49 protein-coding genes, 7 tRNA genes and 2 pseudogenes (1 of these 58 running past the window's edge) are annotated in these 57,104 nt (G+C 72.0%); 14 read left to right on the forward strand and 44 right to left on the reverse strand.

Annotated features, from left to right (window positions below; translation table 11 throughout):
- Positions 1-93 precede the first annotated feature (93 nt).
- From rpsD to ABZ862_RS22855, 5 genes and pseudogenes are all read right to left on the reverse strand, one after another.
- A pseudogene (rpsD, locus tag ABZ862_RS22835) lies at positions 94-669 on the reverse strand (30S ribosomal protein S4); the annotation flags it as partial.
- A gap of 359 nt (positions 670-1,028) precedes the next feature.
- The gene (locus tag ABZ862_RS22840; RefSeq protein WP_360960863.1) at positions 1,029-2,384 is read right to left on the reverse strand and encodes a replication-associated recombination protein A; all 1,356 of its coding nucleotides are present in this window, start codon (positions 2,382-2,384) and stop codon (positions 1,029-1,031) included.
- 56 nt (positions 2,385-2,440) lie between these two features.
- Positions 2,441-3,097 (reverse strand): vitamin K epoxide reductase family protein, encoded by a 657-nt coding sequence (locus tag ABZ862_RS22845; protein ID WP_360960865.1) that lies wholly within the window; start codon positions 3,095-3,097, stop codon positions 2,441-2,443.
- 631 nt (positions 3,098-3,728) lie between these two features.
- Positions 3,729-4,991, reverse strand: a complete 1,263-nt coding sequence (gene hisS, locus ABZ862_RS22850; protein ID WP_360960867.1) for a histidine--tRNA ligase — start codon at positions 4,989-4,991, stop codon at positions 3,729-3,731.
- 11 nt (positions 4,992-5,002) lie between these two features.
- Positions 5,003-5,713 (reverse strand): MBL fold metallo-hydrolase, encoded by a 711-nt coding sequence (locus ABZ862_RS22855; RefSeq protein WP_360960868.1) that lies wholly within the window; start codon positions 5,711-5,713, stop codon positions 5,003-5,005.
- A 178-nt stretch (positions 5,714-5,891) separates the two neighbouring features.
- Between ABZ862_RS22855 and ABZ862_RS22860 the strand changes: the two genes are divergently transcribed.
- A complete protein-coding gene (locus tag ABZ862_RS22860) occupies positions 5,892-6,710 on the forward strand; it encodes a peptidylprolyl isomerase (protein ID WP_360960870.1) in 819 nt (272 codons plus the stop codon).
- Positions 6,711-6,854: 144 nt separating this feature from the next.
- Positions 6,855-8,084, forward strand: coding sequence for a DUF349 domain-containing protein (locus ABZ862_RS22865; RefSeq protein ID WP_360960872.1), 1,230 nt, complete (start codon positions 6,855-6,857; stop codon positions 8,082-8,084).
- A 370-nt stretch (positions 8,085-8,454) separates the two neighbouring features.
- On the opposite strand, the gene ABZ862_RS22870 is transcribed toward ABZ862_RS22865, so the two are convergent.
- The 15 genes and pseudogenes from ABZ862_RS22870 to pgsA all read right to left on the reverse strand — a co-directional run bounded on the left by ABZ862_RS22870 (position 8,455) and on the right by pgsA (position 24,554).
- The gene (locus ABZ862_RS22870) at positions 8,455-11,037 is read right to left on the reverse strand and encodes a bifunctional (p)ppGpp synthetase/guanosine-3',5'-bis(diphosphate) 3'-pyrophosphohydrolase (RefSeq protein ID WP_360960874.1); all 2,583 of its coding nucleotides are present in this window, start codon (positions 11,035-11,037) and stop codon (positions 8,455-8,457) included.
- Positions 11,038-11,462: 425 nt separating this feature from the next.
- The gene (locus ABZ862_RS22875; protein ID WP_360960876.1) at positions 11,463-12,002 is read right to left on the reverse strand and encodes an adenine phosphoribosyltransferase; all 540 of its coding nucleotides are present in this window, start codon (positions 12,000-12,002) and stop codon (positions 11,463-11,465) included.
- Positions 11,999-13,132, reverse strand: a complete 1,134-nt coding sequence (gene secF, locus ABZ862_RS22880; protein WP_360960878.1) for a protein translocase subunit SecF — start codon at positions 13,130-13,132, stop codon at positions 11,999-12,001. Before secF ends, ABZ862_RS22875 begins: the two co-directional genes overlap by 4 nt.
- A gap of 1 nt (position 13,133) precedes the next feature.
- A complete protein-coding gene (gene secD, locus ABZ862_RS22885) occupies positions 13,134-14,924 on the reverse strand; it encodes a protein translocase subunit SecD (RefSeq protein WP_360960880.1) in 1,791 nt (596 codons plus the stop codon).
- Positions 14,925-15,058: 134 nt separating this feature from the next.
- Positions 15,059-15,580 (reverse strand): preprotein translocase subunit YajC, encoded by a 522-nt coding sequence (yajC, locus tag ABZ862_RS22890; RefSeq protein WP_360960882.1) that lies wholly within the window; start codon positions 15,578-15,580, stop codon positions 15,059-15,061.
- A gap of 164 nt (positions 15,581-15,744) precedes the next feature.
- Complete coding sequence (gene ruvB / locus ABZ862_RS22895) at positions 15,745-16,851, reverse strand: Holliday junction branch migration DNA helicase RuvB (protein ID WP_360960883.1); 1,107 nt, start codon at positions 16,849-16,851, stop codon at positions 15,745-15,747.
- A 52-nt stretch (positions 16,852-16,903) separates the two neighbouring features.
- Positions 16,904-17,509 carry a Holliday junction branch migration protein RuvA gene (ruvA, locus tag ABZ862_RS22900; RefSeq protein WP_360960885.1) on the reverse strand — a complete coding sequence of 202 codons (606 nt, stop codon included), beginning with the start codon at positions 17,507-17,509 and terminating at the stop codon, positions 16,904-16,906.
- Positions 17,506-18,093 (reverse strand): crossover junction endodeoxyribonuclease RuvC, encoded by a 588-nt coding sequence (ruvC, locus tag ABZ862_RS22905; protein WP_360961166.1) that lies wholly within the window; start codon positions 18,091-18,093, stop codon positions 17,506-17,508. Before ruvC ends, ruvA begins: the two co-directional genes overlap by 4 nt.
- Before the next feature lie 185 nt (positions 18,094-18,278).
- Complete coding sequence (locus ABZ862_RS22910; protein WP_360960887.1) at positions 18,279-19,031, reverse strand: YebC/PmpR family DNA-binding transcriptional regulator; 753 nt, start codon at positions 19,029-19,031, stop codon at positions 18,279-18,281.
- Between the two features lie 48 nt (positions 19,032-19,079).
- On the reverse strand, positions 19,080-19,691 hold the full coding sequence (pdxT, locus tag ABZ862_RS22915) for a pyridoxal 5'-phosphate synthase glutaminase subunit PdxT (RefSeq protein WP_360960888.1): 612 nt from the start codon (positions 19,689-19,691) through the stop codon (positions 19,080-19,082).
- A gap of 6 nt (positions 19,692-19,697) precedes the next feature.
- Entirely contained in the window at positions 19,698-20,609 is a 912-nt protein-coding gene (gene pdxS, locus ABZ862_RS22920) for a pyridoxal 5'-phosphate synthase lyase subunit PdxS (RefSeq protein ID WP_360960890.1), read from the reverse strand.
- Positions 20,610-20,785: 176 nt separating this feature from the next.
- Positions 20,786-21,328: a hypothetical protein gene (locus ABZ862_RS22925; RefSeq protein ID WP_360960892.1), complete on the reverse strand. Its 543-nt coding sequence runs from the start codon at positions 21,326-21,328 to the stop codon at positions 20,786-20,788.
- Between the two features lie 210 nt (positions 21,329-21,538).
- Positions 21,539-22,702: a glycosyltransferase family 4 protein gene (locus ABZ862_RS22930; protein ID WP_360960894.1), complete on the reverse strand. Its 1,164-nt coding sequence runs from the start codon at positions 22,700-22,702 to the stop codon at positions 21,539-21,541.
- Between the two features lie 281 nt (positions 22,703-22,983).
- A pseudogene (locus tag ABZ862_RS22935) lies at positions 22,984-23,880 on the reverse strand (phosphatidylinositol mannoside acyltransferase); the annotation flags it as partial.
- Positions 23,877-24,554, reverse strand: a complete 678-nt coding sequence (gene pgsA / locus ABZ862_RS22940; protein ID WP_360960896.1) for a phosphatidylinositol phosphate synthase — start codon at positions 24,552-24,554, stop codon at positions 23,877-23,879. The pseudogene ABZ862_RS22935 and the gene pgsA, both read right to left, overlap by 4 nt.
- A gap of 351 nt (positions 24,555-24,905) precedes the next feature.
- Here pgsA and ABZ862_RS22945 point away from each other — a divergent pair, with 351 nt between their 5' ends.
- Positions 24,906-27,104, forward strand: a complete 2,199-nt coding sequence (locus ABZ862_RS22945) for an elongation factor G-like protein EF-G2 (protein ID WP_360960898.1) — start codon at positions 24,906-24,908, stop codon at positions 27,102-27,104.
- A gap of 283 nt (positions 27,105-27,387) precedes the next feature.
- Positions 27,388-29,049 carry a hypothetical protein gene (locus tag ABZ862_RS22950; protein WP_360960900.1) on the forward strand — a complete coding sequence of 554 codons (1,662 nt, stop codon included), beginning with the start codon at positions 27,388-27,390 and terminating at the stop codon, positions 29,047-29,049.
- 135 nt (positions 29,050-29,184) lie between these two features.
- On the opposite strand, the gene ABZ862_RS22955 is transcribed toward ABZ862_RS22950, so the two are convergent.
- The 4 genes from ABZ862_RS22955 to ABZ862_RS22970 form a co-directional block, all read right to left on the reverse strand.
- Entirely contained in the window at positions 29,185-29,745 is a 561-nt protein-coding gene (locus ABZ862_RS22955) for an HIT domain-containing protein (protein ID WP_360960901.1), read from the reverse strand.
- 78 nt (positions 29,746-29,823) lie between these two features.
- Entirely contained in the window at positions 29,824-31,800 is a 1,977-nt protein-coding gene (thrS, locus tag ABZ862_RS22960) for a threonine--tRNA ligase (protein WP_360960903.1), read from the reverse strand.
- A 91-nt stretch (positions 31,801-31,891) separates the two neighbouring features.
- On the reverse strand, positions 31,892-33,109 hold the full coding sequence (locus tag ABZ862_RS22965) for a hypothetical protein (RefSeq protein ID WP_360960905.1): 1,218 nt from the start codon (positions 33,107-33,109) through the stop codon (positions 31,892-31,894).
- A complete protein-coding gene (locus ABZ862_RS22970) occupies positions 33,106-33,672 on the reverse strand; it encodes a DUF4365 domain-containing protein (protein WP_360960906.1) in 567 nt (188 codons plus the stop codon). Before ABZ862_RS22970 ends, ABZ862_RS22965 begins: the two co-directional genes overlap by 4 nt.
- A 182-nt stretch (positions 33,673-33,854) precedes the next feature.
- Between ABZ862_RS22970 and ABZ862_RS22975 the strand changes: the two genes are divergently transcribed.
- Entirely contained in the window at positions 33,855-34,580 is a 726-nt protein-coding gene (locus ABZ862_RS22975; RefSeq protein ID WP_360960908.1) for a 3'-5' exonuclease, read from the forward strand.
- A 145-nt stretch (positions 34,581-34,725) separates the two neighbouring features.
- Here the strand turns inward: ABZ862_RS22975 and ABZ862_RS22980 are convergent.
- The 8 genes from ABZ862_RS22980 to ABZ862_RS23015 all read right to left on the reverse strand — a co-directional run bounded on the left by ABZ862_RS22980 (position 34,726) and on the right by ABZ862_RS23015 (position 42,798).
- Positions 34,726-34,797, reverse strand: a tRNA-Val gene (locus ABZ862_RS22980).
- A gap of 51 nt (positions 34,798-34,848) precedes the next feature.
- A complete protein-coding gene (locus ABZ862_RS22985; RefSeq protein WP_360960910.1) occupies positions 34,849-37,587 on the reverse strand; it encodes a Tat pathway signal sequence domain protein in 2,739 nt (912 codons plus the stop codon).
- A gap of 91 nt (positions 37,588-37,678) precedes the next feature.
- Complete coding sequence (locus ABZ862_RS22990; protein WP_360960912.1) at positions 37,679-38,302, reverse strand: hypothetical protein; 624 nt, start codon at positions 38,300-38,302, stop codon at positions 37,679-37,681.
- A gap of 10 nt (positions 38,303-38,312) precedes the next feature.
- Positions 38,313-39,242 (reverse strand): carbohydrate ABC transporter permease, encoded by a 930-nt coding sequence (locus ABZ862_RS22995; protein ID WP_360960914.1) that lies wholly within the window; start codon positions 39,240-39,242, stop codon positions 38,313-38,315.
- Complete coding sequence (locus ABZ862_RS23000) at positions 39,212-40,168, reverse strand: sugar ABC transporter permease (RefSeq protein WP_360960916.1); 957 nt, start codon at positions 40,166-40,168, stop codon at positions 39,212-39,214. Before ABZ862_RS23000 ends, ABZ862_RS22995 begins: the two co-directional genes overlap by 31 nt.
- A gap of 121 nt (positions 40,169-40,289) precedes the next feature.
- Positions 40,290-41,576 (reverse strand): extracellular solute-binding protein, encoded by a 1,287-nt coding sequence (locus tag ABZ862_RS23005; protein ID WP_360960918.1) that lies wholly within the window; start codon positions 41,574-41,576, stop codon positions 40,290-40,292.
- 624 nt (positions 41,577-42,200) lie between these two features.
- Positions 42,201-42,272 (reverse strand) — tRNA-Val (locus ABZ862_RS23010).
- Between the two features lie 64 nt (positions 42,273-42,336).
- Positions 42,337-42,798, reverse strand: a complete 462-nt coding sequence (locus ABZ862_RS23015; protein WP_360960919.1) for a TIGR02611 family protein — start codon at positions 42,796-42,798, stop codon at positions 42,337-42,339.
- A gap of 192 nt (positions 42,799-42,990) precedes the next feature.
- On the opposite strand from ABZ862_RS23015, the gene ABZ862_RS23020 reads away from it, so the two are divergent.
- Complete coding sequence (locus tag ABZ862_RS23020) at positions 42,991-43,404, forward strand: SsgA family sporulation/cell division regulator (RefSeq protein ID WP_360960921.1); 414 nt, start codon at positions 42,991-42,993, stop codon at positions 43,402-43,404.
- 289 nt (positions 43,405-43,693) lie between these two features.
- A complete protein-coding gene (locus ABZ862_RS23025; RefSeq protein ID WP_360960923.1) occupies positions 43,694-44,254 on the forward strand; it encodes a CGNR zinc finger domain-containing protein in 561 nt (186 codons plus the stop codon).
- Positions 44,255-44,368: 114 nt separating this feature from the next.
- Here the strand turns inward: ABZ862_RS23025 and ABZ862_RS23030 are convergent, their stop codons facing one another.
- Entirely contained in the window at positions 44,369-44,512 is a 144-nt protein-coding gene (locus ABZ862_RS23030) for a hypothetical protein (protein WP_360961209.1), read from the reverse strand.
- A gap of 231 nt (positions 44,513-44,743) precedes the next feature.
- On the reverse strand, positions 44,744-45,187 hold the full coding sequence (locus ABZ862_RS23035; protein WP_360960925.1) for a hypothetical protein: 444 nt from the start codon (positions 45,185-45,187) through the stop codon (positions 44,744-44,746).
- Between the two features lie 204 nt (positions 45,188-45,391).
- Here ABZ862_RS23035 and ABZ862_RS23040 point away from each other — a divergent pair, with 204 nt between their 5' ends.
- Complete coding sequence (locus tag ABZ862_RS23040; protein ID WP_360960927.1) at positions 45,392-45,925, forward strand: DsbA family protein; 534 nt, start codon at positions 45,392-45,394, stop codon at positions 45,923-45,925.
- A gap of 68 nt (positions 45,926-45,993) precedes the next feature.
- On the opposite strand, the gene ABZ862_RS23045 is transcribed toward ABZ862_RS23040, so the two are convergent.
- The 3 genes from ABZ862_RS23045 to ABZ862_RS23055 form a co-directional block, all read right to left on the reverse strand.
- The gene (locus ABZ862_RS23045; protein WP_360960929.1) at positions 45,994-46,815 is read right to left on the reverse strand and encodes a GNAT family N-acetyltransferase; all 822 of its coding nucleotides are present in this window, start codon (positions 46,813-46,815) and stop codon (positions 45,994-45,996) included.
- Between the two features lie 340 nt (positions 46,816-47,155).
- Positions 47,156-47,977 (reverse strand): aminodeoxychorismate lyase, encoded by an 822-nt coding sequence (locus ABZ862_RS23050; protein WP_360960931.1) that lies wholly within the window; start codon positions 47,975-47,977, stop codon positions 47,156-47,158.
- Positions 47,974-49,017, reverse strand: a complete 1,044-nt coding sequence (locus ABZ862_RS23055) for a chorismate-binding protein (protein WP_360960933.1) — start codon at positions 49,015-49,017, stop codon at positions 47,974-47,976. Before ABZ862_RS23055 ends, ABZ862_RS23050 begins: the two co-directional genes overlap by 4 nt.
- Before the next feature lie 178 nt (positions 49,018-49,195).
- Between ABZ862_RS23055 and ABZ862_RS23060 the strand changes: the two genes are divergently transcribed.
- The 5 genes from ABZ862_RS23060 to ABZ862_RS23080 all read left to right on the forward strand — a co-directional run bounded on the left by ABZ862_RS23060 (position 49,196) and on the right by ABZ862_RS23080 (position 49,703).
- Positions 49,196-49,268, forward strand: a tRNA-Gly gene (locus ABZ862_RS23060).
- Between the two features lie 37 nt (positions 49,269-49,305).
- Positions 49,306-49,379: transfer RNA gene (locus tag ABZ862_RS23065), tRNA-Cys, on the forward strand.
- A gap of 1 nt (position 49,380) precedes the next feature.
- A tRNA-Val gene (locus ABZ862_RS23070) sits at positions 49,381-49,452 on the forward strand.
- 48 nt (positions 49,453-49,500) lie between these two features.
- A tRNA-Val gene (locus ABZ862_RS23075) sits at positions 49,501-49,572 on the forward strand.
- Between the two features lie 59 nt (positions 49,573-49,631).
- A tRNA-Val gene (locus ABZ862_RS23080) sits at positions 49,632-49,703 on the forward strand.
- A gap of 68 nt (positions 49,704-49,771) precedes the next feature.
- Here ABZ862_RS23080 and ABZ862_RS23085 read toward each other — a convergent pair.
- The 4 genes from ABZ862_RS23085 to ABZ862_RS23100 all read right to left on the reverse strand — a co-directional run bounded on the left by ABZ862_RS23085 (position 49,772) and on the right by ABZ862_RS23100 (position 52,136).
- Entirely contained in the window at positions 49,772-50,050 is a 279-nt protein-coding gene (locus ABZ862_RS23085) for a zf-TFIIB domain-containing protein (protein ID WP_360960935.1), read from the reverse strand.
- A 93-nt stretch (positions 50,051-50,143) separates the two neighbouring features.
- Positions 50,144-51,082: an aminoglycoside phosphotransferase family protein gene (locus tag ABZ862_RS23090; protein ID WP_360960937.1), complete on the reverse strand. Its 939-nt coding sequence runs from the start codon at positions 51,080-51,082 to the stop codon at positions 50,144-50,146.
- A 356-nt stretch (positions 51,083-51,438) separates the two neighbouring features.
- Entirely contained in the window at positions 51,439-51,636 is a 198-nt protein-coding gene (locus ABZ862_RS23095; protein WP_360960938.1) for a hypothetical protein, read from the reverse strand.
- A 143-nt stretch (positions 51,637-51,779) separates the two neighbouring features.
- Positions 51,780-52,136 carry a hypothetical protein gene (locus ABZ862_RS23100; RefSeq protein WP_360960940.1) on the reverse strand — a complete coding sequence of 119 codons (357 nt, stop codon included), beginning with the start codon at positions 52,134-52,136 and terminating at the stop codon, positions 51,780-51,782.
- Positions 52,137-52,332: 196 nt separating this feature from the next.
- On the opposite strand from ABZ862_RS23100, the gene ABZ862_RS23105 reads away from it, so the two are divergent.
- Positions 52,333-53,787, forward strand: coding sequence for a protein kinase (locus tag ABZ862_RS23105; protein WP_360961169.1), 1,455 nt, complete (start codon positions 52,333-52,335; stop codon positions 53,785-53,787).
- Positions 53,788-53,909: 122 nt separating this feature from the next.
- Here the strand turns inward: ABZ862_RS23105 and ABZ862_RS23110 are convergent, their stop codons facing one another.
- From ABZ862_RS23110 to cobT, 3 genes are all read right to left on the reverse strand, one after another.
- Positions 53,910-54,731 carry an RNA methyltransferase gene (locus ABZ862_RS23110; protein ID WP_360960941.1) on the reverse strand — a complete coding sequence of 274 codons (822 nt, stop codon included), beginning with the start codon at positions 54,729-54,731 and terminating at the stop codon, positions 53,910-53,912.
- 64 nt (positions 54,732-54,795) lie between these two features.
- A complete protein-coding gene (gene cobA, locus ABZ862_RS23115; protein WP_360960943.1) occupies positions 54,796-56,028 on the reverse strand; it encodes a uroporphyrinogen-III C-methyltransferase in 1,233 nt (410 codons plus the stop codon).
- Positions 56,029-56,437: 409 nt separating this feature from the next.
- Positions 56,438-57,104: the final stretch of a nicotinate-nucleotide--dimethylbenzimidazole phosphoribosyltransferase gene (gene cobT / locus ABZ862_RS23120; protein WP_360960945.1), read on the reverse strand. 3,332 nt of this gene lie beyond the right edge of the window; 667 of the gene's 3,999 nt are visible here — the last part of the coding sequence; its start codon lies beyond the right edge, outside the window; its stop codon occupies positions 56,438-56,440.

The raw sequence follows: 57,104 nt of genomic DNA on the forward strand, positions 1-57,104 counted from the left end.
TGTCGGGTACGGGCTCCTGGGGAGGCTGTCCGACCGGCCGGATGCCCGGCGGTGCGGCGGCCTCGGCGCCCCCGGGCCGGTGACGGTCTCGGAGATCACCGGGATCTCCTTGCGGTTCGGGTCGCGGTCCAGACGGAAGGCCAGCGCGCGCAGGTTCACCTGCAGGTAGCGCGGGGTCTCGCCGTCGGGGGCGAAGCCGCCCTCGCGGGAGATCTGGAACAGCGTCTTGTCCCGGCTGCGCTCGCGCACCTGGACGACGTCGTCGGCACGGACCTGGTACGACGGCTTGTCGACCTTCTTGCCGTTGACCTCGATGTGGCCGTGGACGACCATCTGGCGGGCCTGGTAGATCGTGCGGGCGATGCCCGAACGCAGGACCAGCGCGTCGAGACGGCGCTCGAGGTCGATGATCAGGGCCTCACCGGTCTTGCCCTGCACCTTGGAGGCACGCTCGTAGGCACGGACCAGCTGGCGCTCGGAGATGTCGTACTGCGCGCGCAGACGCTGCTTCTCCAGCAGACGGACCTTGTAGTCCGAGTTCTGCTTGCGGCCGCGGCCGTGCTCACCTGGCGGGTAGGGGCGGGCCTCGAAGTACTTGACGGCCTTCGGGGTCAGCGCGATACCGAGGGCACGCGACTTCTTGACCTTGGGGCGGGACTGGTTCGCCATGAACCAAACACCTCATATTTTCTGTACGGATACGGCTTCACCAGGGTTAGGGGAGGTCGCAGTCCGCAGCCGGGGAAACCCGCCGGGCGCGGTACCGGTGGATCGTGGTACCGGTGGGCCTGGTGGGCAGCCGCTCCCCTGGTCTGGGCACATACGTGCAGCACGCGAGAGGCCCACCGGCCGGTCCCGGGAATCCGGGTGGTGGTGGGCTGCCCGCGACACCGTTCGACGGTGCGCGACGCTCCTGGAGGTCCCGGCGGACCGGGGTCTCCGGCTGGATGTCCCGTTCTGGTGGTGCCGGGTGCCCCTTACGGGGTCCGGACACGGGACGCAGCACTCCGCCGAAGTCTACAGGGTGTTCAGGAGGGCTTGCGGCCGAGGTGTCTGCGGGTCCACTCCACCGCGTCCGCGTAGCGCGCCTCGGCTCCGTGGCGGGTCGGGGTGTAGTACTCGCGGTCCTTGAGGGCGTCGGGTGCGTACTGCTGGGGGGCGATGCCCTCGGGGCGGTCGTGCGGGTAGACGTAGCCCTGGGCGTGGCCCAGCTTGGCGGCTCCCTTGTAGTGGCCGTCGCGCAGATGCGGGGGCACGGGGCCGGCGAGTCCCTTGCGCACGTCCTCCAGGGCGGCGCCTATCGCGGTGGTGGCGGCGTTGGACTTGGGGGCCAGGGCCAGGGCGATGGTGACGTGGCTGAGGGTGAGGGCGGCCTCCGGGAAGCCGATCATGGCGACGGCCTGGGCGGCGGCGACGGCGGTCGGCAGGGCGTTCGGGTCGGCGAGGCCGATGTCCTCGCTGGCGGAGATCATCAGGCGGCGGGCGATGAAGCGGGGGTCCTCGCCAGCCTCGATCATGCGGGCCAGGTAGTGCAGCGCGGCGTCCACGTCGGAGCCGCGGATGGACTTGATGAGGGCGCTGGCGACGTCGTAGTGCTGGTCGCCGTCGCGGTCGTACGTCACGGCCGCGCGGTCGACGGTCTCCTCCAGGGTGGTGAGCGAGACGGCCGTCTCGCCCTGGTCGAGGGCGGCACCGGCCGCCGCCTCCAGGGCGGTCAGGGCGCGGCGGGCGTCACCGCCGGCGATGCGCAGCAGATGGTCCTCGGTGTCCTCGGGGAGGGTGACGGCGCCCCCCAGGCCGCGTTCGTCGGCGGCGGCGCGGCGCAGGAGGCCGCGTACGTCGTCGTCGGTGAGGGGTTCGAGGGTGAGCAGCAGGGAGCGGGAGAGCAGCGGGGAGATCACCGAGAAGTACGGGTTCTCGGTGGTGGCCGCGATCAGGGTGACCCAGCGGTTCTCCACGGCGGGCAGCAGGGAGTCCTGCTGGGCCTTGCTGAAGCGGTGGATCTCGTCGAGGAAGAGGACGGTCTCCTTGCCGAAGCCGCCGCTGGCGCGGCGGGCGCCGTCGATGACCGCGCGGACCTCCTTGACGCCCGCGGTGATCGCCGACAGTTCGACGAAGCGTTTGTCGGTCGCCTTGGAGACGACGTAGGCGAGGGTGGTCTTGCCGGTGCCGGGCGGGCCCCAGAGGATCACCGAGGAGGGTCCGGCGGGGCCGCCGGAGGCCTCGCCGACCAGGCGGCGCAGCGGGGAGCCCGACTTGAGAAGGTGCTGCTGTCCCATGACCTCGTCGAGCGTGCGCGGACGCATCCGCACCGCGAGGGGGCTCGCTGACGGTTCTTTTTCCTGGCGTTCTTCCGCCGCCGCGGTGAAGAGGTCGGGTTCCACGCTGAAACCCTAAGTCACCCCGCCGGCAATCCCCTCCGGCCCGGTGACCGGCCGGTTCAGCTGGTCCAGAAGTCCCACCAGCGCGTGAGGATCAGCATGCCGATCACACCGATGTGCAGGACGGGCAGCACCCAGGTGAACTCGCCGAAGAAGCTCTTCAGCCAGCCGGGGGCGGGGAGGAGGGCGTTACGGACGTTGAAGGACGTGACGTACCAGAACATGATGATCGTGGCGGCCCAGGCCAGCGAGCACCACAGGCAGAGCGCGTTGATCCGGTACAGGGACTGGAACTGGAGCCAGGTGCAGAACGCCACGCCGAACAGGGTGCCGGCGTTGAAGGTGAGCCAGTACCAGCGCGGGAAGCGGGCGCGGGCGAGCAGGCTCACGCCGACGCAGATCACGATGCCGTAGGCGACCAGGCCGAGCATCGGGTTGGGGAAGCCGAAGACGGACGCCTGCTTGCTCTGCATGACGTTGCCGCAGGAGACGACCGGGTTGAGGCTGCATCCGGGGGTGAAGGTCTTCCCGGCGACCTTGGCCTCGAGGATCTTGAACTTGTCGATCGTGATGACCCAGGCGGCCAGCAGCCCGGCCGCTCCGGTGATCACCAGGAGCAGGGCGAGGGCGCGGCTGCCGCCCACCGTGCGCGGCGTCTGCCCGGCGCGCTCCGGGGCGGGGTCGGTGGAGGCGTCTTTCACTGTCGTCTCGCTCATCACGCCGATTCCGTCGGTTGAGAGTTGGATTACTTCGGGCACGGTCATTGTGCCGCACACGCGGGTAAGCGCACCGTTCGCTGCGGGTGGGAACCCGTGGCCCGGCGGGCCGGAGCGGCCTGTTCCGGACAGGGGCCGGGCGGAGGGCGGCGGGCCTGGGGGGTGCGGGTCGCCGGCGGGCCTTCGACTGGGGCGGGCCGGGTGATCCGCAGGTCAGCGGTGGTGCGGGCGGGTGACGGGGGGAGGGGGCGAGGGCGGCCGGGGCGGGGGTGCGTGTCCCGCGCGGGTCCGGCACGTTGGCCGCCACGCGCGCCCGGGGCCCCGTTTCGGGGATCCTCCGTCAGGACGAACCACCGTCCGCGAAGTTGACGCAGACGGTCACCACGGGGACGGGATGACGGTCCTGCGGGCGACGGGGAGGACGGTCCCGCGGGGACGGCAACGACAGTCCCACGGACGACGGGGAGGACGGTCCTGCGGTGGCGGGAAGACAACCGTCCTCCGACGGCGAAGGCAGCGTCCGTCGGAGGCGAGGGCGGTCACCGCCGGGGACGGCGTGGACGGTCGCCCCCGGGACGGCGAGGGCGCCGGACACGCCCCGCGGGGTGTCCGGCGCCCTCGTGCGCGGGTCTCAGCCGAGCCGGGACTCCAGCTCCGCCACGATCTCGTTGACGCCGACCGCCGTCTGCTCGCCGGACTCCATGTCCTTGAGCTGGACGACGCCCTCGGCGAGGTCGCGTTCGCCCAGGACGAGGGTGTAGCGGGCCCCGGAGCGGTTGGCGGCCTTCATGGACGCCTTGAGGCCCTTGGCGCCGTAGGAGAAGTCGGCGGCGATGCCGACCTTGCGCAGCTCGGTCACCTTGGTGAACAGCACCCGGCGGGCCTCCTCGCCGAGCGGCACCGCGAAGACGCTGGTGGCGGCGGGGAGGGCGAGTCCGATGCCCTCCGCCTCCAGGGCGAGGACGGTGCGGTCGACGCCGAGCGCCCAGCCGACGGACGGCAGCGCGGGGCCGCCGATCATCTCCGAGAGCCCGTCGTAGCGGCCGCCGCCGCCCACCGCGGACTGGGAACCCAGGCCGCCGTGGACGAACTCGAAGGTGGTGCGGGTGTAGTAGTCCAGGCCGCGCACCAGCTTCGGGTCGTCCTCGAAGGCGACGCCCGCCGCGGTGATCAGTTCGCGGACCTCCTCGTGGTACGCCTTGCAGGCGTCGCACAGGTAGTCGCGCAGCAGCGGCGCGCCCGTGAGCTGCTTCTGGACCGACTCCCGCTTGTCGTCGAGGACGCGCAGCGGGTTGATGCCGACGCGCGCGCGGGTGTCCTCGTCGAGGTCGAGACCGCGCAGGAAGTCCTGGAGGGCGGCACGGTAGACCGGCCGGCACTCCCGGTCGCCGAGGCTGTTGAGCAGGATGCGGAACTGCCGGAGGCCCAGGGAGCGGTACGCCTGGTCGGCCAGGATGATCAGCTCGGCGTCCAGGGCCGGGTCCTCGGCGCCGATCGCCTCGGCGCCCACCTGGGAGAAGTGACGGTAGCGGCCCTTCTGGGGGCGCTCGTAGCGGTAGTACGAGCCGGAGTACCAGAGCTTGACCGGCAGGTTGCCGAGCTTGTGCAGATTGGCTTCCAGGGCCGCGCGCAGCACGGAGGCGGTGCCCTCGGGCCGCAGGGCGAGCCGGTCGCCGCCCCTGGTCTCGAAGGTGTACATCTCCTTGGTCACGATGTCGGTCGACTCGCCGACACCGCGGGAGAAGAGGTCGACGCTCTCGAAACCGGGCGTCTCGATGTAGCCGTAGCCGGAGGTGCGCAGCGGGGCGGCGATGGCCTCGCGGACGGCGAGGTACGTCGCGGAGGCCGGCGGGATCAGGTCGTAGGTGCCCTTGGGGGCCTTGAAGGTGCTCACGGAAGGTCTCGTCACATTCCTCGTCGGGGAGCGGGTCCCGCTCCCTGGCCGCCGGCGGCCACCTGCCGCAGATACGGGTTGGTGGCGCGTTCACGGCCGATGGTCGTCTGGGAGCCGTGGCCGGACAGCACCACGGTCGAGTCGTCGAGCGGCAGGCACACGCGGGCCAGCGACTCGAGCAGCTCGGCCATGTCGCCGCCGGGCAGGTCGGTGCGTCCGATGGAGCCGGCGAACAGCAGGTCGCCCGAGAACAGCACGGGCGGGACGTCCGCCGCCTCGGGCATGCCGAAGGTCACCGACCCCTTGGTATGGCCGGGCGCATGCGCGACGGTGAACTCCAGACCGGCCAGCGGCAGCGTGGCCCCGTCGGTCAGCTCCTTGACGTCGGAGGGCTCCCCCACGGCCAGCTCGCCCATGAGCGGCATGCCGATGGCGCGGCCGAGGCCCTTCTCCGGGTCGCTCATCATGTAGCGGTCGGCGGGGTGGATCCACGCCGGGACGTCGTGCGCGCCGCAGACCGGGACGACCGAGGCCACGTGGTCGATGTGGCCGTGGGTGAGGACGACGGCGACGGGCTTGAGCCGGTGTTTCCTGACCGCGTCCTCGACTCCCTGCGCGGCCTGGTGGCCCGGGTCGATGATGACGCACTCCTCACCCGCGGCGGGGGCGACGAGGTAACAGTTCGTCCCCCAGGCGCCTGCGGGGAACCCGGCAATGAGCACGATCGTCCTTCGTTGTGTCGGTACGGGCGGGTCTCACGACCGCTGCGGCCGTGTCCAGAGCCTACCGGCGCTGCCGATTCCTCAGCGAACCCATATACGGTACGGGGCTACATGCAGCGGTCGGCGCACAGGCCGCATCCGTACCGGTCGGCACACGAGAAGTTGAGGAGAGCACCCGGTGGTCAGCCAGGAGCAGCGGCGGCGTCAGCTCGCCCGGGAGAAGTTCTTGCGGCAGCAGCAGCGGCGCACCGACGCACGGCGCAAGGCGAAGTTGCGCAACTCGGTGATCGCCTCGGGGCTCGCGGTGGTCGTCATCGGCAGCGTCGCGCTCTACACGTCCGGGGTCATGAAGAACGACGACAAGGCGAACGCGAGCGCGGACGTCACCCCGAGCGCCTCGGCCGCCAGCAAGGCGCCGGACCCCTGTGAGAAGGCCGCCGCGGGGTCGGTCAAGAAGCTGAGCTGGAAGAAGGAGCCGGCGGTCACGATCGACACGTCGGCGGACTACACGATGAAGCTGGCGACGACGTGCGGTGACATCGGCATCGCGCTGAAGACGTCGGCGGCCCCGCACACCGTGAACTCGTTCGACTTCCTCGCGGGCAAGGGCTACTTCGACCACACCAAGTGCCACCGGCTCACCACCAGCGGCATCTACGTGCTGCAGTGCGGTGACCCGACGGCGGCCGGCAGCGGCGGTCCGGGCTACACCCTTCCGGACGAGAACCTGAAGGACAAGACGCTCAAGAACAACATCTACCCGGCGGGTACGGTCGCGATGGCGAACACCGGGCAGAAGCACACCGGGGGCAGCCAGTTCTTCCTGGTCTACCAGGACAGCCAGCTGCCGCCGAGCTACACCCCCTTCGGCACCATCTCCACGTCCGGCATGAAGGTGCTGAAGAAGATCGCCGCGGCGGGCGAGAGCACCGGGCAGGGTGACGGCGCTCCGAACGCGACGGTCGTGATCAACAAGGCCACGGTCACGAAATCGTGATGTGTGAGGCTGCGGACAGGGCAATTTCGGTCGCGCGGGATGCGGACAGGCACGCCGCCGGTCGCCTATGTTGGCCGTGACGAAACTGTGGACGATGCCCGGGGGCGAACGAACCTCCCGCAGGCATCATGTGGAGGAGGCGCTGTGAGCAGCGACCCGTGGGGCCGCGTCGACGAGACGGGGACCGTGTACGTGCGTACGGCCGACGGTGAGCAGGTCGTCGGTTCCTGGCAGGCCGGCTCCCCTGACGAGGCCCTGGCCTATTTCGAGCGCAAGTACGAGGGTCTGGTCGTGGAGATCGGCCTCCTTGAGAAGCGGGTGCAGACCACCGACCTGTCGGCGAAGGACGCCCAGGCGGCGATCGGTCATCTGCGGGAGCAGATCGACGCGCACCACGCGGTGGGTGACCTGGAGGCGTTGCGGGCCCGGCTGGACAAGCTGGTGGCGACCGTCGAGGAACGCCGGGAGGTGCGCAAGCAGCAGCGGGCCAAGCAGTCCGACGAGGCCCGGCACGCCAAGGAGGCGCTGGTCGTCGAGGCGGAGGAGCTGGCCCGGTCCGATCAGTGGCGGGCCGCCGGTGAGCGGCTGCGGTCGCTGGTGGACACCTGGAAGGGGCTGCCGCGGCTCGACCGCAAGTCGGACGACGAGCTGTGGCACCGCTTCTCGCACGCGCGGTCGGCGTTCTCCAAGCGCCGCAAGGCGCACTTCGCGCAGCTGGACGCGCAGCGCGAGGACGCCCGCCGGGTCAAGGAGCGGCTGGTCGCCGAGGCCGAGTCGCTGTCGGGCTCGACGGACTGGGGGGTCACCGCGGCCCGCTACCGGGAGCTGATGGCGGAGTGGAAGGCCGCGGGCCGCGCGCAGCGCGAGCACGAGGACGATCTGTGGAACCGCTTCCGCGGCGCGCAGGACGTGTTCTTCGCCGCCCGCAGCTCGGTCTTCGCGGAGCGTGACGCGGAGCAGACGGAGAACCTGAAGCTGAAGGAGGAGCTGGCGCAGGAGGCCGAGCGTCTGCTGCCCGTCTCGGACCTGAAGGCGGCCCGTGCGGCGTTCCGCTCCCTCAACGAGCGCTGGGAGGCCATCGGCCATGTGCCGCGGGACTCCAGGCCGCGGGTGGAGGGCCGTATGCACACGGTCGAGCGGGCTCTGCAGGAGGCCGAGGAGACCGAGTGGCGCCGGACGAACCCGGAGGCGCGCGCGCGTGCCGAGGGTCTGACCGGTCAGCTGCAGGCGGCCGTGGACAAGCTGAGGGGCCAGATCGAGCAGGCGCGCGCGCAGGGCAACACGGCGCGGGCGGACAAGCTCGAGAGGGAGCTCGAGGGCCGTCAGGCGCTGCTGGACCAGGCGCTGAAGGGTCTGCAGGAGTTCGGCGGCTGATCCCCCGCCGGAGCGCCGGCAAGCACAGGAACGGCGGTGCCCCTCCCCCGATGACGGCGGGAGGGGCACCGCCGTTCCGCCGGGAGACCGGGTCCTGACATGACGCGGCCGGGCACCGGGTTCTGGGGTCGCGGCCGGGGCACCAGGCTCCGGCGTCACGGCCAGGCGCCGGGCTCTGACATGGCGGCGAGGCGCCGGGCCTCGACATCACGGCGGCACGCCGGGCCCCGACGTCACGGCGAGGCACCGGGCCCCGGCGCCGCGGCGGACGCCGGATTCTGACGTGGCGGCGGGACGCCGGGCTCCGGCACGGCGCCGGTTCCTGGACTCGCGGCGGGGCGCCGCACGGCGGGGCTGTACGGGGCGGTGTTCAGCGCTGGCGGGCCGAGGTGACCCGGTAGACGTCGTAGACGCCCTCCACGCCCCGTACGGCCTTCAGGACGTGCCCGAGGTGCTTGGGGTCGCCCATCTCGAAGGTGAAGCGGGAGGTGGCGACACGGTCACGGGAGGTCTGGACGGCCGCCGAGAGGATGTTGACGTGCTGGTCGGACAGCACGCGGGTGACGTCGGACAGCAGCCTGGAGCGGTCGAGGGCCTCCACCTGGATGGCGACCAGGAAGACCGACGACTGGGTGGGCGCCCACTCCACCTCGAGGATCCGCTCGGGTTCACGGGAGAGCGAGTCCACGTTGACGCAGTCGCTGCGGTGAACCGATACGCCACTACCGCGGGTGACGAATCCGATGATCGGATCGCCGGGGACGGGTGTGCAGCAGCGGGCCAGCTTGACCCACACGTCGTCGACGCCCTTGACCACCACGCCCGGGTCCTGGCTGCGCCGCTTGCGGCCGCGGGTGCGGGACGGCGGGACCGTCTCGTCGATCTCCTCACTGGCCGCCTCCTCGCCGCCGAGGGCCTGTACCAGCTTCTGCACGACGTTCTGCGCGGCCACATGGCCCTCGCCGATCGCCGCGTACAGGGAGGAGATGTCCGGGTAGCGCATCTCGTGCGCCAGGGTGACCAGGGAGTCGCCGGTGAGGATGCGCTGGATCGGGAGGTTCTGCTTGCGCATCGCGCGCGCGATGGCGTCCTTGCCCTGCTCGATCGCCTCGTCGCGGCGCTCCTTGGAGAACCAGCCGCGGATCTTGTTGCGGGCGCGCGGCGACTTGACGAAGCCGAGCCAGTCCCGGGAGGGGCCCGCCCCCGCCGCCTTGGAGGTGAAGACCTCCACCAGGTCGCCGTTGTCGAGGGTCGACTCGAGCGGTACGAGCCTGCCGTTGACCCGTGCTCCTATCGTGCGGTGGCCGACCTCCGTGTGGACGGCGTACGCGAAGTCGACCGGCGTGGCACCGGCCGGGAGCGCGATCACATCACCCTTGGGGGTGAAGACGAAGACCTCGTTGCGGGACAGGTCGAAGCGGAGGGACTCCAGGAACTCGCCGGGGTCCTCGGTCTCCTTCTGCCAGTCCAGCAGCTGCCGCAGCCACGCCATGTCGTTGATGGACGCCGCGTCCTTGCCGGCCCGGCCGGCCGGCCGGGGGGCGTCGGTACGCACCTTGGAGGCGCCCGCCACCGCGTCCTGCTTGTACTTCCAGTGCGCGGCGATGCCGTACTCGGCGCGGCGGTGCATGTCGAACGTGCGGATCTGGAGCTCGACCGGCTTGCCGTTGGGGCCGATGACCGTCGTGTGCAGCGACTGGTACATGTTGAACTTGGGCATCGCGATGTAGTCCTTGAACCGGCCGGGGACCGGGTTCCATCGCGCGTGCACGGTGCCGAGGGCGGCGTAGCAGTCGCGGACGGTGTCGACGAGGACGCGGATGCCCACCAGGTCGTAGATCTCCGCGAAGTCCCGGCCGCGGACGATCATCTTCTGGTAGACGCTGTAGTAGTGCTTGGGGCGGCCGGTGACGGTCGCCTTGATGCGGGCGGCCCGCAGGTCGGCCTGGACCTCGTCGGTCACTATGGCCAGGTACTCGTCACGCTTCGGTGCCCGCTCGGCCACCAGCCGTACGATCTCGTCGTACATCTTGGGATAGAGGATCGCGAAGGCGAGGTCCTCCAGTTCCCACTTGATGGTGTTCATGCCGAGGCGGTGGGCGAGCGGCGCGTAGATCTCCAGGGTCTCGCGCGCCTTCTTCTCCTGCTTCTCGCGCTTGAGGTAGCGCATGGTGCGCATGTTGTGCAGCCGGTCGGCGAGCTTGATGACCAGGACACGCGGGTCCTTGGCCATCGCCACGACCATCTTGCGCACGGTCTCCGCCTGCGCGGCCTCGCCGAACTTGACCTTGTCCAGCTTGGTCACGCCGTCGACCAGCAGGGCCACGACGTCGCCGAAGTCGCGGCGCAGGTCGTCGAGGCCGTACTCGGTGTCCTCGACGGTGTCGTGCAGGAGGCCCGCCATCAGGGTGGCCGGGTCCATGCCCAGCTCGGCGAGGATCGTGGTGACGGCGAGCGGATGGGTGATGTACGGGTCGCCGCTCTTGCGCTTCTGACCGCGGTGCCAGCGCTCGGCGACCTGGTAGGCGCTCTCGATCTGGCGCAGCGTCTGGGTCTCGATCTTCGGGTCGTTGCTGCGCACTATCCGCAGCAGCGGCTCCAGGACCGGGTTGTAGGGGTTGGCACGCTGGACGCCGAGGCGGGCCAGGCGGGCGCGGACACGGTTGGAGGAGCCGGCACGGGCGGGCTGCCCCGCGGCCGGGCGGGCCGCCGGGGCGGGGCGGTTCCGAGCCGCCGGGGTTCCGGTGGTTCCCTCCGCCCGGGCGGATTCGGGAGCGGGGGACGGCTTGGGCCGCGGCTGCTCGGCGGCCGTCTCGGCGGGCGCGGCCTGGGCGTGCTCGGCCGTCCCACGGGCGTCGTGCTTCGCGGGCTGCGCGGGCTCTGCCGCCTGCGCCGCCTGCGCCGAGGGCGACTCGGGCTTGGCGGCGGTCAGATGCTGGGCCTCGTCTGGCAAGAGGACTCCTCGTGCGCGATCCGGGTCCCCGGTCAGGCTCCGGAAACCCCATGGTAGCGATGCCTGGCCCGGGCATCGCCTTCAGACCGCTGCGGAGCAGGCCGTGCGGCGGGGAAACGTGGGGGCCTGCGGGTACTTCCAGGGTCGCTCCCGCGAGGTCGCTCCCGCGAGGTCGGGGTGACCGCCGCGCGGGGAGGGGGGCGGAGAGGGTGTTCGCCCCCGCCGCCCCTTCCCGTTCCCGACCCCGGGGGCTCCGCCCCCGGACCCCCTCGCGGGGGCGGTGCGCCGGGGGTCGCGGCGGTGCGCCGGGGAGCACGCGGCGCCCGGGGCATGCGGCGGGGGCCCGCCCGGGTCAGGGGACCGGAGTCGTGGGCACACGACCGCGCCCGGCACACGGAAGGCGTGCCGGGCGCGGGGGTTCGGGGTCAGATCTTCAGGAGGGACTCCAGGGGGGCGCCCGCCAGGGACGGTTCCAGGCGGGCCCGGCCGCCGAGGAAGCCGAGTTCCATCAGGACCGCCACGCCCGCCACCTCGGCGCCCGCGCGGCGGATGAGCTGGACGGAGGCCTCGGCGGTGCCACCGGTGGCGAGGACGTCGTCGACGACCAGGACACGGTCGCCCGTGCTCAGGTCCTCGGCGTGCACCTCGATCTCGGCGGAGCCGTACTCCAGGTCGTACGCCTGGCCGAGGGTGGCTCCGGGGAGCTTGCCCGCCTTGCGCACGGGGATGAAGCCGAGCCCCGCGCGGACGGCGACCGGGGCGCCGAGGATGAAGCCGCGGGCCTCCAGGCCGACGACCTTGGTGGCGCCCTGCCGGACGGCGATCTCGGCGAGCGCGCCGGTGAGCGCGCTGAACGCCGCCGGGTCCGCGAGCAGCGGGGTGATGTCCTTGAACATCACCCCGGGCTCGGGGTAGTCCGCGACATCGCGGATACGGCTGAGAAGCAGTTCTTCGATACCGGTCATCGGCGCTTCCCGGAGGATCGGCCGCGGCCGCCACGGCCGCGGGAGGCGGGCTGATGACGCGGGCCCACGACGGCGTGGGCGGCGTCCTCCTCGTCGAGGCCGGAGTCGGGGTCGAGCGGCGCGGAGGCTGCCCGGACCCCGGCCGTCTCCTCCTCGGCGGCGGCCTGGGCGCGCTTGGCGAGCACCCGCTTCCTGAGCGCCCTCATCTCCGGCTCGCGCTCCTTGAGGTCGGCGACGAGCGGGGTGGCGATGAAGATCGACGAGTAGGCACCGGCCGCGAGACCGACGAACAGCGACAGGGAGATGTCGTTGAGCATGCCCGCGCCGAGGAAGCCGCCGCCGATGAACAGCAGGGCGGCGACCGGCAGCAGGGCGACCGCGGTGGTGTTGATGGACCGCATCAGCGTGCCGTTGATGGAGCGGTTGGCGATCTCGCTGTAGGTCCAGCGGGTCTGCTTGGTGATGTCCCGGGTCTGCTCCTTGAGGCTGTCGAAGACGACGACCGTGTCGTAGAGCGAGTAACCGAGGATCGTCAGCAGACCGATCACGGTGCCCGGCGTGACCTCGAAGCCGACGAGGGCGTAGATGCCGGTGGTGATCGTGAGGTCGTGGATCAGGGCGACGAGCGCGGCCAGGGCCATCCGCCATTCGAAGGCGATCGCCAGGTAGATCACGACGAGGACCATGAAGATCGCCAGGCCCTGCCAGGCCTTGTTGGCGATCTGCTCGCCCCAGCTGGGGCCGACCAGGTCGGCGTTGATCTTCTCGGTGTTGACCTTGAGGTCCTTGGCCAGCGTGTCCTTGATGGCGTCGGACTTGTCGGTGTCGATGCCGGAGATCTGGATGCGCAGGCTGCCGTCACCGAGCTTCTGGACGATGGCGTCGTGCCCGGACGCCTCCGTCGCGAAGTTCTCCGCCTGGGTCACCGAGGCGCTCATGTGCTTCGGCGTGGTGAAGACCGCCCCGCCCTGGAACTCGATGCCCATGTTCAGGCCGCGCACCGTCAGGCCGAGGATGGCCGTGATGGTGATGAGGAGGGAGACGCCGTACCAGAGCTTGCGGTGGCCGATGAAGTCGTAGGCGACCTCACCGTGGTGGAGTCGGGCGCCGAGGCTGCCGAGCTTCGACATCTCACGCCTCCTTCGGGTCGACGGGGCCGGCAGGACGGGTGGGACGGCGGGTGGAGCGCAGCGGCGGCTTGGCACCCAGAGCCTTCGGGTCGAGACCGGACCACTTGTGACCGTTCGCGAAGAACTTGCGGCGCGCGAGGATCGTCATCAGCGGCTTGGTGAAGAGGAACACCACGACCACGTCGAGCACGGTGGTCAGACCGAGGGTGAAGGCGAAGCCCTGGACCTTGCCGACCGTGACGATGAAGAGGACCGCCGCGGCGAGGAACGACACGAAGTCGGAGACCAGGATGGTGCGCCGGGCACGCGGCCAGGCCCGCTCGACGGCGGGGCGCAGCGAGCGGCCCTCACGGATCTCGTCCCGGATGCGCTCGAAGAACACGATGAACGAGTCCGCGGTGATGCCGATGGCGACGATGGCGCCGCAGACGGCCGGCAGGTTGAGCGCGAAGCCGATGGTCGGGCCGAGCAGCGCCATGATCACGTAGGTGAGGATCGCGGAGACCAGCAGCGACGGGATGGCGATGACGGACAGGCCGCGGTAGAAGAGCAGCAGGTAGATGACGACCAGGGCGAGACCGATGGCTCCGGCGATGAGGCCGGCCTTCAGCTGCTCACCGCCGAGCGCGGCGGTCACCGTGGTGACGCTGTCCTCCTTGAAGGTCAGCGGCAGGGCGCCGTAGGACAGCATGTTGGCGAGGCTCTGCGCCTCCGTCTGGTCGAAGCTGCCGGAGATCTCCGCGCTGCCACCGGTGAGCGCCTGGCTGACGTACGGGTCGGAGACGACCTCGCCGTCCAGGACGATCGCGAACTGGTTCTGCGGGGACTGGTTCTGCGCGAGCTTGCCGGTGATGTCGGCGAACTTCTTGCTGCCCTTGCCGGTGAAGTCCATGGTGACGGTCCAGCCGGCGGCGGTCTGCGTGTTGAAGACGGCCTGCGACTTCTTGACGTCGGTGCCGTCGACCGCGGCGGGGCCGAGGACGTACTTCTGCCAGGCGCCCTGCGAGTTCTTGCCGCAGGCGACCGTGGAGTCGGTGGGCTTGGCCGTCTTGCCGGCGGTGGCGCGGGCGGAGGCCTTGCTGCAGTCCAGTGCCGTGTACTGGGCCTCGAGCGCGGCCGCGGCGGCGCTCGCCGAGGAGCTGCTGCTCGCCGACGGGGAGGCGCTGGAGGAGGCCTTGGCTGAGGCCGAGGAGGAGGCGGACGCCGAACCGGAGGGCGTCGCGTCGGCCTTCAGCGCGTCGGTGACGGAGCGGCCCTGGGTGGTGGCGCTCGCCGACGGGCTGGAGGAGGCCGACGGGGACGAGGAGGACGTGCCGGTCGCCTTGTCGCCCGCCTTGGCCGAGGAGGACGCGCTCGGCGACGGGCTGGCCGTCGCGGCGCTGCCGGACACCTCGGTGGCCAGGACGGGGCGGAAGTACAGCTTGGCGGTGGTGCCGACCTGTTCCCGGGCGGACTTGGAGTTCGTGCCCTTGGGAATGTTGACGATGATGTTCCGGTCGCCCTGGGTCTGTACCTCGGCCTCCGACACACCAAGACCGTTGACGCGGCGTTCCATGATGTCGACCGCGGTGTTCATGTTGGTCTTGTTGATCGCGGACTCCTGGCCCGCCTCGGGGACCGCCCGCAGCGTGATGCTCGTACCGCCGGCCAGGTCGATGCCGAGGCGCGGAGTCTTGTGTCCGGAGGCGAACATGCCTCCGGTGAGCGCCACGATGGCGATCAGGATGAGGGCCAGTGAGCGCCCCGGCTTGCTCTGGGCACTCGCGCTCCGGCCCTTCTTAGGTGCTGCCACCTTCTCGTACTCCCTCTCGGGCCGCCTCGCGCTCCCGTGGGCGTGCGGGCGGCCATGACTGGTGTCGGGATGCCGTGCGAGATCAGCACCTGACGGGGTGCTCGGGCGCGGCGGCCCGGCGCCCCGGCAGGCGGCTACTTCGCGCCGGACTCCCCGTCGGTCTTCTTCGGCTCGTCGTCCGGCTTCGCGTCGGTGGGCTCGGCGCCCTCGGCGGTCACGGCGGCGTCGGACGGCTCCTCGGCCGTGTCCTTCTTGCCGAGGTCGACGGCCTTGTCGGCGGGAGCGGCGGCAGCGTCGTCGGAGGACTCGTCGGTCTCGGTGAGGGAGGAGGCGTCGTCGGGAACGACGTCGGCGTCGGACTTCAGGTCGTGCTCGATGCCGTGCACGATGCGGTTGTACTCGTCGTCGGTCAGTACGGCACCGATCGCGTTCTTCGCGAAGAGCAGTTCCACCCCCGGACCGGCGTCGAGGAGGATGGTCTCCTCGTTGACCTCCTTGACCGTCGCGTACATGCCCCCGATGGTGCGGACACCGCTGCCGGGCTGCAGCTGCTCCCGCATGTTGGTGGCCTGCTGCTGCTTCTTCTTGGCCGACCGGGTCATCAGGACCATGGCACCGATGAGCACGATGAACGGAAGGAGGGTGACGATATTCACGGGACGGGATTTCCTTCGCACGACCGCGGGGGTCACGGCCTGGGTTATGGGGGTGGTCGGTGCTGCCCGCGAAGGCGGCATCGGCGGAGTCTAAGCGAGTCCGCGCGCAGGGAACAACGCTCAGCATCCCACCTGGGTTCCTGCTGAGGCGAATGCCGGGGCCGTCACGCCCCGAACAGGTCCTGTTGTCCGTTTCCCGGGGTTGACGCGTGCGGCGGGGCGAGGCCGAGATGTGCCCATGCGGCCGGGGTGGCGATCCGGCCGCGGGGGGTGCGGGCGAGCAGTCCCTCGCGTACGAGGAAGGGCTCGGCCACCTCTTCCACGGTCTCCCGCTCCTCCCCCACCGCGACGGCGAGCGTGGACAGGCCGACGGGTCCGCCGCCGAACAGCTTGAGCAGGGCCTGCAGTACGGCGCGGTCGAGCCGGTCGAGGCCGCGGGCGTCGACCTCGTAGACCTTGAGGGCGGCCGCGGCGATGTCGCGGGTGATCAGTCCGTCCGCCTTGACCTGCGCGTAGTCGCGCACCCGGCGCAGCAGCCGGTTGGCGATGCGGGGCGTGCCGCGGGAGCGCCCGGCGATCTCGGCGGCGCCGTCGGGGTCGATCTCCACGTCGAGCAGTCCGGCCGAGCGGTGCACGACACGCTCGAGCTCGGTCGGTTCGTAGAACTCCATGTGGGCGGTGAAGCCGAAGCGGTCGCGCAGCGGCGGCGGCAGCAGGCCCGCGCGGGTGGTGGCGCCGACCAGGGTGAACGGCGGCAGTTCGAGGGGGATCGCGGTGGCGCCGGGTCCCTTGCCGACGATGACGTCGACGCGGAAGTCCTCCATCGCCATGTAGAGCATCTCCTCGGCGGGCCGGGACATGCGGTGGATCTCGTCGAGGAAGAGGACCTCGCCCTCCTGCAGCGAGGAGAGGATCGCGGCGAGGTCGCCCGCGTGCTGGATGGCGGGGCCGCTGGTGATGCGGATGGGGGCGCCCATCTCGGCTGCGATGATCATGGAGAGGGTGGTCTTGCCGAGTCCCGGGGCGCCGGACAGGAGGACGTGGTCGGCGGTGGCGCCCCGGGCGCGGGCGGCGCGCAGGACGAGGTCGAGCTGTTCGCGGACCTTCTCCTGGCCGATGAACTCGTCGAGGTCCTTGGGGCGCAGGGCGGCCTCGACGGCCTGGTCCTCGCCGTCGGCGGACGCACCGACGAGCCGCTCCTCGCCGTCGGCGGGCGCACCGACGAGCCGCTCCTCGCCGGCGGCGGTGTCGGTCGTGTCGTCCCAGTTCACTGCGGTTCTCCTCGGGGTGGCGCGCCCGGCGGGCCGGCCGGGCGTCCGGGGGTCAGCGGGCGCGGTTCAGGGTCTGGAGGGCGGCTCTCAGGAGGGCACCCACCTGGGGGGCGCCGGCGGCGGCCTCGGCCTGCGGGGCCACGGCGGCGACGGCCTCCTCGGCCTCGCGTGCGGCGTACCCCAGGCCGACCAGGGCGGCGTGCAGCTGGTCGCGCCAGCCGGTGGCCGCTCCGGTCGCGGCGGCGGGGGCGCCGACGGGCTCGCCGAGGCGGTCCTTCAGCTCCAGCAGGAGTTTCTGGGCGCCCCTCTTGCCGATGCCGGGGACCGCCGTCAGCGCCTTCTCGTCGCCGGTGGCGATCGCCCTGCGCAGCGCGTCCGGGCTGTGCACGGCGAGCATGGCCTGGGCGAGTCGGGGGCCGACACCGCTGGCGGTCTGCAGCAGGACGAAGACCTGGCGCTCGTCGTCGTCCGCGAAACCGTAGAGGGTCAGCGAGTCCTCACGTACGACGAGCGAGGTGGCGAGCTTGGCGTGCTGGCCGACCCGCAGCGTGGCGAGCGTGCCGGGCGTGCACTGGACGGCCATGCCGACGCCGCCCACCTCGACGACCGCGGTGTCGGGGGCGAGGGCGGCGACCGTGCCGCTGACGAAGGCGATCATGACGTACGGCCTTTCGGTGCGGTGGCGGTGCGGCCGGCGGTGCCGGGGGCGGGGCGCGCCGGGGTGCGGGAGGCGGTGTGCAGGGCGACGGCCTGCTGGAGCCGGTTCTGGGCGGGGGCGCGCCAGATGTGGCAGATGGCGAGCGCGAGGGCGTCGGCGGCGTCGGCGGGCTTCGGGGGCGCGTCGAGCCGCAGCAGCCGGGTGACCATGGCGCCGACCTGTGCCTTGTCCGCGCGTCCGGTGCCGGTGACGGCGGCCTTGACCTCGCTGGGCGTGTGCAGGGCGACGGGGATGCCGCGGCGGGCGGCGCACAGCATGGCGACGGCGCTGGCCTGGGCGGTGCCCATCACGGTGCGCACGTTGTGCTGGCTGAACACCCGCTCCACGGCGACGACCTCGGGCCGGTACTCGTCGAGCCACCGCTCGATGCCGGCCTCGACGGCGACCAGACGGTCGCCCAGCTCCGCGTCGACGGGGGTCCGTACGACACCGACACCGCGCAGGGTCAGAGGCCGCCCGGCGACACCCTCGACGACACCGACACCGCAGCGGGTCAGACCGGGGTCCACCCCGAGTACCAGCACCCCCGCCCCCTCCCGTTCGCTCACCTGTTTGTGCAGGCTATCCGGTGCCACCGACAATGCCCGGCACACGGGGCCGGGCGGGCCGGCCGCGGGCACCGGCGCCCGGCACGACGACGGGCCGGCGGGTGCGTCCCGTCGGCCCGTTCGATCCGTGGCTCCCGTACGGCGTGCGCCGCGCGGTGGCATTACGCGTCGACCTTCTCCATGACCTCGTCGCTGACGTCGAAGTTGGCGAAGACGTTCTGCACGTCGTCGCTGTCCTCGAGCGCGTCGATCAGCTTGAAGATCTTCCTGGCGCCCTCCTCCTCCAGCTCGACCTGGACGGAGGGGACGAAGCTCGACTCCGCGGAGTCGTAGTCGATGCCGTTCTCCTGGAGGGCGGTGCGGACCGCGACCAGGTCGGTGGCCTCGCTGACGACCTCGAACGACTCACCGAGGTCGTTGACCTCCTCGGCGCCCGCGTCCAGGACGGCGCCCAGGACGTCGTCCTCGGTCAGCTCCCCCTTGGGGACGATGACGACGCCCTTGCGGCTGAACATGTACGACACCGAGCCGGGGTCGGCCATGGAGCCGCCGTTGCGGGTCATGGCGACCCGCACGTCGGACGCGGCGCGGTTGCGGTTGTCGGTGAGGCACTCGATGAGGACCGCGACGCCGTTCGGACCGTAGCCCTCGTACATGATCGTCTCGTAGTCGGCGCCACCGGCCTCGAGACCGCCGCCGCGCTTGATCGCGGAGTCGATGTTCTTGTTGGGCACCGACTGCTTCTTGGCCTTCTGGACGGCGTCGTAGAGCGTCGGGTTGCCTTCGACGTCCACGCCGCCCATCCGCGCCGCGACCTCGATGTTCTTGATCAGCTTCGCGAAGAGCTTGCCGCGTTTGGCGTCGATCACGGCCTTCTTGTGCTTCGTCGTGGCCCATTTAGAGTGGCCGGACATCTGCCTGTCTCCTTCGCGTAACCCATCTCTGCCTGAACGCCAGCGATCCTACAAGGACTCCGCCGTCAGGGACGCGCGCACCATGTCGACGAACAGGGCGTGCACACGGTGGTCGCCGGTCAGTTCCGGATGGAACGAGGTGGCGAGCGCGTTGCCCTGGCGGACCGCGACGATGTGGCCGCCGTGCTCGGCGAGGACCTCGGCACGGGCGCCGACGGACTCCACCCAGGGAGCGCGGATGAACACTCCCTCCACAGCATCCCCGTCGATGCCGCGGACGTCGACCCGTGCCTCGAAGGACTCGTTCTGACGGCCGAAGGCGTTGCGGCGCACGATCATGTCGATGCCGCCGACGGTCTCCTGGCCCGAGCGCGGGTCGAGGATCTTGTCGGCGAGCATGATCATGCCGGCGCAGGTGCCGTAGACGGGCATCCCGGACCGCACGCGCGCGCGGAGCGGCTCCATCACGCCGAACAGCACGGCCAGCTTGGAGATGGTGGTGGACTCGCCGCCGGGGATGACCAGACCGTCCACCTCGGCGAGTTCCCCGGGGCGCCGCACCGGCCTGGCCACGGCGTCGGCCGCGGCCAGGGCTGTGAGGTGCTCCCGGACGTCGCCCTGGAGGGCCAGGACGCCGACGACAGGTGCCTCGTGGGACATGGAGGACTACCAGCCGCGGTTGGCGTAGCGCTCGGACTCGGGGAGGGTGTCGCAGTTGATGCCGACCATGGCCTCGCCGAGGTTGCGGGACGCGTCCGCGATGATCTTCGGGTCGTCGTAGAAGGTGGTCGCCTTGACGATGGCCGCGGCGCGCTTCGCCGGGTCGCCGGACTTGAAGATGCCGGAGCCCACGAAGACGCCCTCGGCACCGAGCTGGCGCATCAGCGCGGCGTCCGCCGGGGTGGCCACGCCGCCCGCGGAGAACAGCACCACGGGGAGCTTGCCGAGCGCGGCGACCTCCTTGACCAGCTCGTAGGGGGCGCGCAGTTCCTTGGCGGCGGCGTACAGCTCGTGGTTGTCGAAGCCGCGCAGGCGGGCGATCTCGTTCTTGATCTGGCGGAGGTGGCGGACGGCCTCGACGACGTTGCCGGTACCGGCCTCGCCCTTGGAGCGGATCATCGCGGCACCCTCGGCGATCCGGCGCAGGGCCTCGCCCAGGTTGGTGGCACCGCACACGAACGGGGTCGTGAAGGCCCACTTGTCGGAGTGGTTGACCTCGTCGGCCGGGGTCAGGACCTCGGACTCGTCGATGTAGTCGACGCCGAGGGACTGCAGAACCTGGGCCTCGACGAAGTGGCCGATGCGGGACTTCGCCATGACGGGGATCGAGACGGCCTCGATGATGCCCTCGATCATGTCCGGGTCGGACATCCGGGCCACGCCGCCGTCCTTGCGGATGTCGGCCGGGACCCGCTCCAGGGCCATGACGGCGACGGCGCCTGCGTCCTCGGCGATCTTCGCCTGATCGGGCGTGACGACGTCCATGATCACGCCGCCCTTGAGCTGCTCGGCCATACCGCGCTTGACGCGCGCGGTGCCGGTCTCGGAGGGCTGGTTTTCGGAGAGCGTGCTGGACACGGATGACCTCACTCGGGAAGAGGGTTTGTGCAGTCACCGAGGAAACGTGAGGAGACCAGTCCACTGCAAGGGCCAATGGGGAGCCGGTGGCTCCTTTTCGGGTCGGGCGGCGGGAAAGGGCTGGTCAGGCGCCGTGGTCTGCGGAACGGGCGGCCCGGCCGCGGCGGGGCCCGGCCCTACGCCGCGCGGTCCACCAGGGCCGTGGGGGGCTCGTCGTCCATCTCGAACGCCATCGGGAACGGCGCGTGGCCCGCCAGCCGGAACCAGCGGACCTTGCGGTGCTGGCGCAGCCTGCGCGCGGCGCCGACCGCGTCGTTGTGGAACCGCCGGGCCATCGGTACGCGCCGTACGGCCTCCGCCAGTTCGTGGGCCGCCGCCTCTCCGCCGGGAGCCTCCCGCACCGCCTCGACCTGCTGCGGCTCCGCGAAGACGGCCCGCAGCGACTGGCTCAGCTCGCTCTCCGCGACCTCACGCTGCTCCTCCTCGGCCTGCCGGGCCGCGTGCGCGGACTCGTACAGCACGATCGAGGCGGCCGGGTCCAGCACACCGGACGTCGCGAGCTCCTGGGCGACGGAGGCGCGGCGCAGCAACTGTGCGTCCAGGGCCGCGCGGGCCGCGTCGATGCGGGCGTGGAGGCGGTCGAGGCGGCCCGCTGTCCAGGTCAGGTACAGGGCGATCGCGGCGAGGACGGCGAGGGTCCAGATGAGTGTTGCGGTCACGGGCCGCAACGTTACGCTCCGCGGGGGGTGCGGTGTCGTTCAGGCCAGGGTGGCCCGGGTGCCGTGGTGGGGGCTGCCGCCCCCACCCCCCGCTCCGGCCCCGGACGGGCCGGTGGGTCCAGGCCGACCCTGCCCGACAGGGCGCCCCCGAGCCGGACGGCACCGCCGGACGGGAGGAAGGTGCCGCTGGGCGCAAAGCGCTCCCCGGACTCAGTCCCGGGCCAGCCCCAGCCTCGCCCTCAGGCCCGTCGCGCGTTCGTCCGTCGCCACCGCCGCCGTGCCCGTCGTGACCGTTTCGTAGACCGACAGGATGTCCGCGCCCACCGTCGACCAGTCGAAGCGGCGGACATGGGCACTGCCGTGCTCGCGGAGACGGGCGCGGCGCTCGGGGTCCGCCAGGAGGCGGACCGCGGCCTCGGCGAGCGCGTCGGCGTCCTCGTTGGCGAAGAGCGCGCCGGCCGCGCCCTGGTCGAGGACCTGGGCGAAGGCGTCGAGGTCCGAGGCGAGGACGGGCGCACCGGCCGACATGGCCTCGACGAGGATGATGCCGAAGCTCTCGCCGCCGGTGTTGGGGGCGACGTAGAGGTCGATGCTGCGCAGGAAGCGGGCCTTGTCCGTGTCGCTGATCATGCCGAGGAACTCGACCCGGGGGCGGAGTTCCGCGGGCAGGTCCGCGACCGCCTCCTCGCCGTCGCCGCGGCCGGCCACCAGGAGCCTGGTCTGCGGGCGGGCGGCGAGGATCTTCGGGAGGGCCTTCATCAGCACCGGCAGTCCCTTGCGGGGCTCGTCGATACGGCCGATGAAGCCGATCGTGTCGCCCTGCCACTCCGGCCGCGGCTCCGCCCCGGCGAAGAAGCCGACGTCGACGCCGTTGGGGATGACCACCGCGTCGCCGCCGAGGTGCTCGACGAGCGTGCGGCGGGCGTACTCGCTGACGGCGATGCGCGCGCTGATCTTCTCCAGGGCCGCCTGGAGGATCGAGTACGCGGCGATCATCGCCTTGGAGCGCGGGTTGGAGGTGTGGAACGTGGCCACCATCGGGCCCTGCGCCGCCCAGCAGGTCAGCAGGCCGAGCGAGGGCGAGGTGGGCTCATGGATGTGGACGACGTCGAAACGGCCGTCGTGCAGCCAGCGGCGCACCCGCGCGGCGCTCAGGAAGCCGAAGTTGAGGCGGGCCACCGAGCCGTTGTAGGGCACCGGGACCGCGCGGCCCGCCGAGACGACGTACGGCGGCAGGGGCGTGTCGTCGTCGGCCGGGGCCAGGACGGACACCTCGTGGCCGAGGCGGATGAAGTACTCGGCGAGGTCGCGGATGTGGAACTGGACGCCGCCCGGCACGTCCCAGGAGTACGGGCAGACGATGCCGATCCTCACGGCGTGCCCTTCGCGGAACCCGCCGGACCCCGTCCGGAGCCGTCCGCGTCCCCGCCGGAGACCGGTGCCCCCGGCACGGCGGACTCCGCCCCGTCGTCCGCCGCGGCCCCGGCTTGCCGGGAACCCACGGCACCCGGCACACCCGGGACCGGGACCGGTCCACCCGCCCGGCCGGCGCCGCCGGAGGCCCCGGCGGCCGGGGGTTTGCGGTCGGCCGTGTCGGGACCCTTGCCAAAGGCGGGGGTGCCCGCCGGGTCCGGCCTTCCGCTGCCCGGAGGGGCCTTCGCGGCGTCGAGGTCCTTCAGCCACAGCCGTTGCAGCATGTGCCAGTCCTCCGGATGGTCGGCGATGCCCGAGGCGAAGGCATCGGCCAGCGCCTGTGTCATGACAGACGTCTTCTCGGCGCGCGTACCTGAGCCGGGTACCTCGATCGGGGGATGGACCCGGCCCCGCATGACGGGCGAGGCGTCGTACCAGAGGGTGACGGGCAGCAGCAGGGCGCCGGTCTGCTGGGCGAGCAGGGCCGGGCCCGCGGGCATCCGGGTCGTCTCGCCGAAGAAGGAGACCTCGACGCCGGACGCGGACAGGTCCCGGTCGGCGACCAGGCAGACCAGGCCGCCGTCCCGCAGCCGCCGGGCGAGGGTGCCGAAGGCGGCGCCGCCGCTGTGCGGCAGGACGTGCATGCCGAGGCTCTCGCGGTAGGCGACGAAACGGTCGTAGAGCGACTCCGGCTTCAGGCGCTCCTGGACCGTGGTGAACGGCGTGTCCAGCTCGGTCGTCACCCACGCGCCCGCGAGGTCCCAGTTGGCCATGTGGGGCAGGGCGAGGACGACGCCCCGTCCGGCGGCCAGGCCCTCGGTGAGGTGGTGGAGGTCCTCGGGGGCGAAGCCGGACCTTATGCGTCCGGTGCTCCAGGCGGGCAGCCGGAAGGACTCCATCCAGTAGCGCAGGTACGAGCGCATGCCCGCGCGCGAGAGCTCCGCCAGCCGTTCCGGGCTCGCGTCGGGCAGCACGCGCGCGTAGTTGGCCTCCAGGCGCAGGACGCCTTTGCCGCGCTGCCTCCAGGTGAGGTCGGCGACACCGCGGCCCAGCCGGGCCGCCACGGGCTCGGGCAGCCGCTTGACCGTGCCCCAGCCCAGCCCGTACAGCGCGTCGGTGAGGCGTTCGGTGACGCTCACTGCGCGGCCTCGCTCCCCTGGGAGGCCTTCTCCCGTGCGGCCGCGGCATCGGCCTCCGCGGACTCCCGGCGCACCGTGACGACCCGCTGGATCAGCGTCACCAGGCTGCCGACGGCGACGATCCACAGCGCGACGGGCAGCAGGTACTGGATACCGGGCACACCGAACGTGTGCAGTCCGGCGAGACCGGCCGCGACCAGCGACACCACCAGGCGCTCGGCGCGCTCGACGAGGCCGTTGACGGCGACGGGCAGCCCGATCGACTCGCCGCGCGCCTTGGTGTAGGACACCACCTGCCCGCTGGCCAGGCAGAAGATCGACACGGCGCACAGCACGTTGTCGTCGCCGTTGCCCGCGTACCACAGGGCGAAGCCGCCGAAGATCGCGCCGTCGGCCACCCGGTCGAGGGTGGAGTCGAGGAAGGCGCCCCAGCGGCTGGAGCGGCCCAGCTGGCGCGCCATGTTGCCGTCGACGAGGTCGGAGAACACGAACAGCGTGATCACGACCGTGCCCCAGAAGAACGCCCCCCGCGGGTAGAAGACCAGCGCGCCCGCGACCACGCCGGCGGTGCCGATGAGCGTGACCGTGTCGGGGCTGACGCCCCTGCGGATCAGAAACGCGGCGAACGGCGTGAGGACACGCGTGAAGAATGCACGCGCGTACTTGTTCAGCATGGCCTTCCCGACGGTCGTATGGGCGGGCGGCCCCACTGGCCACCGGCTGGCCCATCGTAGCCACGCGCGCGGGCCTGCGACGGCCGGGCACCCGGCCCTGTGTCACCGGCGGAGGGATGGCCGGTCACAGCCGGGGCGCGGGCCGTTGGGCCCAGCCGTGCGGCCCCTTCCACGGGCCGGGCGGCACGATCGCGTCCGTCGTATGGACGGCCCGTTACGGGAGTGGAAAGCTCGAAGAACCGCGGGCGTCGCCGGAGCCGCCGTCGCTGGGGCACCCCCCGGACCTGGTCCGGGACAGGAACCGCCGTGCCCGCGCCCACTGTGACCTCACCGAACAGGGAGGCAAAGGCCATGGGCGACAAGGCTCAATCACACCCCGGGGCCGCCGGCAGGGCTACGGCGGCCGACCGTCCCGCGTCCGTACGGAATGTGGTGCTGGTCGGCCACTCCGGTTCGGGCAAGACGACCCTGGTGGAGGCTCTCGCGCTCACCGCGGGGGCCGTGAACCGGGCGGGCCGTGTGGAGGACGGCGGCACCGTCTCCGACTACGACGAGATCGAGCACCGGCAGCAGCGTTCGGTGCAGCTCTCCCTGGTGCCCGTCGAATGGGGCGGGTACAAGATCAACCTCCTCGACACCCCCGGGTACGCGGACTTCGTCGGGGAGCTGCGGGCCGGTCTGCGCGCGGCGGACGCGGCCCTTTTCGTCGTCTCGGCCTCCGACGGCGTGGACGGCTCGACCCGGATGGTGTGGGAGGAGTGCGCGGCCGTCGGGATGCCGCGTGCCATCGTCGTCACCCATCTGGAGGCGGCCCGCGCGGATTTCGAGGAGATGACGCGGGTCTGCGCGGAGGCGTTCGGCGGCGACGACCCCGACGCCGTGATCCCCCTGTATCTGCCGCTGTACGGCCCGCAGGGCGCCGACGGGCACGCGCCGGTGACCGGGCTGACCGGACTGCTGTCGCAGCGGCTGTACGACTACGCGTCCGGCGAGCGCACCGAGTCCGAGCCGGAGGGCGAGCAGCTGGAGCGGATCGCCGGGGCCCGCGACCGGCTCATCGAGGGGATCATCTCCGAGAGCGAGGACGAGACCCTCATGGACCGCTATCTCGGCGGTGAGCAGGTCGACGTCAAGACGCTGGTCGAGGATCTGGAGCGGGCCGTGGCGCGCGGCGTGTTCTTCCCGGTGCTGGCGGCCGCTCCCGCCGCCGACGGGGCGAAGCAGGGACTCGGCACGGTCGAGCTGCTGGAGCTGGTCACCGGCGGGTTCCCGACGCCGCTGGAGCGTACGGCGCCCCGGGTCACCACGCCCGACGGCGAGCCGCGCGAGCTGAAGCTGTGCGACCCGGACGGGCCGCTGGTCGCAGAGGTCGTGAAGACCTCCTCCGACCCCTATGTCGGCCGCGTCTCGCTGGTCCGGGTGTTCTCCGGCACTCTGCACCCCGACGAGACGGTCCATGTCTCCGGGCACGGGCTCACCGACCGCGGGCACGAGGACCACGACGTCGACGAGCGCATCGGCGCCCTGTCCACACCGTTCGGCAAGCAGCAGCGGCCGGTCACCCATGTGATCGCGGGTGATCTGGCGAGCGTGGCGAAGCTGGGCCGCGCGGAGACCGGCGACACGCTGTCGGCGAAGGACGACCCGCTGCTGATGGAGCCGTGGGACATGCCCGACCCGCTGCTGCCGCTGGCCATCGAGGCGCACAGCAAGGCCGACGAGGACAAGCTCTCCCAGGGCCTGGCCCGGCTGGTCGCCGAGGACCCGACGATGCGTCTCGAACAGAACCAGGACACCCACCAGGTGGTCCTGTGGTGCCTGGGCGAGGCGCACGCGGACGTCGCGCTGGAGCGGCTGCGCAGCCGCTACGGCGTCCAGGTCGACGTCGTACCGTACAAGGTGTCCCTGCGGGAGACCTTCGCCGGGAAGTCGGCCGGGCGCGGGCGGCACGTCAAGCAGTCCGGCGGGCACGGGCAGTTCGCCATCTGCGAGATCGAGGTGGAGCCGCTGCCCGGGGGTTCGGGCATCGAGTTCGTGGACAAGGTCGTCGGCGGCGCGGTGCCGCGCCAGTTCATCCCGTCCGTGGAGAAGGGCGTACGCGCGCAGGCCCTCAAGGGGGTCGCCGCCGGGTATCCGCTGGTCGACGTACGGATCACCCTCCTCGACGGCAAGGCGCACTCGGTGGACTCCTCCGACGCCGCGTTCCAGACGGCGGGCGCGCTCGCCCTGCGGGAGGCCGCGGCCGACGCGAAGATCCATCTGCTGGAGCCGGTGGCCGAGATCACGGTGCTGGTCGGCGACGACTACGTGGGCGCCGTGATGAGCGACCTGTCCGGCCGCCGCGGCCGGGTGCTGGGCACCGAGCAGACCGCCGGCGGACGCACCCTGGTCCGGGCCGAGGTGCCGGAGATCGAGATCGGCCGCTACGCCGTCGACCTGCGCTCGTTGTCGCACGGCACCGCCCGCTTCAACCGCTCCTACGCACGGCACGAACCGATGCCGCCGCAGATCTCGGAGAAGCTCCGCGCGGAGGCCCAGGAGAACCCGTGACCGGATGACCGCACCGTAACCGCCCCCCGGATGCCGGGAGTTCGCGGACCGTCGCAGACGGTCCGGGCTCCCGGCACCGGTGTGCGGGCACCCCGGCGGCCGGGGAGCACAGGGCGCGAAACGGCGCGGGAGGAAGCGGAAGGGGCGTGACCGCAGAGGTGTTCCGCCGTCCGCCGACGAACTGTCACCACGGACGGATACGCTGATCACCTGATCAACAGGTGTGCGGAGCAAGGAAGTCGGGAAGGCCGCAGGAGCGGGGCTGTGGCGATGGGGGGCGGCTATGAGCAGTGACGGCGGGTACGCGGACTTCTTCGGTCCGCAGGTGCCGCGTACCGGCGACGAGGGGCAGACGCCCACCTACGCGCTGGCCTCGGCCGCCTACCGGGACAACCCCATGGAGGAGATCAAGAAGGCCGACAACGAATGGCACCAGTCCACCGTCAAGGACGGCAGGCCCTGGGCGACGATCTTCCGGCCCAATCTGGGCGAGGCGTACACGCGCGCGCTGATCGACCGCATGCTGGGCAGCGGCCGCAAGGCGCTCATCCAGGCCTTCGGCGTGGAACCGCAGGTCGTCGTCGAGCACGCGCTGGCCGCCCACCGCATCCGCCGCGAGCGCGACAACCGGCTCACGGCCGTGATGGCGCTGTGCGGACTGGCCTTCCTGCCCGGCCTGGCCGTCTGGCTCGGGGTCTTCCAGGTCCGCTCCATGATCGCCAAGAACACCGCCAAGCGCGCCTCCGCGCTCGGTACCGCCCTGCTCGCCGGGGTCGGCGTCCTCGGCGTGCTCTTCCTGATCAAGATGCCGTTCGCCGGGTTCTGGGCGTGGTACGCGCGGCTGTGCGTGGTGATGCCGGTGTTCGGCTGGTTCTGGGCCAAGCGGATCTGCGAGGGGACCGCGAAGGACCTGCGGGCCCGCTGGGACGGTCTGCTGTCCGGCAGCGGCATCGGCGCCAAGGTCCCCGAGGCGGTGCCCAGCAGCCCCGGCGAGAACGCGGCCGAGCAGCTGCGCCAGTCGCTGGCCAGGCTGAGCGCCGAGCAGCAGTCCAACTCGGCCTTCTACGCCGGTCCCAAGGGCATCCTCGGCATGGGCACCCGCTGGGGCAGCTGGCAGCTCGCCGAGGACCTCGTACCGGCCGACCCCACCAAGGAGATCCACCCGTTCCGCAGCTGGGACGTCATCCGTGCCATCCACGACCAGCTGGGCATGCTGACCCGCGGCCCGCTGCACACCGGCGGCTTCCCCAAGCCGTCGATCAAGCACTGGATCGTCACCCCGGTCGGCGAGAACGCGGGCGCGGTGTCCCGGCCCGACGGCACGGACGTCGAGGCGTACCAGGTCAAGCCGCACGCCGTGCAGGAGATATGCAACAACCAGCAGTTCGGCGCGGGTGACCGGCACTACCTCGGCGTGCAGTGGGTGCTGTGGGACGGGCAGCTGATCCTCACCATGATGATCACCGTGACGGTGCTGCACCAGACGCTGCGCATCGAGGTCACGGGACATGCGCTGGGGCCGGTGAACGGGGTGTTCATGGGCAAGCCCTCGGCACCGACGAGGAGCGTCCAGAAGACGTTCAAGCCGTGGGAGTCCCGGTCGATCAAGCTCCCGCTGGTCAACAGCGACGAGGTCGTACGGCTCGCGGTGCGGGCGCCCCTCACCTGGTATCCCCCGGCGCTGAACTGGCTCGGCGGCTCCCTCGCCCTGCCCGAGCCGTTCGGACTGCGGCACGCCTGGGCGGACCAGCCGTGGCGGCACCGCTTCATGGCCGACGACGCGCTGCGCGCGGCCACTCCGGTGCTGCGGGTGGTGCACTCGGCGGCGATCCGGGTGCTCAACGAGAACGGCGTGGACACGTCCAAGTTCGGGTCGCGGTCGTCGGCGCTCAGCGGGGCGGTGCAGGATGTGACGCCGAAGAAGGCGGACGTCTACGACGCGTGAGCCTCCGGCGGTTCGGCGGGATCGCTCGGTGCGGGTGGGTGGCTGGGGGCGGTGCCCCCAGACCCCCTTCGGCCCTGGACGGGCCTTGTCCTCAATCGCCGGACGGGCTGGTTGTGCCGGCCTGAATCGAGAGGATCAGGCTTCCGGCCAGGCCGCCGCGAGCATGGTGCGGGTGTCGGCCAGGAGTTGGGGCAGGACGCGGGTGTGGCCCACGACCGGCATGAAGTTGGTGTCGCCGCCCCAGCGCGGGACGATGTGCTGGTGGAGGTGGGCCGCGATGCCCGCGCCGGCCACCCCGCCCTGGTTCATGCCGATGTTGAAGCCCTGGGCGCCGGACGCCGTCCGCAGGGCCGTCATCGCCTGCTTGGTCAGCTCGGCCAGTTCGGCGGTCTCCGCACTCGTCAGGTCCGTGTAGTCGGCGACGTGGCGGTACGGCACGGCCATGAGGTGGCCGCCGTTGTAGGGGTACAGGTTGAGGACCGCGTACACCTGCTCACCGCGCCGGACGATCAGGCCGTCCTCGTCGGACTTGGCCGGGATCGAGCAGAAGGGGCAGCCGTCGCCGGAGCCCGGTCCGGTCGGCTTGTTCTCACCCTGGATGTAGGCCATCCGATGGGGCGTCCACAGGCGCTGGAAGGCGTCCTGGGTACCCACTCCGATCTGCTGCTCCGGCTCACTCGTCATGCCACGCAGCATATGGCGTCCCCACCGGGTGCAGGAAAAGGCCCCCGGGGTACTCCCGGGGGCCCTCCGGCACGGCGGCCCGCCGCCGGATCAGACCTGCGCCCGCTCCTCGACGACCTTCACGATCTTCGCGATCGCCTCGTCGGAGGGGATGCCGTTCTCCTGCGAACCGTCGCGGTAGCGGAAGGACACCGTGCCCGCGTTCATGTCGTCGTCGCCCACGATGACCATGAAGGGCACCTTCTGCTTCTGGGCGTTGCGGATCTTTTTCTGCATACGGTCCGAGGAGGAGTCCACCTCGACCCGCAGCCCCTGCTTCTTCGCCTCGGCGGCGAACTTCTCCAGATACTCGACGTGGGCGTCACCGATCGGGATGCCGATCGCCTGGACCGGGGCCAGCCAGGCCGGGAAGGCGCCCGCGTAGTGCTCCAGCAGGACCGCGAAGAACCGCTCGATGGAGCCGAACAGCGCGCGGTGGATCATGACCGGGCGCTGCTTGGTGCCGTCGGCCGCCGTGTACTCCAGGTCGAAGCGCTCCGGCAGGTTGAAGTCGAGCTGGACCGTGGACATCTGCCAGGTGCGGCCGATGGCGTCCTTGGTCTGGACGGAGATCTTCGGGCCGTAGAAGGCGGCACCGCCCGGGTCGGGGACCAGCGGCAGGCCCTGCTTCTCGGCGACCTGGCGGAGGGTCTCGGTGGCCTCCTCCCACACCTCGTCGGAGCCGACGAACTTCTCCGGGTCCTTGGTGGAGAGCTCCAGGTAGAAGTCGGTCAGACCGTAGTCGCGCAGCAGGTTGAGGACGAAGGTGAGCGTCTTGTCGAGCTCGTCGGCCATCTGCTCACGGGTGCAGTAGATGTGCGCGTCGTCCTGGGTGAAGCCGCGGGCGCGGGTCAGGCCGTGCACCACGCCGGACTTCTCGTACCGGTACACGGTCCCGAACTCGAAGAGGCGCAGCGGCAGTTCGCGGTAGGAGCGGCCGCGCGCGTCGAAGATCAGGTTGTGCATCGGGCAGTTCATGGGCTTCAGGTAGTAGTCCACGCCCTCGTCGAGCTGCATGGGGGGGTACATGCCGTCGGCGTACCAGTCGAGGTGCCCGGAGGTCTCGAAGAGCTTCCCCTTCGTGGCGTGCGGGGTGTAAACGAACTCGTAGCCCTCCTCCTCGTGGCGGCGGCGCGAGTAGTCCTCCATGACCCGGCGGACGATGCCGCCCTTGGGGTGGAAGACGGCGAGGCCGGAGCCGATCTGCTCGGGGATGGAGAAGAGGTCGAGTTCGGCACCGAGCTTGCGGTGGTCGCGCTTCTCGGCCTCGGTGAGGAAGTCGAGGTACGCCTTCAGCTCGTCCTTGGACGGCCAGGCGGTGCCGTAGATGCGCTGGAGCATCGGGTTCTTCTCGCTGCCGCGCCAGTAGGCGGCCGCGTTGCGCATCAGCTTGAACGCCGGGATGAGGCGGGTGGAGGGCAGGTGGGGACCGCGGCAGAGGTCCTTCCAGCACAGCTCGCCGGTCTTGGCGTCCAGGTTGTCGTAGATGGTCAGCTCACCGGCGCCGACCTCGACGTCGGCGCCGTCCTCGGTGGACGCGGAGCCCTTGAGGCCGATCAGTTCCAGCTTGTACGGCTCGTCGGCGAGTTCCTCGCGGGCGGCCTCGTCGGTGACGACGCGGCGGGCGAACCGCTGGCCGCGCTTCTGGATCTCCTGCATCTTCTTCTCGACGGCCTTGAGGTCCTCCGGCGTGAACGGCCGGGCGACGTCGAAGTCGTAGTAGAAGCCGTCCTTGACCGGCGGGCCGATGCCCAGCCTGGCCTCGGGGAAGATCTCCTGCACGGCCTGCGCCATGACGTGCGCGGTGGAGTGGCGCAGGATGTTCAGGCCGTCCTCGGAGGTGATCTCCACGGGCTCGACGGTCTCGCCGTCCCCGACCTCGTGGGCGAGGTCCCTGAGCACTCCGGCCACGCGCGCGGCGATCACCGAGCGCTCGCCGGCGAAGAGGTCGGCGGCCGTGGTGCCCGTCGTCACCGCGCGCTCTTCCCGCTCGGAATCGCGTTGGATGATCACACGGACTTCTGACACCGGTCTCTCCTGACTGCGGGGTGGGTGCGGCGCCATACCAGGAGCGCGCGCAGAACGGAATCGTACCGACCCCGCCCCCCCGAGTGCGAAATCATTCTCCTTCGCAGCCGTCCTCGAAGCAGTCCGGACTCTCCTGGAGGAACTTCATCAGCCGGTCCTGCTCGGCCTCGTCGACCTGCACCGGTACGACCTCCCGGGCGCCTGTCAGCCTGCGGAAACCGCCCCGGCTCTCCAGCCGCCCGTGCACCCGCACCGGCAGTCCGGCGAGGTGGGCACGGCCGGCGGTGCGGTAGTCGTCCTCGTCCAGGGTGAGCCGGACGTGCGGCACCTCGGCGCCGCCGATCACCCGCAGCCGTACGCTGCCGGGGCCGCGCGGGCCCGACCGGCGCAGCCGGACCACGGTGCCGGTGATCCGGACCGCCACGGAGGGTTCCTCGCGCAGATAGCGGGCCCCGGCCTCGCGCAGCGCGGGCAGGTCGCCGGGCGAGAACTCGACGGGCCCGGAGGTGGCCGCGCAGCCCTCGGGGACGCCTTCCGCCGGGGCCCAGTCGACGGCGATCCGGGCGCCCTCGGTGCCGCGTACCAGGGCGACGACGGCCTCGGTGAGCTCACGGCTCACGCCCGCCTCCACCGCGCCGTCGAAGGCGTCCATGCCGCCGGTGGCCCGCTGGTAGTCGACGGCCTCGCGGGCGGCGTGGAGGGCCTGGTGGAGCATCAGGGCGAGCGGGCGTCCGGTGCCGACGGGCACGAACGCGGTCAGCCGGCGTCCGCCGGACGCGGCGCCGACCAGGACGTGATCCAGCAGGGCGGCGGCCGGGCGGCGGTGCCGGGCGCCGTGGTATCCGGCCCGCGCGCGGGTGGCGAGCGCTCCGGCGAGCAGCAGCTGCCGGGCCGCCGTGCGCAGCTGTTCCTCGGCGGTCCAGGGCGAGGCCCCGGCGGGTCCGGCGGGCGCGTCGCGCCACCAGCGGATCTCGTCGCTGGGCACGGCCAGGGCGGTGAGCACCTCGCGGGCGGAGGGTGTGCCGCCGCGGGTGAGGGCGACGAGGGCCTCGCCGAGCAGGTCGTCGCTGTCGGGGAAGGCGCGGCTCTCCGGTACGAGCAGGCTCGTCCCGTCGCCGCCGGGGCCCGGCGGGGTCCAGCGGCCGTAGCGTCCCGGGGCGCCGCCGCGGCGCTGCCAGCCGTGCCGGTGCAGCAGGGCGGCGAGCACGGCGGGATCGACCTCGGCGGGGTCGGGGGGACGGTGCCAGGAGGGGTCCGCCGGGTGCGGACGGACCTCCCTGAGCGGCTCGTCCAGCGGGCGGTGCGTCATGGCCGGCCTCCCGTCCCGACCCGCGTCATGATCTCGCACAGCGCCCGGTCGTCGAAGATGCGGGCGGTCGGTATCCGCACGGTGGTGCGGGTCCGGCCGGTGACCGGCTGTCCGGCCAGGTTGACCCAGTAGCAGCAGTGCCGCAGGTCGAGGCGGTCGTGGCTGGCGCGCAGCCACTCGTCCTGGGACCGGGGCACCAGCATCACGACGAGGATCTTGTGCACGGAGACCGGGGTGCGGGCGAGTTTGCGCAGATGGTCGTTGTCGAGGGTGAAGGAGAAGAAACGTCCCGGCGGGTCGGGCGCTATCTGGTACGTGCATTTCAGCTGCACCTTGATGGTCACCTCGTCGTCGACGGTGTGGCCGGGCGCGCTGTGGCTGACGTGCCAGTCGATGCCGTTGTCCGGGAAGGGCTGCGACAGCGAGCATCCCGCCGCCGCCGCGACCGCGTGCAGATAACCCACCTGCAGTGTCTCCATGCAGGCGGTGGTGGCGAGCGTGCCGCGCCGGGGGCCCGTGCGTTCGGGCAGCAGCCCGCCCCGCTCGGGCTGCGCTATCGCCATGACCGACAGCCTTCCGTGAAGCCGTGTGTTGTCCCCGCAGCGGGCCGCTGAACTGCGCAGACCCGCATTCCTGTTGTGTCCTTCCGGCGTACGGCGCAAACGGCCCGGGTATCACCAAACAGGCAGAAGCAGGCAGAAGACGGTAAGTCAGCTGCTCTGGGTGAACGAGGAGTTGTGGTGGCATGACGAGTTGGTACGAGGGGCCCATGGCGGCCTTCGACACGGAGACCACGGGCGTGGACGTCGAGACCGACCGGATCGTGTCGGCCGCCGTCGTCGTCCAGGACACCCCGGGCGCCCGGCCGCGGGTCGTCCGCTGGCTGGTGAACCCGGGCGTGCCGGTGCCCGCAGCGGCCACGGCCGTGCACGGGCTGACGGACGGTCATCTCCAGCGCAACGGCCGCTGGCCCGCGCCGGTGGTGCACGAGATAGTCCAGGTGCTCGCCGAGCAGGCCACGGCGGGCCTTCCGGTGGTCGTGATGAACGCGCCCTTCGATCTGACGCTGCTCGACCGCGAACTGCGCCGCCATCGCGCGTCGTCGCTCGACGTGTGGTTCGGCCCGGAGCCGCTGACGGTGCTCGACCCCCGGGTCCTGGACAAGCACCTGGACCGCTACCGCAAGGGGCGGCGCACCCTCACCGACCTGTGCGGGCACTACGGCGTGACGCTGGACGGGGCGCATGACGCCGCGGCGGACGCGCTGGCCGCGCTGGAGGTGGTGCGGGCGGTGGGGCGGCGGTTCGCGGCGCGGCTGGAGCGGCTCTCCCCCGCTGAGCTGCACACGCTGCAGGCAGGGTGGCACGCGGGGCAGGCACGGGGGTTGCAGGCGTGGTTCGCGCGGAGCGGGACGCCTGAGATCGTCGACACGTCCTGGCCCGTGCGGCCGGGGCTGGCGGCGGCGGCCTGAGCGGCCCGCTTCCGGTGGCCCGGTCGCGGCGGTCCGGCGGCCCGGTCGCGGCTGACACCGGCTGCGGGTGCGTTGCGGCTGGTCACGCCGGAGTTCTCCGTGTGCGCGAAAGGCCGGTCCGCGGTGCGGACCGGCCTTTTCCCGGTGGGCGATACTGGGTTCGAACCAGTGGCCTCTTCGGTGTGAACGAAGCGCTCTCCCACTGAGCTAATCGCCCGGGAACGGACTGAACAATACAGGGCTCCGCGGGCTTCCCACAAACCGCTTCCTACGACGGCATCCGGTCGCCCAGGAGCGCCAGGACCTCGATCGCGGCGAGGCCGTAGAGGGCGGTGTCGTTGGTGGAGACCCAGCTCGCCTCGCTGCCGGGGACCAGGGTGAGCGGACCGGTCAGGTCCTCCGTCTTCCAGGGGGCGGACTCGGTGTAGCCGTCGGAGGAGGTGAACTTCGCCCACGCGCGGGTGGCGAGGGCCGGGTCGCCGGTCTGCACGGCGGCGTAGGCGTCGAGGCGCGAGTGGCCCTGGAAGAGCAGGAGCGTGCCGAAGTTCGTGCCGTAGCGGGCGGCCTGCTCGGCCTTGGTGGCGTTGAAGTAGCGGCAGTAGTCCAGGTAGGCGGACCTGAAGGCCGGCATGTCCACGAGGTGGATCAGTTCGGCGCACAGTTCGTTCAGGCCGAAGACGGCCGACAGGTGGGACACCGACACCACCGGGGTGTCCGCCACGGCGAACCTCCCGGTGTCGAGGTCGTAGAGGCCGCTGCCCTGGACGAAGCCGTTGGGCTGGGCGGCGATGGTCTCCATGGTGGACAGGACGCGCGCCCTGGCCTTCTCCCACTCGGGGCCCCGGCGTTCCCACTCGGTGAGCCAGGCCGACACCAGGCCGCTCCAGTCGGTGCCGAAGCCGATCGACAGGGCGTGCCGGTCGGGGGTGTACGGCTCGGTGCGGATCTTGCGCAGCGGGTCGAGGACGAGGAAGGTCTCGTCGGAACCGACGTTGGCGTGCATGAGGTCGCCGGTGCGTTCGTCGCCGGTGAGGAAGTGGTAGAAGCGCCGGTAGGTGGTATTGGCGATGCGCTGCTGCTTGGCGCTGTCGGCGTAGTGCTGGACGCCGTGCCGGGTGCCGAGGCCCGCCCAGCGGCCGAGGTGGTAGACGTCGACCTCGCCGGTGTGCCGGGTCATCGCCTCGGCGAAGCGGAAGATGTCCGCGCGGCCGGAGCGCAGATAGGCGTACCAGAGCCACAGGTCGGGCGAGAGCTCGGAGTTGTCCCAGGCGTAGCCGCCGATGTCGTAGCGCCATACGTGTCTGACGGTGTCGTAGGTGTGCATGATGTCGCCGTAGTCCCAGAAGCCGTACCAGCGGCGCATCTCCACCTGGTCCTTGTAGTAGGTGAAGAGGAAGTCGAGGTGGTCCTCGATCCTCGCCCTGGCCGGGGTGGAGCGGTCGGGTTCGGAGTAGAGGCCGGGGCCGAAGACCTGGGCCCTGATGTGCTGGGCGGGCGGGGCGGCGAGCTGGGGCAGGACGCGTACGGCGGCGGCCTGTGCCGCGAGGGTCTCGGGGCTCGGGGTGGACGCGTCGGCCCAGAAGAGGAGTTCGGAGGTGCGGGCGATGCCGTAGGGGGTGCCGAAGCCGGGTTCGTAGTCCTCGTAGGTGATGTTGAGGCCCTCGAGCTGTTCGGCGTAGGTGTCCTGGCCCATGCCGTCGTGGTAGAAGCGCAGGTCCATGGGCTGGGCCTCGGGCGACCAGAGCCAGAGGGTGACCTCTGCGGCGTCGGTGTGGGCGCCGCGGACGTCGAGCTGGGCGGGGTGCTTCTCCCAGAAGTCCCGCAGGCCGAAGGAGAGTCCGCCGCTCGCGCCGCCGACGTAGCCGAACCCGGAGGCCCGTCCGCCGCCTCCGGCGCCGATCCAGCCGTAGCCCTTCGTGGTGCGCTTGCGGACGGTGAAGCCGTCGGCGGAGAGCTGGGCGAGGGTGTAGTCGCCCCAGTGCGGGATGTACGGGAGGCGGGTGGTGACGCGCTGGTCCCAGGTGGCGGGGTCGGGCAGCTTCTGTCCGGCGTACTGGGCCGCCTGGACGGCCGCGCCGGGGTCGCGGCGCAGTCCGGTGATGCCCTGGACGGCCTCGCGCAGCAGGCCGGTGCCCTCGCCGCCGAGGCGGATGTGCCGGTCGTAGGCGGCGTCGCGCATCGGGACGGTGAAGCGGACGCCGAGGCCGCGGACGAAGTCGCCGCTCGCCCTGCCGGGTTCCTGGGTGCCGTCGTAGGTGACGGTGTGCACCATGCGGAAGGAGTCGGCGCCGGCATAGAAGTAGAGGCGGATCGAGAACGGCAGCAGGCTGCGGCTTCCTCTGCGGTGCCTGCCGTCGACGCGGACGACGGCGCGGACCGGGCCGTCCTGTTCGACGGTGACGCCGGAGATCACGCCCTCGAAGCGCTCGGTCCGCACCGTGCCCTCGTCCTCGTCCTCGATCTCGGGCTGGCGGAGCAGGACGAGGCGGCCGTCGCGGGCGATCTCGGTGCCGCCCCGGGTGACGGACCTGATGAGGGTGGCGCCGCTCCTGCCGATCCGTACGGTGACGGCACCGGTCGACACGGTGAGGGTGCCGCCGCCGCGCTCGACGGTGACCTTCTCCCCGGGGGCGGCCGGGGTGCCGGCGGCGAGGGTGAGCGTGCCGGTGCCCGAGGCGACCGCGTGCGCGGTCCATTTGAGGGAGCCGTCGGGCCACTGGGCGAGCGGCCAGGACTGTACGGGTACGGCGTCGCCGTCCGCGTCGGTGAGGGCGAACTCCTGGTCCGCCGGGAAGGCGCCCATCGGCCACGGCACGCCGACGGTGGAGCCGGGGGCGGCGCCGAGGCCGCCGTCCTCCAGCCAGTCCAGGGTGACGGGGTCGGCGGCGGAGGTCCCGGCCGCCGGTGCGGCCTGGGCGTCCTCGCTCCCGAGCGCCCAGCTGAACCGGGCGGCCGCGGAAGCCGTGGCGGCTGCCTTGAGGAGGGTTCTGCGGGGGATGGGGGACATGGTCTTCCTTTCCGGCGCACGACTGAGTGAATAGTCAGGTTCATGACATAAGAAGGTCGACGGCACCGGCCGCGGGGGCGTGCGTACCTGCTCAGTGACGCTGCCGGTACCGCTCCTCCACGGCGACGGCCGCCGCCGCGACGGCCCCGAGCGCGGGGACCGCGAGCGGTGCGATCGTCAGGGCGCAGCAGCCGACCAGCACCGCGCCCCCGACCAGCAGGAAGGACCCGGCCGGGTCCAGGACGGTACGGCGGGCCGCGGCGGCGAGCAGCGCGCGCCAGGTCTCCTGCGGTGTCCACACCGCCGCCGCGCGCAGCCCGGCGACGGCGGCACCGATCAGGGCGGCCGGCCCGACGGCGCCGACGAGCGGACCGCCGGGCAGGCCCGCCCGCACGGCCTGGACGTCGACCGCCACCGCACCGGCCGCCGCCCATCCGGCGAGCCCGACGAGCCAGCCACCGCGCAGCGCGGTCCACACGTCCCGGACGTACTCCCGCAGGCCGCCCCCCTGGTGGGTGGTGCGGCGCCGCAGATGGCGGGCGCCCGCCGCGAACGCGGCCGGAACCGTGACGATCCCGAGGGAGGCCACCGTGATCCACACCCCGGTGAGCAGGACCTCGGCGAAGAGGGCGAACCGCTCACCGATCACCGAGTCTCCGCGTGCCCTGGTCCGCGCTCCCGCCCGTGCGCGTGCCCGCTCCGTGGCGGGGTTCATGGTGCCCATCTCAGCCCTTCAGTCCGGAGGTCGCCATGCCGTCGATCAGATAGCGCTGGAAGGCGAGGAAGAACAGCAGCACCGGCAGCAGCGCCACCAGCGACATCGCGATCATGCCGCCGTAGTTGGCGGCCACGCCGTCGGAGTCGCGGAACATCATCAGGCCGAGGGAGACGGTGTACTTGCCGGGCTCGTTGAGATAGATCAGCGGGCCCATGAAGTCGTTCCAGGCGTTGATGAAGGTGAAGATGGCGCTGGTGATCAGTGCCGGGCGGCACAGCGGCAGCACGATCGACCAGTAGATGCGCAGATGTCCGCAGCCGTCGAGACGGGCCGCCTCGTCGAGTTCGCGGGGCAGTCCGCGCATGAACTGGACCATCAGGAAGACGAAGAACGCCTCCGTGGCCAGGTATTTGCCGATCAGCAGCGGCGCGTAGGTGTTGATCCAGTGCAGCTTCTGGAACATCACGTACTGCGGGATCAGCAGGACGTGGTACGGCAGCAGGAGGGTGCCGATCATCAGGCCGAACAGCAGGTTCCGTCCGGCGAAGCGGATCCGGGCGAAGGCGTACGCCGTGAGGGAGCAGGAGATCAGCACGCCGGCGACGGAGCCGAGCGCGTAGAACAGGGAGTTCTGGAAGAAGGTCCAGATCCTGATGTCCGCTATGCCGTCGGCGAGGCCCTTGAAGTTGGCGAGGACGGGGTGGGCCGGGAACAGCTGGAGGCTGTTGATGATGTCCTTGCTGGGCTTGAAGGACGCGCCGATCACCCAGACGACGGGGTAGAGGATCACCGCGAGGAGCAGCAGGGCGCCGAGGTGCCAGGCCAGCGAGCCCGCTCGTCCGCGGCCGAGGGCGCCGGCCAGGGGCCTGCGGGTACCGGTCAGGGGCTTCGGGGTGGTCGCGGCGCTCACCGGGCGTCCTCCTCGTAGTGCACCCATTTCTTCTGGGACCAGAAGAGGACGGCCGTCACCAGGGCCACCGCGAGCAGCAGCATCCAGGCCATCGCGGCGGCGAAGCCCATCTGGGAGTTCTTGAAGCCCTGCTGGTAGAGGTAGCAGGTGTAGACGAGCGTGGCGTCGGCCGGGCCGCAGTAGGTGTTGGAGACGACGTAGGCGGAGCCGAAGATCTGGAAGGAGTGGATGGTCTCCAGCAGCACGTTGAAGAACAGCACCGGGGAGATCATCGGCAGGGTGACGTTCCAGAACTTGCGGAGGGGCCCGGCGCCGTCCATCTCGGCGGCCTCGTAGAGCTCCCTGGGCACCTGTTTGAGACCGGCGAGGAAGATCACCATGGGTGCCCCGAACTGCCAGACGGTCAGCGCGACCAGGCTGTAGAGGATCCAGTCGGCGTTGCCGACCCAGCCGCCGACGGGAAAGCCGAGGAAGGACTGCGCGCGGTCCACGACGGCGCCGTCGGAGAAGATCGAGCGCCAGACGAAGCCGACGGAGACGCTGGCGCCGATGAGGGAGGGCGCGTAGAAGGCGGCCCGGTAGAAGGCCTGGCCGCGGCGGCTCTGTGCGAGGAGCAGGGCGACGCCGAGCGCGAGGAGCAGTTTGAGCGGGGTGCCGATGACCACGTACTTGGCGGTGACCTGCACCGATTTCTGCCAGCGCGGGTCGTCGAACATCGTGGTGAAGTTGCGCAGGCCGACCCATTTGGGGGTGTTGAAGAGGTTGTAGTCGGTGAACGCGAAGTACAGCGAGGCGACCATGGGGCCCGCGGTCAGGAGCAGGAAGCCCGCGATCCACGGGGACATGAAGAGGTAGCCGGCGAGGTTCTCCCGTCGTCCCCGCCGCCGTCCGGGGGCGGCGGGGACGACGTGGGCCTGCCGGGATGCGGGAGCGGAGTCCTGGACGAGCGTCACGGAGGTTCCCCTCGGGCTGGTCAGACGGGCGGACGGACGGGAGGGGCCGGACGGGCCGGACGGACTTCACGGGCCCGGCGGGGGTGGCGGGCCTCACGGGCCCGGCGGGCCCGGTCGGCGGTCATGCCTGGAAGGCGGCGTCGGCCTCGGTGAAGAACTGCTTCACCGCGTCCGAGACCTTGGTCTTGCCCTGGCCGAGGTCGCCGCCGAGGCGCAGGAACGCGGCCTCGGTGGTGTCGGCGCCGGACGGGTGCGGGGTGATCGTGCCGAGGACGCCGGCCTTCTGGGTGTCGGCCTCGTACTGCGCGATCTCCTTGCTGACGGGGTCGGCCGGCTTGAACGCGTCGTACTGCTCGGTGGCGGCGAGGATGCCGCGGTCGTAGCCCATGATCGTGCCGACCTCGGGGTCGTGGACCATGAAGTCGATGAACCGGGCGACCTCCTCGGGGTGGGAGGTGCGGGCCGAGGCGCTCAGCATCAGCGAGGCCAGGTACTGGCCGGTGTGCTTGCCGTCCATGGTGGGGATCGGCGCGAGCCCGTAGGTGCTGTCGCCCTCCGAGGAGTAGCGGACGGTGAAGTTGTCCCAGGTGAACTCCGAGGCGCCGTGGCCCGCGGAGAGGGAGGACTTGGGGAGGTCCTGGGAGACCGTCTTCGGGTCGGTGACCAGGCCCGCCTTGACCCGGTTGTAGCCGTCCTGCCACCACTCCGTCAGGTCGGCCTTGTCGAAGCCGAGCCCGTCCTCGGTGAAGAACGCCTTGCCGTTCTGGCGGAGGTAGAGGTCGTAGAGGTACATGATGCTGAAGTAGCCGGTGTCCCCGGGGATCTTCGTCCGGTCGTGGATGGTCTTCAGCGCCTTGAAGTACTCGTCCCAGGTCCAGCCCCGCTGCGGCTCGACGCCCGCCTCCGCGAAGACCTTCTTGTCGATGACCAGCGCCATCGTGTTGGAGCCGACCGGGACACCGAGCTGCTTGCCGTCGACCCGGCCGACCTCGACGACACCGGGGCGGAAGTGATCGAGGCTCAGACTGCCTGCCTTCACCTGGGAGTTGAGGTCGAGCAGAATGCTTCTCCTGTCGTACTTCCGGAGAAATCCCACGGCATTCTGGAATACGTCGGGGGGATTTCCGCCGGCGGCCTGCGTCTGGAACTTCTCCCAGAACGATTGATACGTCTGGAAGTCCGTTTTGACCTTGATGGCGGGATACTTCTTCTCGAAGAGCGCGATGGTCCGGTTGATCTTCTTGGCCCGCTCCTCGGCACCCCACCACGAGTAACGGATCGTCACCGTGCCGCTCCCGGACCCGCTGTCCCCGCCACAGCCCGTCGTCACGCCGAGGCCGAGCGCCGCAGCCGAGCCCCCCGCCGCCTTGAGGACCGTCCGCCTCTCGACACTCCTGCTGGTTCCCACCGTCGATCCTCCTCGCAGCGTCATTGCCGCTCGCCTGAACCGCGCTTGCGTGAATCGTTTCAAGTAAGCGCTTGCTGCCACAAGTTACGAAGGGGTGGGGGGTGCGTCAATGATTCGGACAGGATTTTCTCTCCGCAGTGGGTGCCGCCAACGACCTTCCGGTGGGGTCGAGTTGGCCGTGTGCGCAGGTGGGATCGGGTACGGCCGACCGGTCGGACGGGGTGGGGCCGGCGACCGGAAGATGCCGGGGCGGGACGCCCGCCGACGGGCCCTGGCGCGGCTGACGCGGCGCTGCGGGACGGCCCTGGCACGACCCCGGCGGGAGGGATGCGGCGCGGGCGGGCGGCGGCACGGGACGGGCACCGCGGGGCGCACCGCGGAGGGACGTGGGAGGAGCGCGGCAGGACGTGCCACGGGCGGGACGCGGGACGGGCGGCAGGGCGCACCGCGGGGGCGCGGGACGGGTACGGCAGGGTACGGCCCGCGGACAGGACGTGGGGCGGGCACGGCGCGGCAGGGTCAGGCGCGGGTCCGGCGGGGCGGGGTGAGGCGCGGGTCCGGCGGGGCGCGGGCGGGCATGACAACGGCCCGCCGTCTCGATGGCCGGCGGGCCGTTGTTCCGGGTGGGCGATACTGGGTTCGAACCAGTGACCTCTTCGGTGTGAACGAAGCGCTCTCCCACTGAGCTAATCGCCCCGGTGCAGAACGTACATTACCCCATGTCACCGGGTGCCTCCGCACGCACGGCGGGGGCGGGACCTCACTGGTCCCCGACGGTCCAGGGCATCACGAAACCGAACTTCCACAGGTAGATCCCCGCCAGGCCGCCCGCGATCAGCAGGCCGACGGACGTCAGGATCAGATTGCGCCGCCGCACCCTGGGGTCGAGGGCCTTCTGCGCCGCCTCGGTGACCTTGCGTTTCGTCCAGCGCAGGACCAGCTGCGCCCAGACGAACTCGGTCGCCCAGATCCCGATGCCGGCGAAGATCACCACCCAGCCCGGACCCGGCAGCGGCAGCAGGACGACCCCGAGGCCCACGACGGCGAGACCGACCACGAAGACGCCGACCTGCCAGCTCAGGTGCAGCATCCGGCGGGACCTCACGAAGTGCGGTGCCCGCGAGCCCAGCCGCCGCTCCGAGCGGCCCTGACGCGCCCTCCCGGCCCGCGTCTCGTCCGGCGCCACGGCCGCACCGGCAGACCTGTCACTCCCCGTATTCATACGGCCAAACTTTACCGTAACGAAACCGGTCACCGGAATGGTCGTACCTCCCCACAGGGGTCGTCGGCCGGAAGAGTTACGTAAAGACAGGCAAAACACTCAGAGGGGTTTACAACGGCACTGTAGGTGGCATGTCGATTTCGCCGACGTGCGAATCCCCGAGCGCACACTGAGCGAAAGGCCCTGGCGCTTATGAACACCACGGTCAGCTGCGAGCTGCACCTGCGCCTCGTTGTGTCGAGCGAGTCATCCCTGCCTGTCCCCGCAGGCCTGCGGTACGACACGGCCGACCCTTACGCCGTGCATGCCACCTTCCACACCGGAGCCGAGGAGACCGTCGAGTGGGTGTTCGCCCGCGACCTTCTCGCCGAGGGGCTTCACCGTCCGACGGGCACCGGCGACGTCCGCGTCTGGCCGTCCCGCAGCCACGGTCAGGGCGTCGTGTGCATCGCCCTGAGCTCCCCGGAGGGCGAGGCCCTGCTGGAGGCCCCGGCACGGGCCCTGGAGTCCTTCCTGAAGCGTACGGATGCCGCCGTGCCGCCCGGTACGGAGCACCGGCACTTCGATCTCGACCAGGAGCTGACGCACATCCTGGCGGAGAGCTAGGTCGAGGACACCTCGAAGCTGCCCGGTGCCGTCGACTCGGGGAGACGGCTCGGGCCAGGACAATCGCATACGGTACGCAATCCGGCGCCGCCCCCTGGGCGGCGCCGGTTCGCGTGCCGCCCGGAGGTGCGCGTGCCGCCGGAAGGTGCGTGTGCCGCCGGAAACCTTCGCGCACGATGCCGAACGGCACCGGAACCCTTGCGGTCGGGGCGGTGTCGGCCCGGAAAGCACTACCATCGGCCAGCATCGGCGGGCGGCCTGCCCGACCCCCCATGCCTGGGAGCGAAACGTGCTGATCACCCATGACACCCGGTGCGCGCTCGACGCTGTGGTGGATCTGGTGAACACCGCGCCGGAGGACACCTCGGCGCCGGACGGCCTCGCGGATGTCGCGGCCCTCGAGGTCTTCCTGCGCAGACACGACATCAGCGACGTCGGAGTGCTGTCCGAGTTCGACCTCTCGGCGGTCCGCAAGGTGCGCGGCCGGTTCGCCGCGGTCTTCGCCGCCCCGGACCCGCGGACGGCGGCCGGGCTGATCAACGAACTCGTCGCCGCCGCGGGCACCACCCCGCATCTGACGGACCACGACGACTACGACTGGCATGTGCACTACTTCGCGCCGGGCGCGTCCGTCGCCGACCACCTCGCCGCGGACTGCGGGATGGCGCTGGCCTTCTTCGTCGTGGCCGGGGAGCAGGAACGTCTGCGGCGCTGCGAGGCCCCCGACTGCCGGCACGCCTTCGTCGACCTGTCCCGCAACCGCTCCCGGCGGTACTGCGACAGCCGCACCTGCGGAAACCGACTGCATGTCGCCGCCTACCGCGCACGGCGCAAGGAAGCGGCGGGCTGACCCACGTCCCGGAGACAAACCGGAAAAGGGCCGGATCCGAGCCCTCGCCCGGAGCGGGCCGGGTCCCGATGCCGACGTCAGCCCGGCGGGTACGCCGGGGCTGACGTGTACGGCTCACAGCAACAGCAGGTCGTGCAGCGCAGCCATGAGGAGCAGGCTCCCGATCACCGCCAGGAAGATCATCAGCGGTGGCTGGGAGAGGGCGAAGAGGCACCCGCGGGGCTCGTCCTTCGGCGGCGCGGCCTCGCTCTGTTCCATGTCCAGCATCTCGCCGCGATGATGGACCAGCCGAGACCCCCTCCGCGATCAACACGCCCGATATGCGAGGGAGTTCGCAGAATTCCGCAATGTCCGGATCATGTCTGGATCATTCGCCGACGAGTGGTGAACACTTCGTGCGCGGTGACGACGTTCTGTGTCGTTTCAGTGGATCACGTCGGCAGACCCGCCCACGGGTGTCACGCGATCTTCACCGGCCGTGCCCGACCGTCATATGCCGTGCTTCTTGAGGATGGCCTCGATGTCGCTGAAGTCGTCCCCGGCACCGGTCGGCGGTGCGGCTGCCGGGCGGCCGGTCCGCCGGGCGGCAGGACCGAGCGAGGGCACGGAAGAGGCCGGAGCGACCGCACCGCGCTGCTCACCGGCGCGCGCGGATCTGCGCTCCTGGCGGGTGCCGCCGCGGCGGCGCTCCACCGCGCGCGTGGTGGCGAACAGGACCCAGGCACCGCCGAGCACCCCGAAGCCCGCCCAGGCGACGGGACTGAACGCGGTGTCGGCCAGCCAGCCGACCACACCGGTCATCACCAGGCCGATCGGGATCAGGGAGTAGGCGGCGATCCGGGCGGCCGCGAGGAATCGCTTGCGGTACGCCGTGACCACCGCGACACCCAGGCCGGCCGCGGACACGGCGGAACACACGGTCTCGGCAATCATCCGGTCCTCCCGGCAGGTCTGGGCAGCGGCGGTTCGTCTCTTCCATCCTGCACCGACCGGTCGCTCCGATGCCATCGTCCGGCCCGAGATCAGGGACATCTCGGGGTCGTCTCGGGGTCGTCCCCACCCGGGGCACCGGGTGCCGGGTGACCGGCGTCGTCCCTGATGAGGCCGTGCCCGCTCCGGCCTGGAAGACTGGCGGCCATGAACGACTCCCCCGCAGCCTCCACCGCACCGTCCCCCGTGGCCGTCCTGGACGTGTGGTGCGAACTCCAGTGCCCGGACTGCCGCAGCGCCCTGGCCGACCTGCACGCCCTGCGCGACCGTTACGGCGACCGCCTGGAGGTGCGGCTGCGGCACTTCCCGCTGGAGAAGCACCGGCACGCCTTCGCCGCCGCGCAGGCCGCCGAGGAGGCTCTGGAGCAGGGCAGGGGCTGGGAGTACGTGGCGGCGGTGCTCGGCCGGGTGGCGGAGCTGGACCGCCGGGGCGAGTCCTTCCTGGTCGAGGTGGCCCGTGAACTGGGCCTGGACGCCGAGGAGTTCGACACGGCCCTGATCGACGGACGGCACATCCTGATCGTCGACGCGGATCAGGCCGAGGGCAAGGCGATCGGGGTGACCGGCACACCGACGTATGTCATCGGCGGGGAGCGTCTGGACGGCGGCGAGAGCCAGGAAGGGCTGCGCGAGCGCATCACGGAGATCGCGGACCGGCTGCTGGCGGCCGAGCGGACGTGACGGTTCGCCGCCCCGGCGTCCCCCGCCGCCCCCGGCGTCTCCGGACGGCTGCCCGGTCGGCCAGGGGCCTACAGGAACTTGTGGAGGTGGTACGCCTCCGTCTCGTACCCCAGTGAGGCGTAGAGCCGTTCGGCCGGGACGTTCCCGGCGAAGACGTTGAGGCCGATGTGCTCGCGGCCGGCCTCCGCGGCCTGTGCCTCGGCCAGCAGCATCAGGGTGCGGCCGTGTCCCCTGCCCCGGTGCTCCGGCCGGGTCGCGACGTCGAGGACGAACGCGGTCCTCGCCCACAGCCCGAGCCACAGCATGCCGACGGGGCTTCCCCCGTGCTCCAGCACGCTGACACGGGCGTCCTCGGTGGCGAGCCCGTCGGGCAGGAGAGCCTTCCGGCTCGCGTCCCATCGGGCGTCCGCCTGCGACTCGGGCACCCCCGAGGAGGTCAGACCGCGCGTGTACCGCTCCCCCACCTCCGCCCGCCAGGGGCCGAACTCGGCCTCCGTCATGGGCCGTACGGCGCTGCCGGGCGGCAGCGGGGCCGGGGTGCCGGTCAGCCGCTTGGTGAGGTTCCGGCTGCGCACCGCGTACCCCAGTGCCGTGGCGAGCCGGAGCGCGGCGGCGGAGTCGCCGGGCACGGACACCTCGGCGCGCCCGCAGCCCCAGCCGCGGGCGATCTCCTCGGCCGCGAGCACGGCCACGGTGCCCCGGCCGCGTCCGCGGTCCGGCTCGTCGATGTGCAGGTCGGCGAAACGGGCCACGGCGGGGCCGTAGTGGGGGTGTGTGGACACCACGAGCCCGCCGACGGGGCGGCCGTTCACGCACACCCGGTACCGGCGCGAGCGCGTCCCGTCCGCATGGTCCTGGAGCGGCTCGACGGGCCGCAGGGTCGTCGTCATCAAGGGTGTTCTACCCGCCGCCGGGCCGCCCGTCATCCGGTTTCCCCGGAGCCGGATCCGGCGGCGGACGGCGGTCCGGCCCCGACCCGGGCGCCGGACGCCGCGCCCGCGGCGCCCGCGAGGTGCCGGGGTCCGGCGACGGCAGGGCACCCTCGCGACGGAGCCGAGACCGGGTGACGGCGGTCCGGCCCCGTGACGGCGGCACCGGGGCGGCGGGGCGGCGTGCGCCCCGTCCCGGTCCGGCCCCGGCAGGGCGGCCTCCGGCGGCGAAGGGGCCCTGCCTGCCGTTGTCGCGGTCCGGCATCGGCAGGCGTGGCTTTCCGTGGCCGCGCACCGTGGTCTACGGGTCGAGGTCCTGCCCGGACCGCTCGTCGAAGACGCTCATCGCCTTGGCCGTCACCGGCCCGGGCGCGGCGGGCAGTTCGCGGCCGTCGGTCCGGTGCACGGCCTGGATGTCGCGCAGGGTGGAGGTCAGGAAGATCTCGTCCGCGCGTTCCAGGACGTCCAGCGGCAGATCGGTCTCCCGGGCCCCCGTCCACTCCAGGGTCAGTGCGCGGGTGATCCCGGCGAGGCAGCCGGAGGCGAGCGGCGGGGTGTGGATCTCGCCGTCGAGGACGACGAAGACGTTGGACCCGGTGCCCTCGCAGAGCTGCCCCACGGTGTTGGCGAACAGTGCCTCGGAGGCCCCTTCCCGGTGCGCGCGGGCGAGGGCGACGACGTTCTCGGCGTAGGACGTGGTCTTGAGGCCGGTGACGGCGCCGCGCTCGTTGCGCACCCACGGGACGGTGACGACGGCCGTGCTGTCGGGGCGGCGGCCGGCCTCGCCGAGGGCGACCACGAGGGTCGGACCGTGGTCGCCGCGGTCGGAGCCGAGCGGGCCGTGGCCGCCGGTGTAGGTGATGCGCAGCCGGCCCAGCGCGGCGGGGTTGGCGTCGAGGACGGCGGCGCAGGCGCGGCGCACCTCGTCGAGGTCCGGGTCGGGCAGGCCGAGCCCGCGCGCGGAGCCGGTGAGCCGGTCCAGGTGACGGGTGAGGGCGAACGTGTTGCCGTGCATCGCCTTCACCGTCTCGAAGACGCCGTCGCCCACGGTCAGTCCGTGGTCGAAGACGGAGACCCGGGCGGAGTCGATGTCCCGCAGCCCACCGTCGAGCCATATCTTCACGTGAGGGTCCCTTCTTCGGCCTCGTACGTCCCCGACGCTATCGCGAGCAGCCGGGACGCCTTCAGTTCGGTCTCCCGCCACTCCCGCTCGGGGTCCGATCCCCAGGTGATCCCGGCTCCGGTGCCGAACCTGAGCCGGCCGGCGGCGCGGTCGGTCCAGAAGGTGCGGATGCCGACGGCGAGCTCGCCGGTTCCCCGGTCGGCGTCCACCCAGCCGACGGCGCCGCAGTAGGGCCCGCGCGGTGCGGTCTCCAGGGCGGTGATGATCCGCAGGGCGCTCGACTTGGGGGCGCCGGTGACCGAGCCGGGCGGGAAGGCGGCGGCCAGCAGCTCCGGCCAGCCCGCGCCGGGCCGCAGTTCGCCGCGCACCGTCGACACCAGATGGACCAGGCCGGGGTGTTTCTCCACGGCGCACAGGTCGGGCACGGTGACGCTGCCGGGGACGCAGACGCGCCCGATGTCGTTGCGGACCAGGTCCACGATCATGACGTTCTCGGCGTGGTCCTTGGGCAGGAGGTCCGCCTCGGTGTGCCCGGTGCCCTTGATCGGGCCGGACTCGACGGCACGGCCCGCGCGGCGGAGGAAGAGTTCGGGGGAGGCGGTGGCGACCTCCACTCCGTGTGCGGGCAGCCGGACCGTTCCCGCGTACGGCGCCGGGTTGCCGCGGGCCAGCAGCGCGGTGAGCGCGTCCACGTCGGCGCCGGGGCCCACGGGTGCGGACAGGACGCGGCAGAGGTTGGCCTGGTAGACGTCACCGGCCGCGATGTGCTCACGGACGCGCCGTACGCCCGTGAGGTAGGCGGCGTGGTCGAGGGACGACGTCCAGTCGCCGGGTGCGGGACCGCGCCAGGCGCCGGGGACCGGGGCGGGCACGGGCTCCCGCCGTACGTCCCGGAAGCGGGCACAGGTCAGGCCGCCCTCGAAATCCGCGCAGACCGCCCAGAATCCGGTGGAGTCGAGCGCCGCGGGATCACCGGTGACATCGAGGAGGCCGGTGGCGACGCGGTCGCCGAAACGGGCGAGAGGCGGCAGGTGGGGCACGGTGCCGAGTCTAGGACGGGTGTCGTCCGGGTGACGGCGCCGCGTCCCGCGGGTGCCCCGGGTCACGGCATCCGGCGGGCCGGGCGCAGCACGCTGCACAAACGCGTTTTTGTGCTGGCCCGGGAATCCGCTAGAGTTCAACACGTCGCCGGGACGCTTCAGCGGACCGTGCCGACAGGCGGACGTAGCTCAGTTGGTAGAGCGCAACCTTGCCAAGGTTGAGGTCGCGAGTTCGAGCCTCGTCGTCCGCTCGAAGGAAGCGGGGGGATTCTGCTCCCCCGCACTCCTGGTGGAGTGGCCGAGAGGCGAGGCAACGGCCTGCAAAGCCGTCTACACGGGTTCAAATCCCGTCTCCACCTCCAAGGACGATTAGCTCAGCGGGAGAGCGCTTCCCTGACACGGAAGAGGTCACTGGTTCAATCCCAGTATCGTCCACTGGTCCACGGGGTTCCGGCCTGCGAGGATCCGGCCCCTGGGGCACCCGCGCGATTAGCTCAGCGGGAGAGCGCTTCCCTGACACGGAAGAGGTCACTGGTTCAATCCCAGTATCGCGCACGCAGTACGGCCAGGCCGTGGCACGCGAGTGCCGGACGGTCGGGTCACCGCAGCGACAAGGACGATTAGCTCAGCGGGAGAGCGCTTCCCTGACACGGAAGAGGTCACTGGTTCAATCCCAGTATCGTCCACCCACCGAGAACCCCCGGCCGTCCGGCCGGGGGTTCTCGTCGTACGGTCCGTCCGGGGTTCGGCCGGCTCAGCTGGAGAACAGCATGTGCCCGAAGCTCTTGTGGCGGTGGTGGCCGCCGTGTCCGCCGTAGTGGCCGCCGTGCGGGGCGCCCCAGACGGGGGCCGGCGGGGCCGCCGGGTAGGCCTGCGGCGGCGGGGCGGGCTGGGACCACTGGGACTCCAGACGCGTCAGCGCCTCGAGCTCGCCGTAGTCCAGGAAGATGCCGCGGCAGCCGCTGCACTGCTCGATCTGGATGCCGTTGCGGTTGTAGGTCTGCATCGGCGCATGGCACTTCGGACACTGCATGGTCGGCTCAACTCCTCGCCGTTCGGTGCGGCTTCGTTCTCCGCAGCTCGTTCCCCCGGGACAGACTCCGTCCGACCCGTGGTCGGTTGCACCCTACTCGGGGAAAACGCCGCCGGGCCGGGGCGGATGAGCCCCCATCCGGTCACAGGCGTCGATCACGCACCGCTCCACCTCGTCCGGCGCCCGCCCCGCCGCGACCGCTCTGACGACGGCCAGGGCGGCGGTCTGCACGGTGAGGGCGCGGGCCGCCACGTCCAGGGCGGGCCACGGATCGCCGTCCGCGGGTACGGCGGGACCGCCGGCGGCGCGGTAGGCGGTCAGGAAGCGGGTCCACTCGCCGGGCGGCAGCAGTCCGCAGGCGTACCAGGCGGCGGGGCGGGCGAGGTCCCAGGCGGCGGGGCCGGTGCCGAGGTCGTCGACGTCGATGAGCCGCCACGGGCCGTCCGGGGCGGGGTGGCGCACCAGTTGGCCGAGGTGCAGGTCACCGTGGCAGAGGACGGCGGGACCCGGCATGGGCGCCTCGGCCCGGGCCCAGCCGGGCAGGGCTGCCCAGGCGCGCAGCACGGGCGCGGTGGCCGGGTGCGGGCCCGCGGCGCGGAGCCTGGCCACCGCCCGGGCGGCCTTCGCCGGGCCGCGCATCGGCGGTAGCGCGGTGGTCACGGGGCTGCGGTGCAACCGGGCGAGGAGCCGGGCCGCGTCCTCCCAGGGGGCGGCGTCCGGGTCGTCGGGGTCGACGGGGCTGCCGTACGGCCACAGGGTCACGAGCCGGTCGCCCAGGACGGCCGGGGCGGTGCCGAGGGGGGCGAGCAGTATCTGCCCGAGGCGTGCGGCGACGGTCAGACGCAGGGTCAGCTCGGCGGGGTCGGTGCGGGGGGCGTGGGCCTTGGCGACGGCACCGGCGTGCCGGACGACGGTGGCGTCTGGCCGGTCGGCGAGGGTGACGGTCGCGGCGCAGGAGACGCAGGCCGCGGACCGCGGGTGGGCGGCTGCCCTGGCCCGCTCACCGAGCCCGGGCAGCAGGTCTGCGGTCATGGGTCTCCCTGGGTACGGCGGCACTCTGCGGGAGCTTACGGCGATGCCCGGAGGGCCCGCGCTCCGTACGGCCACCGGGCCGGGGGCAGAACCACTGAGCCGCCGGGTCGCAGCACGGCCGCCGGGCCCGGACACAAGGTGACGGCCGGGACATCCGCGACCGCCTTCGGGCATCCCTGACGGCCGGGACACGCGGCACCGGCCGGGAGGCGTCCGGTGGCGGCCGGGGCATGGCAATGCCGGCGCAGCTCCCCAGCTGCGCCGGCATTTTTGCCGTCCGCCGCACCCCCGTCCCCACGGGGTTTCATGGATGGATGTCCCCGCCCGGACCGCTCTTCCGGGCCTGGGGTCGCCGCTCAGCGCCCCAGCATCACACCCACGGACGACGCCTGTGTGGCCACTGTCTCCCAGCCGTCGAAGACGACGAGGAGCAGGACCGCCAGGGGAAGGGCCATCAGTGTCGCCACCAGGGGGTGGCGGCGGCCCTGACGGCTGGGGCGGAACGCGGTGCGTCCCTGGGGGCGGAGCAGTGCCCGCGGTGCCGTGTGGGCCATGGTCCCTCTCCTGACCGTTTCTCGGTTGTCCCGGATTTCCCGGTTGCCGGGTGTCGTCTGCAGCGGCGGGTGTCTGACCTCGGGGGACGAGTGCTGCACCCGCCGCTTGACCTCAAATCTAGGCGCCGGGCGCACGCGGGTCGTCATGCCTTCGTACCCATTGACGGTTCTCCCGGAGGATGAGCCGTCCCCCGGCCCGTACTCCCCTGGGTGGAGACGCGGTCCCGGGTCTCGGGGTCTTCCCGTAGGCGCTGCCCCGTGTGTCCCTGCTTTTCCGAGCTGTCCTCCCGGGGCACGGGCTGCTCCACCAGGGCCAGTACCCGGTTCGCCATGAAGCGCGCGGTCCGCACGACCGTGCCGCTGCGGGTGACTTCACTCACTTCCACCACCCCCCGGCGCACGGCCGTCTCCACCCGGCGGCCCGCCCGGCTCGCCACCACCTCGTAGGTACGCGTCGTGTCGCCGGCGTCCACGACAATCTCCACGCGGTCACCCTTCACGGGTCCAATCCCCCTTTCGCGTCAGCCGGTTGAAATGGCGGACAGGTCAAGACCCGCCCGGACGCACACGTGCTGACCACTCTTCAAGTCTCCCACCCGGCACTGACAATCGATCCGGACAAGAGGGCGCGGCCTCTGCCCGCGGGCGGCCGTGGAAACGTAAGCTGTGGCACGTCACACGGACCGGGCAGCGGGGATGAACATGGCGATGATGCGCCTGAGGCGCGAGGACCCGCGCGTCGTCGGCTCGTTCAGGCTGCACAGACGGCTCGGTGCGGGCGGTATGGGTGTCGTCTATCTGGGCTCCGACAAGAAGGGGCAGCGGGTCGCGCTGAAGGTGATCCGGCCCGACCTGGCCGAGGACCAGGAGTTCCGGTCGCGGTTCGCGCGCGAGGTCTCGGCGGCCCGGCGGATCCGCGGCGGCTGCACGGCGCGGCTCGTCGCCGCGGACCTGGAGGCGGACCGGCCGTGGTTCGCCACGCAGTACGTACCCGGTCCCTCGCTGCACGACAAGGTCAACGACGAGGGCTCGCTGCCCGCGGCCGAGGTCGCCGCGATCGGGGCCGCCCTGTCGGAGGGGCTGGTCGCGGTGCACGAGGCGGGGGTCGTGCACCGGGACCTGAAGCCCTCCAACATCCTGTTGTCCCCCAAGGGGCCGCGGATCATCGACTTCGGCATCGCCTGGGCCACCGGCGCCTCGACGCTCACGCACGTCGGCACGGCGGTCGGCTCGCCCGGGTTCCTGGCGCCCGAGCAGGTGCGCGGTGCCGCCGTCACCCCGGCGACGGACGTGTTCGCCCTCGGCGCCACCCTCGCCTACGCGTGCTCGGGCGACTCGCCCTTCGGGCACGGCAGTTCCGAGGTGATGCTGTACCGCGTGGTGCACGAGGAGGCGCAGCTGTACGGGGTGCCGGACGCGCTGGCCCCGCTGGTCGCCGCGTGTCTGGCGAAGCACCCCGAGGAACGGCCCAGCACGCTCCAGCTGTCGCTGCGGCTGAAGGAGATCGCCGCCCGGGAGGCGCAGGACTTCGCCGAGGTACGGCCGCCGGCGCCGCGCTCGGCGGAGGCGGACCGCCCCACCGGCCGGCTCGTCGACACCTGTCCGGAGACCCAGCGCGCCCAGCGCCGTCCGCAGGGCGCCGGGCCGTCCTCGCGGGGCGGCACGCCGTCGTCCTCGCGGGGCGGCGGTACGGCGTCGCCGTCCTCGCGCGGGAACCCGGTGCCGCGGGGCGGTGTCCCGTCCCGGGGCGGATCGCAGGGGTCCGGTGCGGTGCCGTCCCGGCCGGGTGGCTCACGGCCGAACCCGGTACCGCGTGGCAGCGGCAATGCCCCTGGCAGCGCCGGCGGCAGGCGAGGGGGCGGCGGCAACGGCACGCGCGGAGGCAACGGCGGCCGTCCGGCTCCGCGCAGCGGCGCCGGGCGCCCGCGCGGCACCGGGACCGGGCTGCGGCCCGCCAACCCCCGGCTGCTGCGGCAGCGGCTGGTGGTGTTCGTGGTGGTGACGCTGCTGGTGGCGCTGGGCATCGCCGTCGCCCAGGGGTGTTCGGGTCCGTCGCGCGGCCTCGGTGACGACCGTGCGCCACAGCGCCAGGAGCAGCCGCGGACCCTGGCGGAGGGCACCCTCCCGGGTTCGGCGCCGGGACTGCCGTAGCGCCTGCCGGGCGGATCGGGCCGGGGCGGGACCGGACCGGCGGGACGCGTCTGTCCGGGCGTGTGACGGACGCCGTGTGCCGGGCAGGATCCGCCGGGCAGGCGTGCGGACGGCGGCGCGGCTCAGGCGCGCGGGCGTCCCGTGGCCACCGCGTAGAAGGCGACCGCGGCAGCCGCGCCCACGTTGAGGGAGTCCACGCCGTGGGACATCGGGATACGGACCCATTCGTCGGCGGCGACCAGGGCCTGGGTGGAGAGGCCGTCGCCCTCGGCACCGAGCATCAGGGCCACCCTGTCCATGGTGTGCGGGGCCGCCTCGTCGAGGGACCTGGCCTTCTCGTCCGGGGTGAGGGCGAGGAGGGCGAACCCGGCCTCGCGGACCGACTCCAGGCCCCGGGGCCAGCGGTCGAGCCGGGCGTACGGGACGGAGAAGACCGCGCCCATGGAGACCTTGACGCTGCGCCGGTAGAGCGGGTCGGCGCAGTCGGGCGAGAGCAGGACGGCGTCCATGCCGAGCGCGGCGGCGGAGCGGAAGATCGCGCCGATGTTGGTGTGGTCGTTGACGGCTTCCATGACGACGATCCGGCGGGCGTTCCCGGCGAGGAGTACGTCGGCCGTCGGGAGCGGCTTGCGCTGCATCGAGGCGAGGGCGCCGCGGTGCACGTGGTAGCCGGTGACCTGTTCGGCGAGTTCCGGGCTGACCGCGTAGACCGGGGCGGGCAGTTCGTCGATGACGTCGCGCATGACGTCGATCCACTTGGCCGAGAGCAGCATCGAGCGCATCTCGTAACCGGCTTCCTTGGCCCGTCTGATGACCTTCTCGCCCTCGGCGATGAACAGTCCCTCGGCGGGCTCGCGCTTGCGCCGCAGCTCCACGTCGGTCAGGCCCGTGTAGTCGCGCAGACGCGGGTCGTCGGGGTTCTCCACGGTGATGAGATCGGCCACAGGGTGATACTGCCTTGAAGTGAGTACGGTGCCAACGGCTGGGAACGGATTGTGTTACCGGCGGTTACGGTGCGGGCGGCGGGCCCACGGTGACGACCTCGCCGACGACGATGACCGCCGGGGGACGTACGTCCTGGGCGACGACGGTGTCGGCGACCGTGGCGAGGGTGGCGTCGACCCGGCGCTGGGCGGCCGTGGTGCCCTCCTGGACGAGGGCGACGGGGGTGTCGGGAGACTTGCCGTGCGCCACGAGGGTCGCGGCGATCTTGCCTATCTTGTCGACGCCCATGAGGATCACGAGGGTGCCGGTCAGTTTGGCGAGGGACGCCCAGTCGACGAGGGACCGCTCGTCGTCGGGGGCGACATGCCCGCTGACCACGGTGAACTCGTGCGCGACACCCCGGTGGGTGACGGGGATGCCCGCCGCGCCGGGCACCGAGATCGAGCTGGAGATGCCGGGGACGACCGTGCAGGGGATGCCCTCCGCGGCCAGCGCCTGCAGTTCCTCCATCCCGCGGCCGAAGACGTAGGGGTCGCCGCCCTTGAGCCGTACCACCGACTTGCCCTGCTTGGCGTGCTCGACGAGAGCGTCGTTGATGGCCTCCTGGGCCATGTAGCGGCCGTACGGGATCTTCGCCGCGTCGATCACCTCGACGTGCGGGGGCAGTTCGGCGAGCAGGTCGCGCGGGCCGAGGCGGTCGGCGATGACGACGTCGGCCTCGGCCAGCAGCCGGCGGCCGCGGACGGTGATCAGGTCGGGGTCGCCGGGGCCGCCGCCGACCAGCGCCACGCCCGGGGTGCGGGTGCGGTGGTGGGGCGCGACCAGGGTGCCGTCCCGCAGCCCCTCGACGACCGCGTCCCGGATCGCGGCGGTGCGCCGGGGGTCACGGCCGGCGGCCTCGGTGGTGAGGACGGCGACGGTGACACCCTCGCTGTGCCCGGTCGCCGGGGTCCACGCGGTGGCGGCGTCGGCGTCGTCGGCGCGGACGCACCACACGCGGCGCTGCTCGGCCTCGGCGGAGGCGGCGGCGTTGGCGGCGGGGTCGGAGGTGGCGATCAGCGCGTACCAGGCGTCGGCGAGGTCGCCCCCGGCGTACGGACGCCGCTCCCAGCCGATCTCACCGGCGTCCGCCATGGCCTCCACGGACGGTGTGGCCTGCGGGGACACCAGCAGTACGTCGGCTCCCGCCGCGACCAGCGCCGGAAGACGGCGCTGGGCGACCTGACCGCCTCCGACGACGACCACCCGGCGACCGGAGAGACGGAGACCCACGGGGTAGGCGGGATGTTCGGCCATGGAGGTGCGGCTCCTCGTGGGGGGGGGCGGGTGCGATTGCCTCTGCGGCTTTGCAGGGTTGCTGACGTGCTGATTCCGACGTGGGAATTTTACTCGGGCATGCCGGGTGGACGGCAGGGGTGTCCGGGGTGGGCCGATGGGCCCCGGGGTGGCGGGATCGGTGAGTGCGGCGCCGACGTGGTTTTTCGCGCGGTTCCCCGCGCCCCTCAAGAGATCCCGGCTCCCCTCGCCCTTCAAGGCCCCTTCAAGAGACCGTAGTCCCCCCGTCTTCAGGGGAGCACCCGGCCGGAGAGAGGGGTCTGGGGGCGGAGCCCCCAGGGACGGGAACGGGAAGGGGCGGCGGGGGCGGACCAAGCCGCCGGCCCCGCACCGCCCCCTCCTGCTCCCGCGTCCTTCCGGCCGCGGCGGGCTACTTCTCCGTCACTCCCGCCGAGTCGAACGTGGCCACCTCGTGCATCGCGCGGGCCGTGCTCTGGACCAGCGGGAGGGCCAGCAGGGCGCCGGTGCCCTCGCCCAGGCGGAGGTCCAGGTCGACCAGGGGACGCAGGCCCAGTTTGTTGAGGGCGGCCACGTGGCCCGGTTCGGCGCTGCGGTGGCCCGCGATGCAGGCCGCCAGGACCTCCGGGGCGATCGCGCGGGCCACCAGCGCGGCGGCGCCCGCGCTCACGCCGTCGAGGATCACCGGCGTACGCAGCGACGCGCCGCCGAGCAGCAGCCCGACCAGCGCCGCGTGCTCGAAGCCGCCGACCGCCGCGAGGACGCCGATGGGGTCCGCCGGGTCCGGCTGGTGCAGTTCGATGGCGCGCCGCACCACCTCGGTCTTGCGGGCCAGGGTCTCGTCGTTGATGCCGGTGCCCCGCCCGGTGACCTCGGTGGCGTCGGCGCCGGTGTAGACGGCGATCAGCGCGGCGGACGCCGTGGTGTTGGCGATGCCCATCTCACCGGTGAGCAGCGCCTTGTTGCCCGCGGCCACCAGGTCCCGCGCGGTCTCGATGCCGACCTCGATGGCCAGTTTGGCCTCCTCGCGGGTCATCGCCGGGCCGGTCGTCATGTCCGACGTCCCCGCCCGCACCTTG

Source organism: Streptomyces sp. NPDC047000 (assembly GCF_040644295.1).
In the GTDB taxonomy this organism is placed as follows: domain Bacteria; phylum Actinomycetota; class Actinomycetes; order Streptomycetales; family Streptomycetaceae; genus Streptomyces.

Coding starts and splice junctions, on each gene's coding strand:
- pgsA (WP_360960896.1), bottom strand. CDS start 24,554: ATGCTGAACAAGTACGCGCGTGCATTCTTCACGCGTGTCCTCACGCCG.
- ABZ862_RS23105 (WP_360961169.1), top strand. CDS start 52,333: ATGAACATGGCGATGATGCGCCTGAGGCGCGAGGACCCGCGCGTCGTC.
- ABZ862_RS23035 (WP_360960925.1), bottom strand. CDS start 45,187: ATGATTGCCGAGACCGTGTGTTCCGCCGTGTCCGCGGCCGGCCTGGGT.
- ABZ862_RS23030 (WP_360961209.1), bottom strand. CDS start 44,512: ATGGAACAGAGCGAGGCCGCGCCGCCGAAGGACGAGCCCCGCGGGTGC.
- secF (WP_360960878.1), bottom strand. CDS start 13,132: ATGTCGAAGCTCGGCAGCCTCGGCGCCCGACTCCACCACGGTGAGGTC.
- ABZ862_RS22945 (WP_360960898.1), top strand. CDS start 24,906: ATGGGCGACAAGGCTCAATCACACCCCGGGGCCGCCGGCAGGGCTACG.
- ABZ862_RS22985 (WP_360960910.1), bottom strand. CDS start 37,587: ATGTCCCCCATCCCCCGCAGAACCCTCCTCAAGGCAGCCGCCACGGCT.
- ABZ862_RS22910 (WP_360960887.1), bottom strand. CDS start 19,031: ATGTCCGGCCACTCTAAATGGGCCACGACGAAGCACAAGAAGGCCGTG.
- ABZ862_RS22955 (WP_360960901.1), bottom strand. CDS start 29,745: ATGCTGCGTGGCATGACGAGTGAGCCGGAGCAGCAGATCGGAGTGGGT.
- ABZ862_RS22845 (WP_360960865.1), bottom strand. CDS start 3,097: ATGAGCGAGACGACAGTGAAAGACGCCTCCACCGACCCCGCCCCGGAG.
- ABZ862_RS22995 (WP_360960914.1), bottom strand. CDS start 39,242: ATGGGTGCACTACGAGGAGGACGCCCGGTGAGCGCCGCGACCACCCCG.
- ABZ862_RS22875 (WP_360960876.1), bottom strand. CDS start 12,002: ATGACCGGTATCGAAGAACTGCTTCTCAGCCGTATCCGCGATGTCGCG.
- ABZ862_RS23095 (WP_360960938.1), bottom strand. CDS start 51,636: ATGGCCCACACGGCACCGCGGGCACTGCTCCGCCCCCAGGGACGCACC.
- ABZ862_RS22990 (WP_360960912.1), bottom strand. CDS start 38,302: ATGAACCCCGCCACGGAGCGGGCACGCGCACGGGCGGGAGCGCGGACC.
- ABZ862_RS22975 (WP_360960908.1), top strand. CDS start 33,855: ATGACGAGTTGGTACGAGGGGCCCATGGCGGCCTTCGACACGGAGACC.
- ABZ862_RS23020 (WP_360960921.1), top strand. CDS start 42,991: ATGAACACCACGGTCAGCTGCGAGCTGCACCTGCGCCTCGTTGTGTCG.
- ABZ862_RS23045 (WP_360960929.1), bottom strand. CDS start 46,815: ATGACGACGACCCTGCGGCCCGTCGAGCCGCTCCAGGACCATGCGGAC.
- ABZ862_RS22965 (WP_360960905.1), bottom strand. CDS start 33,109: ATGACGCACCGCCCGCTGGACGAGCCGCTCAGGGAGGTCCGTCCGCAC.
- ABZ862_RS22970 (WP_360960906.1), bottom strand. CDS start 33,672: ATGGCGATAGCGCAGCCCGAGCGGGGCGGGCTGCTGCCCGAACGCACG.
- ABZ862_RS23040 (WP_360960927.1), top strand. CDS start 45,392: ATGAACGACTCCCCCGCAGCCTCCACCGCACCGTCCCCCGTGGCCGTC.
- ruvA (WP_360960885.1), bottom strand. CDS start 17,509: ATGATCGCCTTCGTCAGCGGCACGGTCGCCGCCCTCGCCCCCGACACC.
- pdxT (WP_360960888.1), bottom strand. CDS start 19,691: ATGTCCCACGAGGCACCTGTCGTCGGCGTCCTGGCCCTCCAGGGCGAC.
- cobA (WP_360960943.1), bottom strand. CDS start 56,028: ATGGCCGAACATCCCGCCTACCCCGTGGGTCTCCGTCTCTCCGGTCGC.
- ABZ862_RS23015 (WP_360960919.1), bottom strand. CDS start 42,798: ATGAATACGGGGAGTGACAGGTCTGCCGGTGCGGCCGTGGCGCCGGAC.
- ABZ862_RS23085 (WP_360960935.1), bottom strand. CDS start 50,050: ATGCAGTGTCCGAAGTGCCATGCGCCGATGCAGACCTACAACCGCAAC.
- ABZ862_RS23090 (WP_360960937.1), bottom strand. CDS start 51,082: ATGACCGCAGACCTGCTGCCCGGGCTCGGTGAGCGGGCCAGGGCAGCC.
- ABZ862_RS22950 (WP_360960900.1), top strand. CDS start 27,388: ATGAGCAGTGACGGCGGGTACGCGGACTTCTTCGGTCCGCAGGTGCCG.